General features: G+C 38.8%; 57 protein-coding genes (1 of these 57 only partly in view). 30 read left to right on the plus strand and 27 right to left on the minus strand.

The window, feature by feature from the left end; genetic code table 11:
- The 3 genes from DW738_RS02965 to DW738_RS02975 all read right to left on the minus strand — a co-directional run.
- Positions 1–571: the 5' portion of a hypothetical protein gene (locus DW738_RS02965; RefSeq protein WP_123160283.1), read on the minus strand. 89 nt of this gene lie to the left of the window's left edge; 571 of the gene's 660 nt are visible here — the first part of the coding sequence; it begins with the start codon at positions 569–571; its stop codon lies beyond the left edge, outside the window.
- Between the two features lie 139 nt (positions 572–710).
- Positions 711–2,537: a translation elongation factor 4 gene (gene lepA / locus DW738_RS02970; protein ID WP_123160284.1), complete on the minus strand. Its 1,827-nt coding sequence runs from the start codon at positions 2,535–2,537 to the stop codon at positions 711–713.
- 66 nt (positions 2,538–2,603) lie between these two features.
- Entirely contained in the window at positions 2,604–3,041 is a 438-nt protein-coding gene (locus DW738_RS02975; RefSeq protein WP_123160285.1) for a GNAT family N-acetyltransferase, read from the minus strand.
- A 198-nt stretch (positions 3,042–3,239) separates the two neighbouring features.
- Between DW738_RS02975 and DW738_RS02980 the strand changes: the two genes are divergently transcribed.
- The 3 genes from DW738_RS02980 to pepT are packed head-to-tail and all read left to right on the plus strand — an operon-like array spanning position 3,240 to position 6,042.
- Positions 3,240–3,992 (plus strand): XRE family transcriptional regulator, encoded by a 753-nt coding sequence (locus DW738_RS02980; protein WP_123160510.1) that lies wholly within the window; start codon positions 3,240–3,242, stop codon positions 3,990–3,992.
- Entirely contained in the window at positions 3,989–4,807 is an 819-nt protein-coding gene (locus DW738_RS02985) for a Cof-type HAD-IIB family hydrolase (protein ID WP_123160286.1), read from the plus strand. Before DW738_RS02980 ends, DW738_RS02985 begins: the two co-directional genes overlap by 4 nt.
- Positions 4,808–4,821: 14 nt before the next feature.
- Positions 4,822–6,042 (plus strand): peptidase T, encoded by a 1,221-nt coding sequence (gene pepT / locus DW738_RS02990; protein WP_123160287.1) that lies wholly within the window; start codon positions 4,822–4,824, stop codon positions 6,040–6,042.
- Positions 6,043–6,101: 59 nt separating this feature from the next.
- Here the strand turns inward: pepT and DW738_RS02995 are convergent, their stop codons facing one another.
- The 16 genes from DW738_RS02995 to DW738_RS03070 form a co-directional block, all read right to left on the minus strand.
- Positions 6,102–7,826: an ATP-grasp domain-containing protein gene (locus tag DW738_RS02995; RefSeq protein ID WP_243634243.1), complete on the minus strand. Its 1,725-nt coding sequence runs from the start codon at positions 7,824–7,826 to the stop codon at positions 6,102–6,104.
- Positions 7,823–8,920: a carbamoyl phosphate synthase small subunit gene (locus DW738_RS03000; RefSeq protein ID WP_123160289.1), complete on the minus strand. Its 1,098-nt coding sequence runs from the start codon at positions 8,918–8,920 to the stop codon at positions 7,823–7,825. The genes DW738_RS02995 and DW738_RS03000 overlap by 4 nt, the downstream gene beginning before the upstream one ends.
- A gap of 88 nt (positions 8,921–9,008) precedes the next feature.
- The gene (locus tag DW738_RS03005) at positions 9,009–9,926 is read right to left on the minus strand and encodes an aspartate carbamoyltransferase catalytic subunit (RefSeq protein WP_023023366.1); all 918 of its coding nucleotides are present in this window, start codon (positions 9,924–9,926) and stop codon (positions 9,009–9,011) included.
- 93 nt (positions 9,927–10,019) lie between these two features.
- Positions 10,020–10,541, minus strand: coding sequence for a bifunctional pyr operon transcriptional regulator/uracil phosphoribosyltransferase PyrR (gene pyrR, locus DW738_RS03010; RefSeq protein ID WP_006596278.1), 522 nt, complete (start codon positions 10,539–10,541; stop codon positions 10,020–10,022).
- A 239-nt stretch (positions 10,542–10,780) separates the two neighbouring features.
- Positions 10,781–11,422: a Pr6Pr family membrane protein gene (locus DW738_RS03015; RefSeq protein WP_023023368.1), complete on the minus strand. Its 642-nt coding sequence runs from the start codon at positions 11,420–11,422 to the stop codon at positions 10,781–10,783.
- A 43-nt stretch (positions 11,423–11,465) separates the two neighbouring features.
- Entirely contained in the window at positions 11,466–11,801 is a 336-nt protein-coding gene (locus DW738_RS03020) for a zinc ribbon domain-containing protein YjdM (RefSeq protein WP_009731127.1), read from the minus strand.
- Between the two features lie 128 nt (positions 11,802–11,929).
- Positions 11,930–12,682 (minus strand): HAD family hydrolase, encoded by a 753-nt coding sequence (locus tag DW738_RS03025; RefSeq protein WP_123160290.1) that lies wholly within the window; start codon positions 12,680–12,682, stop codon positions 11,930–11,932.
- Positions 12,657–13,061: a PaaI family thioesterase gene (locus DW738_RS03030; RefSeq protein WP_120701885.1), complete on the minus strand. Its 405-nt coding sequence runs from the start codon at positions 13,059–13,061 to the stop codon at positions 12,657–12,659. The genes DW738_RS03025 and DW738_RS03030 overlap by 26 nt, the downstream gene beginning before the upstream one ends.
- 105 nt (positions 13,062–13,166) lie before the next feature.
- Positions 13,167–13,634: an 8-oxo-dGTP diphosphatase gene (locus tag DW738_RS03035; RefSeq protein ID WP_207801996.1), complete on the minus strand. Its 468-nt coding sequence runs from the start codon at positions 13,632–13,634 to the stop codon at positions 13,167–13,169.
- A gap of 221 nt (positions 13,635–13,855) precedes the next feature.
- The gene (locus tag DW738_RS03040; protein ID WP_123160292.1) at positions 13,856–14,209 is read right to left on the minus strand and encodes a diacylglyceryl transferase; all 354 of its coding nucleotides are present in this window, start codon (positions 14,207–14,209) and stop codon (positions 13,856–13,858) included.
- 106 nt (positions 14,210–14,315) lie between these two features.
- The gene (locus DW738_RS03045) at positions 14,316–14,939 is read right to left on the minus strand and encodes an NAD(P)H-dependent oxidoreductase (protein WP_123160293.1); all 624 of its coding nucleotides are present in this window, start codon (positions 14,937–14,939) and stop codon (positions 14,316–14,318) included.
- Between the two features lie 51 nt (positions 14,940–14,990).
- On the minus strand, positions 14,991–16,841 hold the full coding sequence (locus DW738_RS03050; RefSeq protein ID WP_123160294.1) for a DNA/RNA helicase domain-containing protein: 1,851 nt from the start codon (positions 16,839–16,841) through the stop codon (positions 14,991–14,993).
- A 14-nt stretch (positions 16,842–16,855) separates the two neighbouring features.
- Positions 16,856–18,844 (minus strand): excinuclease ABC subunit UvrB, encoded by a 1,989-nt coding sequence (gene uvrB, locus DW738_RS03055; RefSeq protein WP_123160295.1) that lies wholly within the window; start codon positions 18,842–18,844, stop codon positions 16,856–16,858.
- Between the two features lie 298 nt (positions 18,845–19,142).
- Positions 19,143–19,832, minus strand: coding sequence for a hypothetical protein (locus DW738_RS03060; RefSeq protein WP_123160296.1), 690 nt, complete (start codon positions 19,830–19,832; stop codon positions 19,143–19,145).
- Positions 19,816–20,625 (minus strand): hypothetical protein, encoded by an 810-nt coding sequence (locus DW738_RS03065; RefSeq protein WP_123160297.1) that lies wholly within the window; start codon positions 20,623–20,625, stop codon positions 19,816–19,818. Before DW738_RS03065 ends, DW738_RS03060 begins: the two co-directional genes overlap by 17 nt.
- A gap of 1 nt (position 20,626) precedes the next feature.
- Entirely contained in the window at positions 20,627–21,337 is a 711-nt protein-coding gene (locus tag DW738_RS03070; protein WP_123160298.1) for an ATP-binding cassette domain-containing protein, read from the minus strand.
- A 158-nt stretch (positions 21,338–21,495) separates the two neighbouring features.
- Here DW738_RS03070 and DW738_RS03075 point away from each other — a divergent pair, with 158 nt between their 5' ends.
- Together DW738_RS03075 and DW738_RS03080 are read left to right on the plus strand one after the other, a co-directional pair.
- Positions 21,496–22,167 (plus strand): response regulator transcription factor, encoded by a 672-nt coding sequence (locus tag DW738_RS03075; protein ID WP_123160299.1) that lies wholly within the window; start codon positions 21,496–21,498, stop codon positions 22,165–22,167.
- Positions 22,152–23,225: a HAMP domain-containing sensor histidine kinase gene (locus DW738_RS03080; protein WP_123160300.1), complete on the plus strand. Its 1,074-nt coding sequence runs from the start codon at positions 22,152–22,154 to the stop codon at positions 23,223–23,225. The genes DW738_RS03075 and DW738_RS03080 overlap by 16 nt, the downstream gene beginning before the upstream one ends.
- Before the next feature lie 108 nt (positions 23,226–23,333).
- On the opposite strand, the gene DW738_RS03085 is transcribed toward DW738_RS03080, so the two are convergent.
- Positions 23,334–24,281: a type II CAAX endopeptidase family protein gene (locus tag DW738_RS03085; protein ID WP_207801997.1), complete on the minus strand. Its 948-nt coding sequence runs from the start codon at positions 24,279–24,281 to the stop codon at positions 23,334–23,336.
- Positions 24,282–24,542: 261 nt separating this feature from the next.
- On the opposite strand from DW738_RS03085, the gene DW738_RS03090 reads away from it, so the two are divergent.
- The 3 genes from DW738_RS03090 (at position 24,543) to DW738_RS03105 (ending at position 28,945) form a co-directional block, all read left to right on the plus strand.
- A complete protein-coding gene (locus DW738_RS03090) occupies positions 24,543–26,744 on the plus strand; it encodes an ABC transporter substrate-binding protein/permease (protein ID WP_123160302.1) in 2,202 nt (733 codons plus the stop codon).
- Positions 26,744–27,484 carry an amino acid ABC transporter ATP-binding protein gene (locus tag DW738_RS03095; protein WP_123160303.1) on the plus strand — a complete coding sequence of 247 codons (741 nt, stop codon included), beginning with the start codon at positions 26,744–26,746 and terminating at the stop codon, positions 27,482–27,484. The genes DW738_RS03090 and DW738_RS03095 overlap by 1 nt, the downstream gene beginning before the upstream one ends.
- A 306-nt stretch (positions 27,485–27,790) precedes the next feature.
- Positions 27,791–28,945 (plus strand): MFS transporter, encoded by a 1,155-nt coding sequence (locus tag DW738_RS03105; RefSeq protein WP_207801998.1) that lies wholly within the window; start codon positions 27,791–27,793, stop codon positions 28,943–28,945.
- A 243-nt stretch (positions 28,946–29,188) separates the two neighbouring features.
- Here DW738_RS03105 and DW738_RS03110 read toward each other — a convergent pair whose 3' ends face one another.
- Together DW738_RS03110 and DW738_RS03115 are read right to left on the minus strand one after the other, a co-directional pair.
- The gene (locus DW738_RS03110) at positions 29,189–30,925 is read right to left on the minus strand and encodes an ABC transporter ATP-binding protein (protein WP_123160305.1); all 1,737 of its coding nucleotides are present in this window, start codon (positions 30,923–30,925) and stop codon (positions 29,189–29,191) included.
- Positions 30,922–32,658 carry an ABC transporter ATP-binding protein gene (locus DW738_RS03115; RefSeq protein ID WP_123160306.1) on the minus strand — a complete coding sequence of 579 codons (1,737 nt, stop codon included), beginning with the start codon at positions 32,656–32,658 and terminating at the stop codon, positions 30,922–30,924. Before DW738_RS03115 ends, DW738_RS03110 begins: the two co-directional genes overlap by 4 nt.
- A gap of 391 nt (positions 32,659–33,049) precedes the next feature.
- Here DW738_RS03115 and DW738_RS03125 point away from each other — a divergent pair, with 391 nt between their 5' ends.
- The 3 genes from DW738_RS03125 to DW738_RS03135 are packed head-to-tail and all read left to right on the plus strand — an operon-like array spanning position 33,050 to position 35,180.
- Positions 33,050–33,364, plus strand: coding sequence for a YdcP family protein (locus tag DW738_RS03125; RefSeq protein WP_000420682.1), 315 nt, complete (start codon positions 33,050–33,052; stop codon positions 33,362–33,364).
- Positions 33,365–33,379: 15 nt separating this feature from the next.
- Positions 33,380–33,766, plus strand: coding sequence for a YdcP family protein (locus tag DW738_RS03130; protein WP_000985015.1), 387 nt, complete (start codon positions 33,380–33,382; stop codon positions 33,764–33,766).
- Between the two features lie 28 nt (positions 33,767–33,794).
- Positions 33,795–35,180 (plus strand): FtsK/SpoIIIE domain-containing protein, encoded by a 1,386-nt coding sequence (locus tag DW738_RS03135; protein ID WP_000813488.1) that lies wholly within the window; start codon positions 33,795–33,797, stop codon positions 35,178–35,180.
- A 260-nt stretch (positions 35,181–35,440) separates the two neighbouring features.
- Here the strand turns inward: DW738_RS03135 and DW738_RS03145 are convergent, their stop codons facing one another.
- Entirely contained in the window at positions 35,441–37,072 is a 1,632-nt protein-coding gene (locus DW738_RS03145; protein WP_123160307.1) for an ABC transporter ATP-binding protein, read from the minus strand.
- A 228-nt stretch (positions 37,073–37,300) separates the two neighbouring features.
- The gene (locus tag DW738_RS03155) at positions 37,301–37,603 is read right to left on the minus strand and encodes a helix-turn-helix transcriptional regulator (protein WP_107849280.1); all 303 of its coding nucleotides are present in this window, start codon (positions 37,601–37,603) and stop codon (positions 37,301–37,303) included.
- Between the two features lie 247 nt (positions 37,604–37,850).
- Here DW738_RS03155 and DW738_RS03160 point away from each other — a divergent pair, with 247 nt between their 5' ends.
- The 19 genes from DW738_RS03160 (at position 37,851) to DW738_RS03255 (ending at position 53,808) form a co-directional block, all read left to right on the plus strand.
- A complete protein-coding gene (locus DW738_RS03160; RefSeq protein WP_000204837.1) occupies positions 37,851–38,033 on the plus strand; it encodes a hypothetical protein in 183 nt (60 codons plus the stop codon).
- A gap of 226 nt (positions 38,034–38,259) precedes the next feature.
- Positions 38,260–39,252 carry a hypothetical protein gene (locus DW738_RS03165; protein WP_023919696.1) on the plus strand — a complete coding sequence of 331 codons (993 nt, stop codon included), beginning with the start codon at positions 38,260–38,262 and terminating at the stop codon, positions 39,250–39,252.
- Positions 39,249–39,452 carry a DUF3173 family protein gene (locus DW738_RS03170; protein ID WP_000998327.1) on the plus strand — a complete coding sequence of 68 codons (204 nt, stop codon included), beginning with the start codon at positions 39,249–39,251 and terminating at the stop codon, positions 39,450–39,452. Before DW738_RS03165 ends, DW738_RS03170 begins: the two co-directional genes overlap by 4 nt.
- Complete coding sequence (locus tag DW738_RS03175) at positions 39,439–40,578, plus strand: site-specific integrase (protein WP_123160309.1); 1,140 nt, start codon at positions 39,439–39,441, stop codon at positions 40,576–40,578. Before DW738_RS03170 ends, DW738_RS03175 begins: the two co-directional genes overlap by 14 nt.
- A 78-nt stretch (positions 40,579–40,656) precedes the next feature.
- Positions 40,657–40,776: a conjugal transfer protein gene (locus DW738_RS03180; RefSeq protein ID WP_080982676.1), complete on the plus strand. Its 120-nt coding sequence runs from the start codon at positions 40,657–40,659 to the stop codon at positions 40,774–40,776.
- Between the two features lie 22 nt (positions 40,777–40,798).
- Positions 40,799–42,004 carry a MobT family relaxase gene (mobT, locus tag DW738_RS03185; RefSeq protein ID WP_000398284.1) on the plus strand — a complete coding sequence of 402 codons (1,206 nt, stop codon included), beginning with the start codon at positions 40,799–40,801 and terminating at the stop codon, positions 42,002–42,004.
- Positions 42,005–42,046: 42 nt separating this feature from the next.
- The gene (locus DW738_RS03190) at positions 42,047–42,268 is read left to right on the plus strand and encodes a hypothetical protein (RefSeq protein WP_001009056.1); all 222 of its coding nucleotides are present in this window, start codon (positions 42,047–42,049) and stop codon (positions 42,266–42,268) included.
- 116 nt (positions 42,269–42,384) lie between these two features.
- The gene (locus DW738_RS03195) at positions 42,385–42,882 is read left to right on the plus strand and encodes an antirestriction protein ArdA (protein WP_000342539.1); all 498 of its coding nucleotides are present in this window, start codon (positions 42,385–42,387) and stop codon (positions 42,880–42,882) included.
- An 88-nt stretch (positions 42,883–42,970) separates the two neighbouring features.
- Positions 42,971–43,363: a conjugal transfer protein gene (locus DW738_RS03200; protein WP_000723888.1), complete on the plus strand. Its 393-nt coding sequence runs from the start codon at positions 42,971–42,973 to the stop codon at positions 43,361–43,363.
- Entirely contained in the window at positions 43,347–45,794 is a 2,448-nt protein-coding gene (locus DW738_RS03205; protein WP_000331160.1) for an ATP-binding protein, read from the plus strand. The genes DW738_RS03200 and DW738_RS03205 overlap by 17 nt, the downstream gene beginning before the upstream one ends.
- Positions 45,795–45,796: 2 nt before the next feature.
- On the plus strand, positions 45,797–47,974 hold the full coding sequence (locus DW738_RS03210) for a membrane protein (protein WP_000804748.1): 2,178 nt from the start codon (positions 45,797–45,799) through the stop codon (positions 47,972–47,974).
- Entirely contained in the window at positions 47,971–48,972 is a 1,002-nt protein-coding gene (locus tag DW738_RS03215) for a bifunctional lysozyme/C40 family peptidase (protein ID WP_000769868.1), read from the plus strand. The genes DW738_RS03210 and DW738_RS03215 overlap by 4 nt, the downstream gene beginning before the upstream one ends.
- Entirely contained in the window at positions 48,969–49,904 is a 936-nt protein-coding gene (locus tag DW738_RS03220; protein ID WP_001224320.1) for a conjugal transfer protein, read from the plus strand. Before DW738_RS03215 ends, DW738_RS03220 begins: the two co-directional genes overlap by 4 nt.
- A 244-nt stretch (positions 49,905–50,148) precedes the next feature.
- Positions 50,149–50,265: a tetracycline resistance determinant leader peptide gene (locus DW738_RS03225; RefSeq protein WP_001814923.1), complete on the plus strand. Its 117-nt coding sequence runs from the start codon at positions 50,149–50,151 to the stop codon at positions 50,263–50,265.
- A gap of 15 nt (positions 50,266–50,280) precedes the next feature.
- Positions 50,281–52,200, plus strand: coding sequence for a tetracycline resistance ribosomal protection protein Tet(M) (tet(M), locus tag DW738_RS03230; RefSeq protein ID WP_000691729.1), 1,920 nt, complete (start codon positions 50,281–50,283; stop codon positions 52,198–52,200).
- A 363-nt stretch (positions 52,201–52,563) separates the two neighbouring features.
- Positions 52,564–52,809, plus strand: coding sequence for a hypothetical protein (locus tag DW738_RS03240; RefSeq protein WP_001813542.1), 246 nt, complete (start codon positions 52,564–52,566; stop codon positions 52,807–52,809).
- Positions 52,806–53,141 (plus strand): hypothetical protein, encoded by a 336-nt coding sequence (locus tag DW738_RS03245; protein ID WP_000806926.1) that lies wholly within the window; start codon positions 52,806–52,808, stop codon positions 53,139–53,141. Before DW738_RS03240 ends, DW738_RS03245 begins: the two co-directional genes overlap by 4 nt.
- 12 nt (positions 53,142–53,153) lie before the next feature.
- Positions 53,154–53,522, plus strand: coding sequence for a hypothetical protein (locus DW738_RS03250; RefSeq protein WP_000567222.1), 369 nt, complete (start codon positions 53,154–53,156; stop codon positions 53,520–53,522).
- Entirely contained in the window at positions 53,509–53,808 is a 300-nt protein-coding gene (locus DW738_RS03255) for a DUF5960 family protein (protein ID WP_001072467.1), read from the plus strand. The genes DW738_RS03250 and DW738_RS03255 overlap by 14 nt, the downstream gene beginning before the upstream one ends.
- Positions 53,809–53,925: 117 nt before the next feature.
- Here the strand turns inward: DW738_RS03255 and msr(D) are convergent, their stop codons facing one another.
- The 3 genes from msr(D) to DW738_RS03270 form a co-directional block, all read right to left on the minus strand.
- Positions 53,926–55,389, minus strand: a complete 1,464-nt coding sequence (gene msr(D), locus DW738_RS03260) for an ABC-F type ribosomal protection protein Msr(D) (protein ID WP_000420313.1) — start codon at positions 55,387–55,389, stop codon at positions 53,926–53,928.
- Positions 55,390–55,508: 119 nt separating this feature from the next.
- Complete coding sequence (mef(A), locus tag DW738_RS03265) at positions 55,509–56,726, minus strand: macrolide efflux MFS transporter Mef(A) (RefSeq protein WP_000417519.1); 1,218 nt, start codon at positions 56,724–56,726, stop codon at positions 55,509–55,511.
- A gap of 385 nt (positions 56,727–57,111) precedes the next feature.
- The gene (locus DW738_RS03270) at positions 57,112–57,282 is read right to left on the minus strand and encodes a hypothetical protein (protein WP_000873143.1); all 171 of its coding nucleotides are present in this window, start codon (positions 57,280–57,282) and stop codon (positions 57,112–57,114) included.
- Between the last annotated feature and the right edge of the window lie 389 nt (positions 57,283–57,671).

The following is a 57,671-nucleotide window of genomic DNA, read 5'->3' on the forward strand; positions in this document are numbered from 1 at the left end:
ACATCAAGTATACCTTATCATCCTTTTGGAAGACCCAGGTAATGAGGTATTGTCCAGATTTAAGGATGATATTCAGCTGCAAGGCTTCATTCCCTGAGACAGTGGTTGTAGCTCCCCACATTTTCTCTACTTCTTTATTGTCTTTCCAATAGTAAGCAATACGGTTCGCAATCAACTCTGCGTTGAAGACTTCACCTTCACCGACATTTGCTTTTTCTTTGGTATACCCGTTCATGGTGACGATATTATAAGCACTTCCATCCGTAAATTGAATACTGTCTCCACCATCTATATCTGTAAATTTAATCCACTTACTTGGGATATCGATATAGCCATAATCAGCCGAACCAACCCGTTTGGTTTCGACAGTACTCTTGGTATCATCCGATGATTTTGACTCCACCTTGCTTGAGGTCTTTTTACTAGAGGATTTTTTGCTCTTTTTTACCACCTCAGTGGAACTAGATTCAGATGACAACGGTTTTCTAGACTCTTTTTTAGGAGTGCTACAAGCCACAAGAGCAAGAGCTGACAAGACCGAAACGGTCGCTAGTAGGAACTTATTTTTCATCTTTTCTCTCCTTTGTGATGGATTTTGATACCTCTAGTTTAACATGTTCTACTCAGATTTGAAAGCGCTATTTGTCTAGCCTGATAGAAAAACGCCCCTATCGGGACGTTCCATTTGTTCTATGATTCAAGAGAAAAGTTTATTCCTCATCCATTGATAAGACAGACAAGAAGGCTTCCTGAGGTACTTCTACCGAACCGATAGCTTTCATCCGTTTCTTACCAGCTTTTTGTTTTTCAAGAAGCTTGCGTTTCCGTGAGACGTCCCCACCATAACACTTGGCCAAGACGTTCTTACGAAGGGCCTTGATATCCGTACGGGCAACGATCTTATGACCGATAGCTGCTTGAATGGGCACTTCAAACTGTTGACGAGGGATAATCTTCTTGAGTTTCTCAACGATCAACTTACCACGTTCATAGGCAAAGTCCTTGTGAACGATAAAGCTGAGGGCATCGACAGTATCGCCATTGAGAAGGATATCCATTTTAACCAATTTAGAAGGACGGTATTCAGACAACTCATAGTCAAAGCTAGCATAACCACGAGTAGACGATTTCAATTTATCAAAGAAATCAAAGACAATTTCCGCTAGTGGGATTTGATAGATGACATTGACCCGATTTTCGTCGATGTAATCCATGGTCACAAAGTCCCCACGTTTGCGTTGGGCCAATTCCATGACCGCTCCAACAAACTCTTGCGGTACCATAATTTGTGCTTTCACATAAGGTTCTTCGATGGAAGCGATCTTGGTTGGATCTGGAAACTCAGATGGGTTAGACACGTCAATTACTTCTCCATCTGTCAAATTGACCTTGTAGATTACTGACGGTGCCGTCATGATCAAATCAATGTTGAATTCGCGCTCCAAGCGTTCTTGGATAACATCCATGTGAAGGAGTCCCAAGAAACCACAACGGAAACCAAAACCAAGTGCTTGAGAAGTCTCAGGCTCAAATTGAAGACTGGCATCATTGAGTTGCAACTTTTCCAGTGCTTCCCGAAGATCATTGTATTTGTTGGATTCAATAGGGTAAAGACCAGCAAAGACCATTGGGTTCATTTGCTTGTATCCATGAAGAGGCTCAGCTGCTGGATTAGTAGCCAAGGTCACAGTATCCCCGACACGAGTATCCGCAACCGTCTTAATAGAGGCTGCAATATAACCAACATCACCAGTCGCAAGGAAGTCACGACCAACTGCTTTAGGGGTAAAAATTCCAACCTCAGTCACATCAAAGGTCTTGCCATTACTCATCAACTGGATGGTATCGCCTGGCTTCACCATACCATTGACCACACGAACTTGGAGAATCACTCCCCGGTATGGGTCGTAAACCGAGTCAAAGATCAAGGCTTGCAATGGAGCAGCAACGTCCCCAGTAGGTGCTGGAACTTTCTCGACGATTTGTTCCAAAATCTCTTCGATCCCGATACCAGCCTTGGCAGAAGCTAGAACTGCCTCACTGGCATCCAAGCCGATCACATCTTCCACTTCTGTACGCACGCGCTCTGGATCTGCAGCTGGTAAGTCAATTTTGTTAATGACTGGCAGGATCTCCAAGTCATTGTCCAGCGCCAGATAAACATTGGCTAGGGTTTGCGCTTCAATCCCTTGAGCCGCATCAACTACTAAAATGGCACCCTCACAGGCTGCGAGCGAACGAGAAACCTCATAGGTAAAATCCACGTGTCCTGGTGTGTCAATCAAGTGGAAGATATATGTCTCCCCATCTTTAGCCGTATAGTTCAATTCGATGGCATTGAGCTTGATGGTAATCCCACGTTCCCGTTCTAGATCCATGCTATCTAGGAGCTGAGCTTGCATTTCCCGACTAGAAACGGTCTCGGTTTTCTCTAAGATTCGGTCCGCCAAGGTTGACTTCCCGTGGTCAATGTGGGCGATAATCGAGAAGTTCCGAATTTTCTCTTGTCGTTTCTTTAATTCTTCTAAATTTGGCATAATCATCTTCCTAGTAAAATTAATCGTACTCTTCATTATAACAAAAAAGATAGGCCTTTGCCTATCTTAATTCATTATTTTCAAAAATCGCTTCTGCGTTCTATTTCCCTCATAGCCTATTCGTTCGTAAAAAACATGGGCTTCTTTTCGATGAGAGGCAGAACTCAAACGAATAAAGGCATAGTTATGTTTTTGAGCAAGAGCTTCAATTCGCTCCATCAACTGCCGACCGATCCCACATCCTTGGGCAGAAGGGAAAACAGCAAGTCCTAAAACATTTAAACCAGGATCGCTATATATACTCTCATAGGCTTCAGCTTCGACATAACCAAGAATATTGCCTGTTTGGTCATCTTCGTATACAAAGCAAAAGTGACCCGAGTCTGGCTCATTAAATTTATCGATCTGAGCCGCTACTTTCTCAAGGGTCGAATCATACTCCAATGCTTGGTGGCACAAATCTCGAATTTGACCTGCATCTTTAACTTGAACGGTACGAATCATACTTCACCTCCATGAAGTCTTTTTTATTTATTCTATGCCTTATCCCTAAAAAAATCAAGCATTAAAAATATGTTAACAGATTATTGAATCATACTATTTAATTCGAATTGAAATAATTAATTAACAATAAAGGATTTCTATTTACTTTTTCGATTTAATTCGCTATAATGGATTGTAATGTAAAAGGAGGTGAAGCTCTTGGCAAGAGGACGTGGAAAAGCAAGCCCACAGGATAGAGAGGCTTTGCGTATTATTTCCGAAAAAATAAGAGAACTATTAAAGATTCAAAATAAGAAACAGGTCGATTTATCTCGTACAACCGGTATTCCAGCTAGTACTTTAACGGGCTATGTGAAAGGCACTTCTCTCCCAGTCAGTGAGAACTTAGAAAAGATCGCTAGCTTCTTTGAAATTCCCATCTCTGATCTTGACCCACGTTATGGTCAACCAGATACCTTGGAGGATTCTAAGATTGAATTTATCTATAAGCAACTAGATGAGGATTTTCAAGACTCTCTCTTAGAGGAAGCCAATCGCTTATTGGTTTTACAAGCGGAGCGCAAGCGTATTGAGAAGAAATATACACCCTATACAGTATTTGACAGTTATGCTGCGAGTCAAAGTGCTTCTAAGGGAGATTTAGTTTGGTTTGATCAAAAACTAGCCTATGATTTAGCACTTTGGATTCATACTGACTCGCTAGAGCCAAAATATCCAAAAGGATCTGTTGCCCTAATCAAGCAAACTTTCTACGATACTGCTGGTGCCATCTATGCCATTGAGTACGATGGGCAAACCTTGATCAAGCGTGTCTTCCGTGAAGCCCAAGGAATCCGTCTTGTTTCGTTAAATAAAAAGTATAGTGACAAGGTCATCCCCTTAGAAGAGGAACCAAGAGTAATTGGAAAAGTCATTGCTAGCTTTCTTCCTGCTAAGGAGGATGAGTTATGATTCGATTGATTGCTATCGATTTAGATGGAACTCTTTTATCACCAGATAAAACCATTAGCCCTGCTAATCGGCAGGCTCTTTTGAACGCTGAAGCTGCTGGCTTACACGTCGTCATTTGTACGGGACGCCCCCTATCTGGTGTCCGTCCAATCTTTGAAGAAATTGGTTTCAAAAGCAACCATTCCTATTCGGTGATTAATAACGGTTGTACCACTGTCAAATCTTCAGATTGGTCCGTCATTACCTATGATGCCTTATCTGAAGAAGATTTGGTTTATCTCGATCAATTGAATCAGGAAATTCATCCTCAATTAAGTTTATTCGATTTAAATCGCTATATCATTTTGAATCGGGATCCTTCAGAAATAGCCAAAATGGACGCTAGTATCGTTTCTGCTGTGCCTGTATCATTGGGATTGCGAGAAGTCCTTGAGGCACAACCAATTTTCCAAGGGATGTTTATTGATCAGAAAGAACAGATAGATGCCTTTCAAGAGACCTATGAAGAAGCATTGTCCCAGCGCTTCCATACCATTCGCTCTCAACCTATTCTCTTTGAAATTCTTCCCAAATGCGTAAACAAAGCGACTGGTATAAAAGCTCTTGCTGAACACCTCGGTATTCCTAGAGAACAGATCATGGCTATCGGCGATGAGAACAACGATATTGAGATGATTGAGTACGCAGGTCTTGGAGTAGCTATGGGCAATGCTCCAGATGCTATCAAAGCCTTGGCTGATGTCACAACAACTTCTAACGAAGAAGACGGTGTCGCTACTGCTATCAAGCGCTATGTTTTACAAACACAGAACTAGAAAAGGAAAAACAGATGAAATACCCAACATTACTAGAACGATTTTTAACCTATGTCAAAGTCAATACTCGCTCTGATGAGACTTCAACAACAACTCCTAGCACACCATCACAAGTAGAGTTTGCAAAGAATGTGTTACTTCCTGAAATGGAAAGAGTTGGACTGCAAAATGTTTATTATCTTCCAAACGGTTTTGCTATTGGAACTCTTCCAGCAAATGATCCAAGTCTCACACGAAAGATTGGCTTTATCTCACATATGGATACAGCTGATTTCAATGCGGAAAACATCAGTCCCCAAGTTATCGAAAACTATGATGGTGGCACTATTGCTCTTGGTGATTCTGGTTATTCACTAGATCCTGCTGACTTTGCTAACCTCAACAACTACAAGGGACAGACTTTGATCACTACAGACGGTAAGACCCTGCTTGGTGCTGATGACAAATCAGGGATCGCTGAAATCATGACAGCCATTGAATACTTGACTGCACATCCTGAAATCAAACATTGTGAAATTCGAGTTGGTTTTGGACCTGACGAAGAAATTGGGATTGGAGCGGACAAATTTGATGCAGAAGACTTTAATGTTGATTTCGCTTATACTGTAGACGGTGGGCCTCTTGGTGAATTGCAATACGAAACCTTCTCTGCTGCAGGCGCTGAAATCACCTTCAAAGGGCGTAATGTTCATCCAGGGACCGCTAAGAACCAAATGGTCAATGCACTTCAGTTAGCAATTGACTTCCACAATCAAATCCCTGAAGAAGACCGACCTGAAAAAACGGATGGCTACCAAGGTTTCTACCACTTGATGAATTTGGATGGAACTGTTGAGGAAGCTCATGCTAGCTACATCATTCGTGACTTCGAGACAGAGAATTTCGAAGCTCGTAAGGCAAAGATGGAAGAGATTGCAAACAAGATGAACCAAGAACTTGGTGCAGAAAGAGTCCTTTTGACTCTTAAAGACCAATATTACAACATGAAACAGGTTATCGAGAAAGATATGACACCTGTCAACTTGGCTAAAGAAGTTATGGAAGATCTGGGCATCACACCTATTATCGAACCAATCCGTGGTGGGACAGATGGCTCTAAGATTTCCTTCATGGGAATTCCAACACCAAACCTCTTCGCTGGTGGCGAAAATATGCATGGTCGCTTTGAATACGTCAGCCTTCAAACTATGGAGCGTGCAGTTGATACCATTATCGGTATTGTTAGCCATTCCTAATTCAGTATATTGGTTCAAAAAAAGCTTCGGTTACGGTAACCGAAGCTTTTTACATCCTTTTAATCCATGTATTCTACCCTAGCAAACTGTCCATCGATTTGACTCTGGTAACTTTCATAAACAGAAAGAGGAATTCGTAAGCAGGCATGAGCCACTTGGCCAACAAAAGGTAGATTACTAAGAAGGGCTACTTTTCTTCCAGCTTCCTTCTCTATTCTCAAACGTTCAATGATTTGTAGAATCCTTCTAGGTTCGTCTAGAGATCCTCGATCAACCAACAATGTCCAGTCACTCCAATCTGATGCCTCGTCGTCTCCAAAAATAGAACTAAAGAAGGTCACTCCTTCTCCAACTTGACCAAATCCAGCAGTTAAATCCAAAGGACGTAATTTTAAGTCATGACTTAGATGCTCCTTCTCCTCTCGTTCATATAGGTAACTATTATAGAGGAACTGGAGATAGAAAGGATCCATTCGACTCAGGTCACTTACTTCTTCCATTTCAAAGCCTCTATGAAAAGCCTCTAAGATTGATGAGAAACGATAGGGCATCCGTTTGGCAATCCGTTGGATCAATTCATCGTCGGAAACTTCTTTCAGAATATGCTTGGGCCAATGATCAGAACCGAAGTTTTCAACAGCTTGCTGATAGGCTTCTTCTAGACTAGTTCCAAAACCATAAAGAGCACCGATTGAATGAATTTGCGTATTGAGGACTCTTAAAACTTTCTCAATTGGAAAGACAGGGAGTTTAAAGAGAATACGATCTAGAGTGGGTTCAAATAGGGCTGTCAGACCCTTCATGGTAGGGTGAGGAAGATCTAACAGATGGTCGCCTAATTTTAAGCATAGAGCCTGATGGTAGATCGAATAACCCAAAGCCATTGACATGGTCGAGAAAGAATCGGATGCAAAAGGATTGACCTCAAGAATATAAAATTGGTAACTCTTTGGATCTAGCGCAAACTTGATAGAGGTCGCTCCAACCAATCTCAAATGGCGTACAATAGACAAAGCTGCCTCTCTCAATGCCTGGTGCTCTGTATCCGTCAAGGTCAAACTAGGGATGACTTGATAGGAATCACTGGAGTGGATCCCCACCGGGTCGACACTTTCAATGTTACCCGCAAGATAATAATTATCCTGGCGATCTCGGACTACTATGTATTCCAACTCCTTGAAGCCAACTGTCGAGAACTCCAACAAACACTGGCCTTGTGGCGATACTTCTAGCCCATTTTCGACAGCATCACATAGATCATCCAAGTTATTAGCGATCCGACGACCTTGCCCATGCTTGCTGGCAAGTGGCCAAACAACAATTGGAAATTGGATCTGTTCCGAAAACTCAATGGCCTCTCTGACTGTTGAAACCAAGGAAGAGGAAGGAACTTGATAACCCAGATCCTGTAAAAATGACTTTTGGTCTGCCTGATGATAAAAGGTTCGGTACTGCCTAAGCGAAGTTCCTAAAATACGAATTTTATGCTCTTTAAGAAATCCGATTTCCTCCAATCGGAATAAAAGTCCAAGGAGTTGCTTATCCGCAAAAGATAACAGTAGATTCTTTGTTTTCGACGCTAGAAGAGCATCTTTCAGACTGTCTAACTTTAAACGGATGACTCTAACAGCTTCCCCTGCTTCTTTGGTGATACCATTCTCGTCTCCACAATAGAGGATTTCAGTTTGGTAGCCATGTTCTTTTAATAAGGGACAAGAAGTGAGTGCTCCGAGCAAACTGACATCATTAAAAGATTCTGCACACAAAAGCGTTACTTGATTCATGACCATAGCTCCTCCCTTCTTTCGTCCGATTTACTTTCAATCAGATCCATAAATTCATCATAGAAATAGAGACTTTCCCTTGGTCCTGGACTGGACTCAATATGGTAGAGGACACCAATCAAGGGAAGGTAGCGATGACGAAAGGCCTCAATAGAGTGATCATGAAGCTCCTCATGCGTGATCAGAAAATCACGTGGAAGAGTATCACGTTCAATGTTGTACTGATGATTTTGGCTAGTGATTTCGACTTTCCCGGTAGCAACCTCTTTTACAGGAATGTTGAGTCCTCGATGAGGACTTTTTAGTTTGGTGAGGCTTCCTCCGTGGGCAAGGGCTAGTAATTCTGCCCCCAAGCCGATCCCCATGATCGGAATATGAGGATCAATTTTAGCAATCATCTGGCAAATACTATCAATATGATGAGGATTCCCTGGACCACTGGGTAGAATGATCGCATCTGGCTGGAGATCCTTCAATTCTTTTAATTTAACGGAATAGGGAACGACTGTTACATTACATCCTCTCGCAATTAATTGACGCAAAACGGAGTGGCGTAAGCCCAGGTCGATCAAGACAATACTCTTCCCAAATCCTGGTGCAGCATAAGGGGTTTTAGTCGATACTTGACGGACTTGGTCAAAAGGCAAGACGGTTGCCCGAAGTTGATCTAGGATATGCTCAATCGCATCCCCTTCATTAACCACTGTAGCCTTCATGCTTCCATGTTCTGTAACAATTTTAGCCAGCTTTCGAGTATCCACTCCTTGAATCCCTGGAATATTGTGTTTTTTCAGGTAAGCATCTAAGGAAAGCTGTTTGCGCCAATTACTTGGATGGCTTGCTAATTGGTGCACTACCACTGCTAGACAACCTGGAAAAATCGATTCATAATCATCTCGGTTAATCCCTGTTGTACCGATAACTGGAAATGTAAAGGCTAAAATTTGCCCCTTATAGGACTGGTCGGTGATCAACTCCTGATAACCCGTCATGGCAGAATTCAAGACCAATTCCCCACTAACATAGGTATCCGCTCCAAAACCAGTTCCTTCAAAAACCGTCCCATCTTCTAATACCAAGAGACGTTTTACCATAAATTCTCCTTACAAACTCCAAAAAGAAAAGTGAGAAAAGACCACCAGATTGTAGACCCTCTCACTTCTCCTTTCTTTTTTTACTCTATTATTTACGTCCAGCCAATACTGCTTCGATGATAGCCATGCGGACGAAGACACCGTTGGTCATTTGCTCCACAATACGTGATTTAGGAGCTTCTACCAAGTGGTCGGCAATCTCCACATCACGGTTTACTGGAGCTGGGTGCATCAAGATGGCTGTGTCTTTCATGCGATCATAGCGTTCTTGTGTCAAGCCATGCAAACGATGGTAGTTTTCTTTTGAGAAGAGTGATTCGTAATCATGTCGTTCATGTTGAACACGGAGGAACATCATCACATCAACTTCTTCAATGACTTCATCAATGGTCACAAAGGTACCATATTCTTCGAACTCTTCACTTCTCCATTCGTCTGGACCAGCAAAGTAAAGGGTTGCGCCCAAGCGTTTCAAGATTTGCATATTGGATTTTGCAACACGCGAGTGGTCTAAGTCCCCAGCAATACAAACCTTCAAGCCGTCAAAGTGACCAAATTCTTGGTAGATGGTCATCAAGTCTAGTAAACTTTGGCTTGGGTGTTGACCAGAACCATCGCCCCCGTTAACAATAGAGGCTGTGATGGTTGGGCTTTCAATCAATTCCTTGTAGTAGTCTACTTCTGGGTGACGGATGACGCAGATATCAACTCCTAGAGCTGACATGGTCAAAATTGTATCGTAGAGCGTTTCACCCTTGTTTACAGAGCTCGTTTTCACATCAAAGTCAAGGAGATCACAACCTAATTTCAACTCAGCCACTTCAAATGCTTTGTGCGTACGTGTTGACGACTCAAAGAAGAGGTTAGCCACGATATGTTGCTCGTCATAATGAGCTTTTGCTCCATTTTTAAACTCAATCCCACGCTTAATCAAGGCCATAACTTCTTCGTTTGATAAAGCTTCCATTGAGACAAGGTTTTTAAGTGCGATTTGATTTGTAGACATGTTGTAACTCCATTCCAAAGATATGCATATGTGAAAACGATACAGGAAGCTCCCTCAGTCGCTCCTGTATATAGCGACGATTTGAAAACTACCTTATTCACTCACCTCGATCAAGATACGATCTTGACCATCTAGCTCCGTCATTTCGACAATGATTTCCTCTGATCGACTTGTTGGAATGTTCTTTCCAACATAATCTGGTCGGATCGGCAATTCTCTATGACCACGATCCACTAGAACAGCCAGGCTGACACGCGATGGGCGTCCGCGACTGACAAGATTATCGATGGCTGCTCGAATAGTCCGACCTGTATAAAGGACATCATCAATCAGGATGACATCTTTGCCAGTAATATCTACTGGTAAAACGGTTGAATCTTCTGTTACTTTGATATCATCACGGAAAGGCTTGGTATCCAATTCACAGACTGGAACTTCTATTTGTTCTAGCTGTGCTAACCGTTCTTTGATGCGATTGGCAATGAATACGCCACGAGTTTTGATCCCTACCAAAACAATTTGGCTCAGATCCTTATTCCGTTCGATGATTTCATAGGTGATGCGAGTAATCGCCCGCTTCATCGTTAAATCATCAACGACTTCTTTGATCTTCATCTTTTCCTCCTAATTGATAGAAAAAAGCCTCCCTTTGCAAGGAGGCTTCAGAAAAATGCTAAGAGATAGTATCTAGAACGCATCCAGTCTACCCCTTATTTTGATCAGACTCCTTGCCTGCCTCACGGGACAGGATTAAAGGACTATTTAATTATCCATACTATATCACAGTTTATAGAGGGATGCAAGAAAAAACTTATTTTTTTCTAGTAATGTTCGGATTTATGGTCACAATCCTTCTATTCAATGATGGTCCGTTCCTTTTTACCAATTTTCTTCAAGGCAAACAAACCACAACCAGCGACTAAATAAGCGACAAAAATGATCGTCGCCATCTTAACGACATAGAGCCAGCCGAAACGATTGACATTGATAAAGAAATAAGGGAAAGGACTGTCTTTAGCCCCAGGTACTGGCCATTTAAGGACCAAACCGTTGAGAAGAGCAAAAAGCATATAAAGAACGGGAAGCACAGTCCAAGCCAACGGATCTAACTTCCGGTACTGTTTTGGTTTATCAATCACCAGAGTGTCAAAGAAGAACATCAAGGGAACAATGTAGTGACAGAGGAAGTTTTCCAAGCGGTAAAACTTCTCAGGTGTCGCGATGGGTGCTAGCATAAAGTGGTAGATGACACAGGTAATCATGATAGACATGGTGACCCCACCCTTCAAGCGAAGATAGCCCTGGGTTTGGGTCGAACGACCACGAAGCATGCGCCAAACCATGTCACCCATGAAGAACATGACCAACATGTTGGATAAAATAGTGTAATAGAGCATCATCCCAAAGCCACCATGCTTAGTGAGTTGCAGATAAACACCAATGACACTCAAGATAAACAATAGAAAACGATAGCTAAACAATAGTTTGAATTTCATAGTATTCTCCTGAAAGAAAAGGGCCAGGCCCTTCTTCTTATTTTTAGATCTTCTTCACAAATTCTGATTTGAGTTTCATTGCGCCAAAGCCATCAATCTTACAATCGATGTTGTGGTCGCCTTCAACGATACGGATATTTTTCACGCGCGTTCCTTGTTTCAAATCCTTAGGTGCACCTTTGACTTTCAAGTCTTTGATCAAGGTGACAGTATCGCCATCAGCCAATTTGTTTCCGTTGGCATCAATTGCTACGACACCTTCTTCTTCTACGACTTCAGCTGGGTTCCATTCATAAGCACACTCTGGGCAGACCAAGAGGGCCCCATCTTCATAGACATATTCAGAATTACATTTTGGACAATTTGGTAAGTTATTCATTTCAATCTCCTTAGCAAAATTAACTCCCATAGTATACCATGAAAGGGAAATTTTGACAAATCCTGCTCAACTGTAGCATTTTCAATAGAAAAGGAGGCAATTTGGCCTCCTAAAATCGATGATAAACTTTAATCTTCTTGTAACTCCTGAATCTCATGGATCACGCGCACGCCTGCTTGTCTCTTATCTCGTAGTTCTTCGTCAGAGTACGGGAAGGTATTGATCAGGATACTTTGCATGCCAATACTTTTCGCTACAGCGACATCTGTACTGAAGTCATTCCCTACAATGACTGTTTTATCAGGATTCAACTGGTGTTCTTTGATCACTTTCAGGAGGAATTCAGGCTGAGGTTTGCGAATCCCTGCATCTGACGACAGATAAATATCATGGAAAATTTCTCTCAAGCCAAGCAAATCAATCTCTGGATTGGTAAAATCAGCTTGTGCATTAGATAAGAGATAGATTCGACAACCTGCAGCTTTCATATCTTCTAAGACTTCTTTCGTGTGTGGGTAAAGCTCCAAGCGTTTGCGAGAGAGGACACGGAAGGTCCGTGCCATCAAGCGTCCCCACTCTTTGAGATGATGGACACTTGCTCCAGTTGGATGACTATCTAGATAGAGTTGAACAAAGATCACTGTCAAATCAACCTCCGGATAGGTCACTTGTTTTTCTTTAGCGATACTTTCCTCAGCTTGCTGCACCAACTCCTTATAGCGGAATTGCAGACTTTCCCCTGTATAATGAGCCCCATAAGATTGGTAGATTTGGGCCATGGTGTCCCATAAAGTTGGATTGCCCTCATCTGTTTCGATGTCGACCAAGGTCCCATAAAAATCGAAAATATAGTTTTTAAATGCGTACTTTTGCTGATTCATCTCTTTCTCCCGTTACAAACATGGTAAAGGTGGCCTTACAGACATTGGTTCCTTCCTGATTGGTAATATCGACATCCACAACTCGAGTCGTCCGTCCACTGTGGACACATTCCCCGTGGATGGTCAGGACATCACCTAGACGCCCAGCTTTCAAGTAATTGATGGAAGACTGCAAGGTCACACCATCCACTCCCTGTGAAATCACGACCAAACCACTGATCTGGTCACACAGGGTAAAGAGATAGCCGCCGTGTGCATTTCCATAATAATTTAGAGACGATTCGACCACCTTGGTTGTCACAACGACATGGCCATCTCTCATGGTTTCGATTTCGTAATTTTCAAATGCAGCAATGGCATCAAAGTGAAAATCCTTCATGTCAACTCCTCTTCCCTCTATATAAGGTATTCCTAAACCCTTCCATCATACTACTTTTTTCGACTTCTTACAAGAACAATAAAAGAGCTGGTGGAAGCCAACTCCTTAATAGCGAAATTTTTCCCAACCATCATCTGTCCGTTTGCGATAATAGTACTCGGATAAGTCGGGGTCTTCCATGACCTCCAGCAGAGGAAGCATGTCGTAGGATAATTCCAACTTTTCTAATTGGTCCTTAGGAACCCAAGAAACTTCTCCTTCTTCAGACGATCTTAGCTGACCTGTGAATTCCGTCGCTTTGTAGCAAAAGACAATATAGCGAGTTCCCTCATCTGGCTCCCAGTCTTTAACTGCGACGAGTTTGGGAGCTGCAATCGTAAGACCTGTCTCTTCGTAGATTTCGCGAATGACTGATTCTACAAGACTTTCTCCTTCTTCAATATGACCACCTGGGAAAGCATAGCCAGCCCAGTGAGTCTTTTCAGGTGAGCGGTATTGAAGGACTACTTTCCCATTTTCAAGATCCTCAACCATACAAAGATTGCACAGTATAGTAGGCGTTATACGTGACATAAATTTCCTTTCTAATATGTTGACAATTAATCAATATACACTTTTTTCTGTATTTCTTTCTTCATAACAAAGGGATTTACCAGCTCATGGTATTCATCGAAGGCATCTAAAAGGGAGCCTCTCTGAAAGACAATTGTTTTCTCTTTTATACAATATTCCAAATCAATCGTTACCGAACCATGACCATCACCTTGTAATTGAAAACGAAAATTGTACTTGTCTTAAATAATGATCAATAAAATATGAACACCCAATCGTATCCAATGATCAACGAGAGGCGCATCCGGATCACTTTTTTTGCTATCTAAGTAAAGGCTAAAAGATAACAAAAGCAAAGCAAGAGCAATAACTATTTTAAGCGATAGCATCATACCGCCAATAGCCAGAGTCGCTAGAAAGCCGAAAAATGGCAAAGGGCTAAATAAAAATGCCAAAAATCTGAAATAGAACATAAACAAAGAGAGAATCAATAGGCCGTAAACAATCAAATAAGTAAAAATAGAAACCCTTTGACCTTCTCTTTTCATTTTTGAAATTGAAGAAATGACATAGATTATATAGATAAATAGCAACATATTGGATCATCCCTATTTTTTATATTATATTATATTGATAGTTTAACTAAATCCTATTCAAAACACAACTAAAGACACTAACTTATAAGAACAAGTTGACTTTTCATCAGAGTTTCTTGGCTTCTGCTGCTACTTTTTGGAGATGCTGTTCACGGATGGTTGCTGTGTTCACATCCCGGCCGACTTCTCCCAAAATACAGACACGCTTGGTTTTAATCCCACAATGGTTCAGGACGGCATTTTTCAAGACAGAAATGCCGTAACTATCAGGAATGTTGAGAGGGCCTGAAAAAATCTTGTACCACCAAGTAGGGGCCATGGAAGTCGCATAAATACTGGCTGTTTTCCCTTTGAGCAACTTCTTAAATTGTTTGCCTCTGAGGTAATTCCAGATAAAGCTGCCCTGATCATTGGCCGAGTAGGCAATCCCCGGTGTAAAGACCCGATCAATCCAACCTTTCAGGAGACTGGGCATACTACTCCACCAGATGGGATAAACAAAGATCAGGTGATCCGCCCACTGGATCAATTCTTGGGAACGAAGGATAAAAGGATCTTCCTCCATTCGTTTTCGATAACCATAACGTAAAACAGGATCAAAATCTTCTTCATTGAGACTAATAGTATTAATCTCATGACGACTTGTGTCCAAATTGCTTACAATTGTTTGAAAAATCGCTTGGCAGTAACTTTCCTTATCAGGGTGCCCATGGATGACTAAAATTTTCATAAGTTCTCCTTAAATCATTAAGTATTTACTGTTTGCATCAAATTAAAAAAATCAATCAAATGGAAATATTTTTACTAAAAATTCTCTTAATTTGTCATCTTCGACGTAAACCATTTGACCGTACACAGCTCTCGTCAATAAGATATAATATGCATTTTTCACAAATTCATCAATTTGACCAACACCTTTTTTTGCAGCTTTATCAAAAGAATTATCTTTATCCACTTTTATACATTTTTCATTCTCATCTAAATAGATATCTTTGCCAATATAAATAGATGCAAAATCTATATCAAACCCATGAATATCATAAACATTTCCAACTTCTGTTGATTTATTCGCGTAATTTCTAAACTTATCTCCCTTCCTAGTCCATTTTAATGATTCTCCTTTGGAATAAATTTTTATGAATTCATACTCATTTGCTTTTTTTGCTGGTTTACAGTATCCAGCCAAACGAAGTGATTTCTTTTCATGAAACTTATATTGTTTATCTGATAAATATTCTGCCCATTCCTCTATATTTCTTGCGATTCTAAAATATCCTTTTCCTCCTAATCTTTCTTTATAATAATTGATGAATTCATCATCCAATACTTTAAATTCTATTCCTAATAATTCTTTAACAAAAGCAACAAATTCCTTTGCAAATTTTTCAGATTTACTGTTTAAAATTCTTAGTTGCGCTTCCAATGTATATTCAAATACATTATCTTTCTCATTAAATATTTCTTTAATATTAATACCATCAACTTTCCTTAAGCGTTGGGAGTCATCATAAGAAATTATTAGATGAGATTTAGTAAATCTCTTTTTAATAAAATGTAAAACTGAAGGGTATTTTAATGTCTTAATTTTTTCTTCATTAAATTCTTTTTCATTTCCATCAATGCCATTTAATTTTTTTAGAATATCTGTATCATTTTTTGCCCCTGTAGGATAAACTATTTTTTCAATTAATCTAGTTGTTCTCTGCGCTTCATCAATAATAATATAATCATACTCAATACTAGTTTCTGATAATTGATTAAAAGTAACAATGTCAATATCATTATCATCCGGTTTCAATCCGTAACTTGTTAAAATCTTTTTAAATCGTTTTCTATGTGTATTCTTTATAAAAACTGCAATTTTTAAATTTTTATTATTTAATTTTAAATTTGCTAAAAGGTGTAACAATAATACTGTTTTTCCAGTTCCAGCACCACCATGAACAAGGTGAATATTATTTTCATGATTATCATGATTTAATATATCAATTAAAATTTCATTCTGATTTTTTGTTAGCTCAAAGAATGGACTTTCTGCGAACAGACTTGAAGTAACCCTCTTTAAATTTGGCTTATTATCAATTAAATCATTATTCTGTAAAAATTTAAGAATATTATTGATTACATTTTTTTCAATTTCTTCTCTTAAAGATTGATATTTTCCTGATTCATTACCTTTATCTTTGTTTGCAAGTAATTTACTAACGTAACCATCATCTTTGTTCATGTTTACAAAATTTAAAAAATTAAATTCTTCAATAAAAGTTAAAATTAAAATTTTTTCAATATAGTTTAAGTTTTGAGATATATTTCTTCCATAAAAAGCTATATAGTTGCCACCTTTAAAAGATTTGAACTTTTTGTTTCTTGCGTCTTTTAACTTTTCTCGATGCTCTTCAATCCTCCTACTCACATTAATTGTTTGACCTATATAGTAATACCTTCTTCCATCACTTTGAATAGGGGATATATAAATATAAATCAAGGGGAAATCAGATAATGCTCTCAAATCTTCACTAGAAATCTCAGGAATTATTTTTTCATTTAGCTTTGCGTGAACATAATTAAATATGGGCTTCTTTTTTGGATATTGACCCCAGCATGGAAACTCATTATTATCTGTATTTGTCATTCGTTTTATCCTATCTAATCCAAGGCCTTGACTTCCAACATCATATCGCGGATTTGTGCTGCCAATTCGAAATCAAGCACTTCGACGGCTTCTTGCATTTGGCCTTGCAGTTTCTTAACCAGTTCTTTGCGCTCTTGGCGGTTGAGACTGGTAATGTCCACTTCCTTATCCTCTTCTTTGGCCACAGCCTTGGTAACAGAAATAAGATCACGGATTTCCTTCTTAATGGTTTGTGGCACAATGCAATGCTCTTCGTTATAGGCCATCTGAATCTGACGACGACGAGCCGTTTCATCAATGGCTTTTTGCATAGATTGGGTCATGGTGTCCGCATACATGATGACATGGCCTTCACTATTACGGGCAGCACGACCAATGGTCTGGATGAGGCCCCGTTCATTACGGAGGAAGCCTTCCTTATCCGCATCGAGAATGGCAACCAGACTGACTTCTGGCACGTCAATCCCTTCACGAAGGAGATTGATTCCGACCAAGACATCAAAAACACCCAGACGCAAATCACGGATAATCTCCGTCCGCTCCAATGTTTTAATGTCCGAGTGCATGTATTTGACCTTGACACCCATTTCCTTAAAGTAGTCGGTCAAGTCTTCTGCCATCTTTTTGGTCAAGGTCGTGACAAAGGTCCGCTCTCCACGTTCTACACGCGCATTGATCTCACCCAAGAGATCGTCCATTTGTCCCATAGTCGGACGCACTTCAACCTCGGGATCGAGTAGACCAGTCGGACGAATAATCTGCTCGATGATGGTATCGGTTTGTTCCATCTCATAGTCACCTGGTGTCGCAGACACATAAACGATCTGGTGGACATGGCTTTCAAACTCCTCACGACGAAGAGGCCGGTTGTCCAAGGCAGACGGCAAACGGAAGCCATAGTTGACCAACATCTCCTTACGCGAGCGATCTCCATTGTACATGCCCTTGATTTGGCCCATGGTCATGTGACTTTCGTCAATCATAATGAGAAAATCTTCTGGGAAGAAGTCAAGAAGGGTGTACGGTGGCTCTCCTTCACTCCGTCCGTCCATGTGACGAGAATAGTTCTCCACCCCGTTGGTGTAGCCCATCTCTCGCAACATTTCAATGTCATACTCAGTCCGTTGTTTCAATCGTTGGGCTTCCAAGAGCTTGCCTTCTTTTTCAAAGACCTTCAACTGCTCTTCTAGTTCCGCCTGAATCTTGGCTATGGCTACTTCCATATGGTCGTCATTGGTCACGAAGTGGGTAGCTGGGAAAATCGCCAAGTGGTCCACTTCACCCAGAACTTGACCGGTTAGAGCTTCAACTTCACGGATACGATCAATCTCATCCCCGAAAAACTCAACGCGAAAGGCATGCTCATCACGAGAAGCTGGGAAAATCTCGACCACATCCCCTCGGACACGGAATTTCCCCCGTTGGAAATCAATATCATTGCGTTCGAACTGAATGTCCACCAAGTCGTTCAGCAATTTATCACGAGAGATTTCCAGACCTGGACGCAGGCTCACTACGCTATCCGCGTATTCCTTAGGCGAACCCAAACCATAGATACAGGAAACAGACGCGACGACAATGACGTCATTACGTTCTAAAAGAGCGGAGGTTGCTGAGTGACGAAGCTTGTCAATCTCATCATTGACCGAGCTATCTTTTTCGATGTAGGTATCGCTCGATGGCACATAGGCTTCTGGCTGGTAGTAATCGTAGTAAGAGACGAAATACTCGACCGCATTTTCAGGGAAAAATTCCTTGAACTCCCCAAAGAGCTGACCCGCTAAGGTTTTATTGTGGGCGATGACCAGAGTCGGTTTATTGACCTGGGCAATGACCTGGCTCATGGTATAGGTCTTACCCGTACCAGTCGCCCCCATTAAGATTTGGGCCTTTTCTCCACCCTCGATATTATCCACCAACTGCTCGATGGCTTGCGGTTGATCCCCAGACGGTTGATATTTGGAGACCAGTTTAAATTTGTTGTCTGTAATTCGGTTAATCATCTCTTTGTCCTCACATATATAGACTTTATTTTACCATAAATCACCAGAATTCTCTGAGATGGGAAATGACAGAGAGATACAAGACGTAACAACATAATCCATTAATTCAGTACATGCTTAATTTAAAATATGATAAATTGGACATGTATTAGTATGAAAACTAAATAAGACTCTCGAAAATTCTTCGAAAGTCTTGTCTTTTATTATAAAACAATGCAATATGTAATAAACTGCATTATCAATGACTTACAAATGATTAAGGCTTACACATCAGTAACATTTTTTCGGTATCACTTTTCTACTTAACTTCTTGATTCCTTACCAAGAGGTAGAGAGTTACTCCAAGTGAACATACCAGTCCAATAACGTAAGTACAGAGTTGCAAATAGGAAGCTCTCCCTAATATTGTATCTGCAACAATATTATAAAATAGGTAACTGGTCAACGGTTCCACCACTCTTTCTATGAATGGTTGTACCAAAATAGGAAATAGCAGCAAGATAGCTAAACTCCCCATTGGACTTTTGAAAAAATAACTTAAAAAGTAAGAAATCAAAAAGTATTGGATGGAGCCAATCAAAAAGAAACAGAAAATTTCTAAACTGACACCATTTTCGCTCCTAAAAAAATGAAACCATATAAGCAGTACAATGTAATATAAGGTTGATTGTAGTAATACATCAAATAACTCTATGAACAGGATCCTAATTGAACTTAAGATCCTTTTTCCGCTTACCAAATAAACTAGTTTTGTTTCGTGTGATTGTAACTCAACAAATGCATTAACACATCCAATACCAACAGAAAGCATTGATGCAAAAACAAGAGCTTGCTTTAAAGATAATTCTACAATTGCACCATTAATTGCAACTGGTAACACACTCAATAGACACACAAAACCTATTAAAAGAGACTGTATGGCTATCTGGTACTTTACGGGTTTTAAACTATATTTTTTGACGATAAGACTTCTAAATAGACTTGCCATTCTTCCTCCCCATTCGAATCTTTTCTACAACAATTATTAATACCAAGAACAAGATCCCTTCAACCACTAAAAGAGTAAATCCATACAATTGACTCGTTTGAGTCCCTTCAATTCTGCCAAAAGCAAATGATTTTGCTCCAATCAAAGGCAATAGATTCTCTAATTTCGAGGAAATTCCTCTTAAAATACCTGACAAAGTGATGACTAATAATAAAACGATTGCAATTAATGAAGACATTGATTTTTTTGTTAGTCTTATTAAAAATATAGCTAATAAAGTGAGGACAATCGCAAATATCATAACTCTTATCGTGACATCTAAAAACATTGTAAATTCTAAATAGTTCTTTAAAGTTGAATCTAGAAAAATGAGTAAAAGAACAGCATTTACTATAGATAAGATTAAAGTAGAAAGTAACGATAGGACAATCGAACTAACAATAAAACCAGTAAGACCAACTTTCCAGTTAGGAATCAATAACTGAGTAAAATTATCATCACCAAATTGGTAATGGGTTGAATAGACAAGTGAAACTAAGATTGGTAAAAAAATAACACTTGCTTGGTACGGTGAGGATAAGAGGGCATCCCTGACTGTATAGACTGGATTCGACGATAACATAGACGGATCAAGGTTAACTGCTTGGCCATTTCCTTCTACTAAGGCATTTATCACCTGGATATTTTGAATTGTAAAAAATATGCTGACTCCCAAAATAAGAAAAAAAGTAAATTTAAAAGTAGGTAAACTACAATATTTATAGAGGTCACTAAAAAAGGAACGCTTCAACATATTATGCACCTTCTTTCCCTTCGAGCGCCTTAAAATATGCTTCCTCAAAAGATCCAAACTCTTTCAAAATGTCTTTTGTAGGAGCATCAATAACGATCTTCCCATTAGAAATCCCAACCAAATGATCTACAGTTAATTCTAACTCACTCATATAATGACTTGTCATTAATACAGTCTTACCTTCATTGACAAAAGATTGTAAAAAATTGCGTACCCAGCGTATACCCTCTGGATCTAGTCCATTGATTGGTTCATCTAAAATTAAGATGTCAGGATTTGCTAATAAGGCTGTTGCTAAACCAAGACGTTGCTTCATTCCTAATGAATAGTCTTTTACTTTTTTATTTTTAGCTTCACTTAACCCCACCAACTCTAAACATTCCTTGCACCTATTACTGTCAACGCCACAAGCCAAGCCAATCCACCGAAGATGCTGGAATCCTGTCCTTGTTGGGTAAGGTTGACAACTATCGAGAAATGATCCAACAATACAAAAAGGATTATCTCCCAATTGAGAGTATTTTTTGCCATCGATCAACGCCATTCCCATTTGACTATTTTCTAAACCAAGTAAAATTCTAATTAAAGTTGATTTTCCAGATCCATTTGGTCCAATCAATCCAGTAATCTCACCTTTCTTAGCTTTGAAAGACACGTTTTGAAGGACAATTTTATTATTATATTCCTTATGTAGCTTTTGAATTGTTATCATTCATTCTTTTTCCTTTCTGACTTCAAGTGAAATTCCACCTTCACTTGAAGCAAGTATAACAGGAGAAAATCAGGAAAATCTCAGAATAATAATTATTTTCATTTCTAACAAATTGCATTCCATATTTGCTATAATATGCTCATATAATTGGAGGAACTATGAAGTATAAAATTTTAGCCATTGACGATGATGAAAAAATCTTACGCTTAATAGAAAATACATTAAAAGTGAACAACTTTGATGTGGAAACTCGTAAGAATATAGAGGAGATTAATATCTGTGACTTTACTGGATTCGATCTAATTTTACTTGACGTCATGATGCCTATTTCTGGTTTAGAAATTTGTCGTTCCATTCGTTCACAAATTACTACTCCAATCCTATTTCTAACCGCTAAAGATTTTGAAGAAGATTTACTAAAAGGAATACAAGCCGGAGCCGATGATTACATCACAAAACCATTCAGCATTAAAGAATTGATTGCAAGAATTCAAATGCATCTTCGTAGAGAAGAAAGATCAAATCATGCCTCTAAAGAAGAGATAGATTCAAATATAACTTTTTATCGAGATAGTCAAGAAGTTTATTATCAGTCAAAGAGAATTTCATTAACTAAGCGAGAGTTTGATTTACTTTATCTTTTAGCAAAAAGTGAGAACCGAATATTTAGCATAGAAGAACTTTACAATTACCTCTATCCTGTAGACTCTGATGCACAACTACGATCCATTACTGAATACATCTATCAAATCAGACAAAAATTTAAGATTCATCAAATTGATCCTATTAAAACAGTATGGGGAGGAGGATACAAATGGCAAAAGAATTGACAATCAAGCAGCTCATTAAGCGTACCTACCTTACAATCATTTGGCAATTTCTTCTATGCATTATACTTTTTTACATAGTTCCAGCTCTTCTATCTTCTGTATCTGGAATTAATGAGAAAAATGCCAATCGCTTTGCTTTATTTTTTAGCGTCAGTTCTTGGATTTATCTTTGCATCATTTTAATTGTTATCATTGTAATCAATATTAGACAATTATTAACCAAGATTCAAAAAGAAATGAACATGGTTTATCATAGTGGTCTATATTTCACCAAAAATGAACATCACCATTTGCAGATTAAAGAATTTATTGAAACAAATGATCTGATCGAAAAAATGCAATCTGATATAAAAGATAGAATTCAAAATGAAAAAGATCAAAAAAAAGAACTCATGTTTCAAGTATCTACCGCCGCACATGATCTTCGTAGCCCTCTAACTGTCATCAGAGGAAATGCTGAATTCTTACAATCCACCGAGCAAACACCTCAAGCAATGGAATGTTTAAAAGATCTTGAGCAAGCAAGTATTCAATTAAACGATTATTTTAACCACTTCATCCAATACTCAAAAGCCTTTTACGACCATGATATTCAACTTAAAAATATATCAATTAAACAAGTAACTCATCAATTGAAGGAACATATCACTCCTTTACTCCCCAGAAATACACGTTTTGTTTTTTCAAATACAGTAACCCCATCAACACAAATTGCAATTCATTCCAATCTATTCTTCCGAGCAATTACAAATATTATTACTAATGCTGTACAACATCAAAAAGAAAATGATGCACAAATTCACCTAACAATTTCACAAGAAAATAGTCAATTAGTTCTAACTATATGGAATAACCAATCTAGTTTTTCAAAAAATATATTAGAACATGCTGGAAATCTTTTCTATAAAGATGACCAAGCAAGAACACCTTCTCAAGAAAGTCACTATGGACTTGGTTTATCTTTCGTGAAACGCGTCATGAAACTTCATAATGGAACGATGCATTTAGAAAATATTAATCATGGTGCACAAGTCCAGCTAATCATTCCCATTATATAGAACAAGCCGAACTCAGCAATATGTGTTCGGCTTTTCTTTATTTATAATTGATAAAAAACAGGCTCTTGAGCCTGTTTTCGTATTCATCATCATGTCCTATCAGCCATTTCACTTTTGTTCTTTAACAACTCTTTCATTTCTTTCCCCTAAGCGATAAACAATCACTAGGGATAAAAGAAGAACCAAAGTGGTGATGATCGATCCTTCCGCTCCAAATGCTCCTCCAGTCAGCCAGTCAGGCCCTGATCCCATGGTAAAGCTAAAGATTGAGGCGTCTGCTCCCGTCCCACTAACTTGAAAACCAAGGAGATTCCCTTGTACATAGTTCCAAGTCCCGTGTTGGGCGACCACTAGCCAGATACTATCTGTGTAGATAAGGAGCAGAGCAGCTAGCACCCCATCAAGGACAATATTCACTACGGATAAGAAGGTCACTCCTGAATTTCCCAGATGGAGAAAGCCAAAGAGGCTACTAGAAATCGCGATCGCTAAGGGAAGATTCGCTCTTGCTGCAATCCGAGTTAGGAGCCAACCCCGGGTCGCTACTTCTTCCGTTCCTCCTTGAAGGAGCCAAAATGGAAATAACCCTAGAATAAAGAGGATGGGTTCTAAACTTAATTCATTTAGCTCAAAAGACCCGATTCCACTTACTTGGTAGACAAGGGCAATCACCCCCATTTGAAGAAGGGAAAGCAAGATCCCCCAGCCAAGATATTTAAGCCAGTTCTTTTTTACAAAACCTAAAGTCGATAAGGGATTCTTCTCAATGAACTTCACCCAAAAAATAAAGAGTAACAGAATAAATACGAAACTGAAGAGCTGATAATAGAGGATATAATGGTAGAAGAACTCTTGAACACTTGCTCCTCCATTACCTGGTGAAAAGAGCTCTGTTAAAAACTCTATGACTAGAGAAAATGGTCCCACAAACTCACTCCCAATCCAAAGCCCACCTTCAACAAAGAGGAAGGTTAAAAAGACATAGAATAGTGTAGAAATGAGTACTGGCCATGAGGTGTTAGTTTTTATATCTTGAATAATCAATCCTTTCTTCATCAGTAACCTCCAATTATCTAATAGGTCCATTGTAACAAAGAAAATCTAGACCTGCAACATCCGTTCATGTCAGATAACCTAACATGAACTAGTGAAAATTTTTGTTTTTAAGGTTGATTTATGATATAATGATTCCTGTAAAAAATAAATGATGAAATTCATACTTGTTTTCAGTATGAATTCTTTATTTTTTAAACCCTCATAGGGTATTCCTTCCATTGCTCTTTATTAGACAATGGATTAGATATAAAGGAGAACGAAATGAAGAAAAAACTATTAGCATGTTTGCTTTTCTTATTTCCACTATTCGCCTTTGCAAGTCAAGCACAGGCTGAAACTGTTAAAGTCGTTTTTGATACGGCATATGCGCCCTTCGAATTCAAAGACTCAGACCAAGTATACAAAGGAATTGATGTTGAAATCTTGGATAAGGTCGCTGAAATCAACGGTTGGACCTTAGAAAAGTCTTTCCCTGGCTTTAAAGTAGCAATCAATATGGTCCAGTCTGGTCAAGCCGATGCCATTATGGCAGGGATGACCAAGACCAAAGAACGCGAACAAGTCTTTGCGATGTCTGATACCTACTATGATACAAAAGTCGTGATCGCAACTAAGAAAGCTAACAAGATCACTTCCTATGACCAGCTCAAAGGAAAAACGGTTGGAGTCAAAAACGGGACAGCCGCTCAACGCTTCCTTCAGAAGAACAAGGACAAGTACGGTTATCAGATAAAAACTTTTGATACAGGAGATCTCATGTACAACAGTTTATCTACAGGTGCTGTAGATGCTGTGATGGATGACCAACCCGTTATCAAATACGCGATTAAGCAAGGACAAGACCTTTCTATTAATATGGAAGGAGAAGCTGTCGGAAGCTTTGCCTTTGGGGTCAAGAAAGATGGTTCCCATGAAAATCTCATTAAGCAATTCAATACAGCTCTTGCTCAAATGAAGAAAGATGGTACGCTGGATCAGATTATTGAAAAATGGACTGGTAGCAGCCAATCATCCTCAGCAACCACCACCGCAAGTACTTCTGCTGTTCCAGAAACGACCACTGAAGCAGGACAAAAGGCAACTCCTAAGAAGAAAAACTACAAGATTTCTAGTGATTCCTCTTTTGCTCCCTTCGTCTTCCAAAATGATCAAAGTAAATACACTGGGATTGATATGGAATTGATTAAGGCCATCGCTAAAGATCAAGGCTTTACCCTAGAAATTAGTAACCCTGGTTTTGATGCTGCCGTTAGTGATGTTCAGAATGGTAATGCCGATGGAATGATTGCAGGGGTGACTGTTACAGATGCACGAAAGGCGACATTTGACTTCTCAGATCCATACTATACAACAAATTCGATTCTAGCTGTTCAAGAAAGTAGTACCATTTCTTCCTACGAAGACCTAAAAGGAAAAACAGTAGGTGTCAAAAATGGTACGGCTTCACAAACCTTCCTCGAAGAAAACAAGAGTAAGTATGGCTATAAGATCAAAACCTTCTCAGATGGTGCTTCTATGTACGACAGCTTGAACTCAGGTTCTGTAGCTGCCATCATGGATGACGAACCTGTGATCAAATACGCCATTAAACAAGGACGTAAATTCAAAACTCCTATCGAAGGAACTCCAAGTGGGCAAATTGCCTTTGCTGTTCAAAAAGATTCCAACCCTGAATTGATTGAAATGTTTAACAACGGCTTGGCTAACTTAAAAGAAAGTGGCCAGTACCAAAAAATATTGGATAAGTACCTTTCAAGTGATAGTGAAGAAACTACAGACTCTACTTCAGTAGATGAAACGACTATCTGGGGCTTGCTCCAAAACAACTACAAACAATTGTTAAGTGGACTTGGTGTCACTATTGCACTAGCACTTCTATCCTTCGCGATCGCGATGGTGATTGGGATTATCTTTGGAATGTTTAGTGTTAGTCCCTATAAATGGCTTCGTTGGACTGCTGAGATTTTCGTCGATGTCATCCGTGGTATCCCACTGATGATTCTTGCTGCCTTCATCTTCTGGGGAATTCCTAATTTAATCGAGTCCATGACGGGCCACCAATCCCCAATCAATGACTTCCTTGCAGGGACCATTGCTCTCTCACTCAATGCTGCTGCTTATATTGCCGAGATTGTTCGTGGTGGGATTCAAGCCGTACCAGCTGGACAGATGGAAGCTAGTCGAAGCCTCGGGATTTCTTATAGCAAGACCATGCGCAAGATTATCTTGCCTCAAGCAACTAAACTGATGCTTCCAAACTTCGTCAACCAATTTGTCATTGCACTGAAAGATACGACGATCGTGTCAGCTATCGGTTTGGTCGAGCTCTTCCAGACTGGTAAGATTATCATCGCTCGAAACTATCAAAGTTTCAAGATGTACGCTATCCTTGCAGTCTTCTACCTCGTTATCATTACCTTATTGACACGCTTTGCAAAACAATTAGAAAAGAGGGCTAACTAATGGCTAAATTAAAAATTGATGTCCATGACCTCCATAAATATTACGGTGAAAATGAGGTCCTAAAAGGCATCTCAACAAAATTCTACGAAGGAGATGTGGTTTGTATCATCGGACCATCTGGCTCTGGTAAATCAACCTTTCTACGCAGTCTCAATCTTCTTGAAGAAGTAACCAAGGGACAAATTACTGTGAATGGTTATGACCTCACTGATCCAAAAACAAACATTGATATCGTCCGTGAAAATGTCGGAATGGTCTTCCAGCACTTCAACCTCTTTCCCCATATGAGCGTTATCGAAAATATCATGTTTGCTCCCTTGGAGCACAAACGCATGAGTCGTGAAGAAGCTAGAGAACTAGCAATGGAACTCTTAGAAAAGGTTGGACTTGCGGACAAAGCCGATGTTTCCCCTGACAGCCTCTCCGGTGGACAGAAACAGCGGGTAGCCATTGCGCGTGGTTTGGCAATGAAGCCAGATGTCATGCTCTTTGACGAACCAACTTCTTCCCTTGACCCCGAGATGGTCGGAGATGTACTCAACGTTATGAAGGACTTGGCTAAACAAGGGATGACCATGATTATCGTCACCCACGAGATGGGGTTTGCTCGCCAAGTGGCCAATCGTGTCATCTTCACAGCTGATGGGGAATTCCTCGAAGACGGGAAACCAGACCAAATCTTCGATAATCCACAACACCCACGATTGAAAGAATTCTTGGATAAAGTGTTAAACGTTTAATAGAAATTGAGAGGCTAGGACTTTTGTCCTAGCCTCTCAATTTTCTTTGGATTGTCGAGCAAGACGCAGTGGTTGAGTGGGCTCTACTACGCTGATTTCATCAGCTTCTACAGCCCTACTCAACTGTGCGGAGGTGGGACAACGAAATCGAATTCTAACGAATTACCGATTTCTGTCCCACTCTCTTTTTCTTCTTTAAAATATAAAAAATATTAAGAAATTTCATTTAAATAACTTGCTAAATGAAGCAAAAAACTATACCATAGTAGAGTGTCTTTTGACCAAATATGTGACTGAAGGATGATTATGAAAAAATTATTAGAAAAGGTTAGTATCCTTTCTTTATCTCTTGTATTAACGACGTCTTTTTCGATTTCTAGTGCTCTTCCTTATATGTTCGAATACTATAAGGATCTCCCCAAAAGTCAAATCGAACTCTTGGTATCTCTTCCATCCGCAGGGATTATGGTCACCCTCTTCTTAAATACCATTATCGAACGCTACTTGGATGAGAGGAAGATGATTATTACAGGACTCTTCATACTCTCACTATTTGGTATGGTCCCTTTCTTTAACCAAGCCTATCCTGTTCTTTTCATTTCTCGTTTCATTTTTGGGATGGGGGTCGGTTTGATCAACGCTAAAGCCATTTCTATTATCAGCGAACGCTACCAGGGACGTGAACGGATCCAAACTCTCGGATTTCGTGGTTCTGCTGAAGTCGTAGGGACAGCCCTGGTCACTTTATTGGTCGGTTTCCTTCTCCAATTCGGCTGGACTTCTAGCTTTTTAGCCTACGGGGCTGGATTAATCGTTCTGTTTCTCTTCATGGCCTTTGTCCCTTACCACCAGCAAGAAGAAAGCCAGCATACACAAGCCAAACATAAAGAACCACTCCAAAAAGAAGAATGGAAATTAACCATTATCTTGGCTATTGTGGCTGCCGTGATTGTCTTATGTAATGTTGGAATAACTCTTCGTATCCCAAGCATTGTCGCTTACACTTTCAAGGATCAGCACAACTCAGCCAGCTTTATTCTAAGTGCTATGCAATTGATTGGAATTCTAGCTGGTCTCACCTTCTCTGGGCTCGTTCATTTGTTTAAGAGCAAATTGATTACTTATGCTGGGATTGCTTACGGATTCTCACTGATGGCTGTAGCCCTTTCTCCAAGCATTCCTCTCCTAGCTATTTCCGCCCTCTTCTCTGGCTATACATACAGCACTGCTCTCACCATGGTTTTCCAAATCTTGTCAGCCAAGATTCCTGCCAGACGATTAAACCAGGTGACCTCTGTAGCCGTCTTGGGCTGTAGCTTTGGAGCGGCTATTACACCTTTCGCCCTCAATACCATCGGTCTCATCTCCGACAGCAATGCTTTTATCTTTACTGTTTTAGGAATGGCCATGGCACTCCTCGCCTTCTCTCTTCTCTATCTTTTAAAAGATCATCATGAATAAACAAAAGAGGCTGGGACAAAAGTCCTAGCCTCTCAATTGTCTTTGGATTGTCGAGCAAGACGCAGTGGTTGACTGGGCTCTTTGTTCGCTTTTTAAGCTCCAAATATGACCTAATGAGGGAAACAAAGTTTCCTTTATCTGCAACCTTCAACAGTCTCCCAGACTGTTGAAGCTGTGCGGAGGTGGGACGACGAAATCGAATTCTAACGAATGACCGATTTCTGTCCCACTCTCTTTTCTGTCTTACTGATTCGAAAGTTGAGCAGTTTGCATCTGGTAATAGACACCTTTTAGCGCCATCAACTCCTTATGATTTCCATGTTCAACGATATTTCCAGCGACCATGACTAGGATGAGATCTGCATTTTCAATGGTAGACAGGCGATGGGCGATCACAAAGCTGGTCCGCCCTACCATTAACTTATTAAAGGCATCCTGAATGAGCAACTCTGTCCGCGTATCAATGGAAGACGTTGCCTCATCTAATATCAGAATCTTAGGCACCGCAAGAAAGACCCGAGCAATGGTTAGAAGTTGTCTTTGTCCTTGAGATAAGGAATCCCCTGCATCTGCTAGATAGGTATCATAGCCATCTGGAAGCTGTTGAATAAAGAAGTCAGCATTGGCAGCCTTAGCTGCTTGAATCACGTCTTCCCGACTAGCGTCTGGTCGACCAAATGCGATATTCTCATGAACCGTTCCCACTTTGAGCCAAGTCTCTTGTAGGACCATTCCAAACTGCTTGCGGTAACTTGCTAGGCTATAGGTATCCACGGTTTCTTGGTCTAAGAGCAAGCGACCCTGATCCACATCATAAAATCGCATGAGAAGATTAATCATGGTTGATTTCCCAGCACCTGTTGGCCCGACAATGGCTACCTTACTAGCCGGTGGGATGGAAATGGAGAGATCCTTTATGAGGGACTGATCAGGTCGATACCCAAAGCTGACATGATCAAATTGGACAGCTCCTTGGACAGCCTCTTCTTGCAAGTCTCTTTTTCCACTTTCTTTCACTTCCTCTTGGTCCAAGACACTATAGAGACGTTCCGCACAAGCTAGGGCACTTTGCAATTCAGCAAGGACAGAGGAGATGTCATTAAAGGGTTTGGTGTACTGATTGACATAGTTGAGGAAGGTCACCAACTGGCCAACAGTGAAGCCAGTACCCGATAGGATACGGAAGGCACCAAATCCCGTCACAAGGGCATAGATCAGGGCATTAACAAAGCGTGTCGCAGGATTAACGGTAGAGGAATAAAAAATCGCCTCTTGAGAATAACCAGCATAGTCGCCATTGATTTCAATAAACTTGTCTTTAAACTGGTTTTGGGCATTGAAGGCTTGAAGCAAGCTTTCTTGACTGAGAGATTCTTCAATCATCTGGGTCTGAGCACCACGCGCCTGGGTCTGCATCCGAAAGAGATGGTAGGACCGCTTGGCAATAAAACGAGCGATAAATAGAGATAAGGGGGTCAAAATCAAGACCATACCCATCATCATCAAATCCAATCGGGCCATACTAGCGATGGTCACTAGGATGGTTAAAAGACCAACAAAGAACTGATTAAAGACCATCAATAAACCATTATTGAATTGTTCAACATCAGTGGTCAAACGACTGAGCAAATCTCCAGTTCCTTGACGGTCCAGGTAAGATAGAGGAAGGACATGAACTTTCCGGATCACTTTCTCCCTCAAGGACTTACTATAGCGATAGATCAGCTGATTGTAAACCAAGGGATTCAACCATTGAATGAGACTTGCAAAGAGGATCACTAGACCCATTTGAAGGATAAGCGGCAACAAGAGATGACTAGCATCAGGGAGCACCACTATGTCCACTGCTCGACCAATCAGAATGGGGATATAGACGGTTAACAAGACTTGTAAAATGGTTCCTAGACTGGCCAAGATAAGCCAAATGGGCTGTCTGGCTATATCCGCAAGTAAGCGCCGTAAATAAGTTTTCTGTTTCATTCTGTCCCCTCCTCTCTCTTCTGTTGGGAGAAATGAATCTCTTGGTATAAAGGATTCGTTGACACCAGGTCTTCATGACTGCCTAAGCCGACCTGTTTACCTTTGTCTAAGACGAGAATTTGCTCAGCACTACGGAGACTATTGGTCCGCTGCGAGATGAGGATGAGACTTGTCTTCGACAACTCCTCTTTTAGAGCCTGTAAAAGTCGTGCTTCTGTCAAATAGTCCAAAGCTGAAGTGGAATCATCTAACACTAAAAATGGAGCTTGACGAAGGACAGCACGAGCAATGGTCAGACGTTGCCGTTGACCACCGGAAAAATTCCTTCCAAAAGCTTCTACGGGAGCCTCTAGTCCTCCTTCTTTCTCACGGACAAAATCAGCTGCTTGCGCAACTTCCAAGGCCCACCACAACTGCTCCTCACTTGGTTCTTTAGTTAATCCCAGTGTTAGGTTCGAACGAATGCTACCTTTAAAAAGCTCTGCATTTTGAGGAACCACTGCCACCCAGTCACGCCACTGACCAAGAGTCTTCGGGCTCTGTCCATCTTTAAAAATGGTTAGACTTCCTTGACTCAGGTCATAAAAATGTCCTAGCAATTGAACCAGGGTAGATTTCCCAAACCCTGTCCCTCCAATGATCCCCAAAGTTTGTCCCTTGTTTAATGATAAATGAATACCTTCTAAGGACGGTTTTGCCGCTAAAGGATAGGTAAAGATTAAATCTTGGATCTCGAGAGCCAGTTGAGGATTTGAAGCAGCTACCTCATCCAACTCTTGATCCAGATCTTCACTTTTCTCATCAAAGACTTGGACAATCCGCCCAGCAGCAATATAGCTTTGGTTGAGTGAGGTCACCAACATGGCTAACTTCAATAATTCTGTTAAGATTTGAAGCAAGTAATTGACCAAGGCGACCAACATTCCTTGGCTAAGCGTTCCCATTTGAATGGAGGCTTGTCCCTGCCAAAGAATACAAATCAAGGTTCCATTCACGACTAAGAAGGTTAGAGGACTAATCAAACTAGACCACTTGGATACTATTAATTGCCAGTTGGTATAGTCTTGGTTGACCTCATTAAACTCTGCTTCTTCATGAGCTGCCTGTCCAAAAGCGCGGATAACCCTCATCCCTTGTAACTGCTGACGCGTGATTGTAACCATTCGATCCGTTATCTTCCTGATGCGTCCATAAAGAGGATTAACCACACGCGACATAACGACAATGATCAGGGTCAATAGGGCAACCATTCCAATAAACCACAAGGTCAGTTGTGGACTAATGGTAAAAGCCATAAAAATAGAGCCAAAAACGACAATCGGCGCTCGGAGAAATAGACGTAAAAATAGATTAATCCCTGTTTGAATTTGATAGGTATCACTGGTTAGTCGCGTCACGAGGCTTGAGGTGGTTAAACGATCCCTCTGTTCCTTAGACAAGCTAAGAATTTTCTCATACAAATCATTGGTCAATTCCTTAGTATAGCCAACGGCTGCCTTCGATGAATAATATTGGGCTGTTATCGCTACAAGAACGCCAAAAGCAGCAAAAACAAATAAGAGACCAACCACCCCAAGCATTCCAGCTTGGTCTTGACGAGGAATCAGCTGATCGACAAGATGAGCAATTAAAAGTGGAACCAGTAATTCAAAGATTGCTTCCAACAACTTGAAAAACGGTCCCAGTATGGTTTCTTTTTTATAATTCCTGAAGTATTTCAATAAGTCTTTCATACTACTCGTTTGTCTTTCTATAGGATTAACTTATTTTACCATAATTTTTAAAGATAAAAATAGCATAAAAATCTAGTTATCCGCATAAAAACTGGACTTATCACACTTTATCAAGGTCAAAACCACTCAATTTACTACTAATTTACTACTTATGAATGAGCTTTGATACGACGATTTATCCTTGAAAAGTGAAGATATAAAGATACTTCCAATAAAATTTGAATATTTAATAGGTAGACACTTCAAAAAATGAGGTGTCTATTTTTTTACCCGATTTTGAAAGGAAGTGAACTTATGAAAACAAAAAATCAAGAATCAAAAGGTCGTTCCCCACTCTTTAAGACCATCAAACATTCATTCAGCCAATAAAAAAGAAAGGATAGGTAAAAATATGGAACTTAAATTTGTGATTCCCAACATGGAAAAAACATTCGGCAATTTAGAATTTGCTGGCGAGGATAAAGTCGTTCAGCGAAGAATCAACGGACGGCTAACTGTCTTATCAAGAAGCTATAATCTCTATTCTGATGTTCAAAGAGCAGATGATATTGTGGTGGTGCTTCCTGCTGAAGCTGGCGAAAAACATTTCGGCTTTGAGGAACGTGTGAAGTTAGTCAATCCACGTATTACCGCAGAGGGCTACAAAATCGGCACTCGTGGTTTTACAAATTACCTTTTACATGCTGACGACATGATAAAAGAATAAAGAAAGAGAGGAAAAATGATGAGATTAGCAAATGGCATTGTATTAGATAAAGACACGACTTTTGGAGAATTGAAATTCTCTGCTCTACGTCGTGAAGTGAGAATCCAAAATGAAGACGGGTCGGTTTCAGATGAAATCAAGGAACGTACCTATGACTTAAAATCCAAAGGACAAGGACGCATGATTCAAGTAAGTATTCCTGCCAGCGTGCCTTTGAAAGAGTTTGATTATAACGCACGGGTGGAACTTATCAATCCCATTGCGGACACCGTTGCTACTGCCACCTATCAAGGAGCAGATGTTGACTGGTATATCAAGGCAGACGATATTGTGCTGACAAAGGATTCTAGTTCATTCAAAGCTCAACCACAAGCAAAGAAAGAACCGACACAAGACAAATAGTCGCTAGGTAGAAAGGAGACTTTTTCGCATGAAACAGCGTGGTAAAAGGATTCGCCCATCTGGTAAAGATTTAGTCTTTCATTTTACGATAGCGTCACTCCTGCCTGTTTTCCTGCTGGTTGTCGGACTGTTTCATGTGAAGACAATCCAGCAGATCAACTGGCAGGATTTTAACCTATCACAAGCAGATAAGATTGACATTCCCTATTTAATTATCAGTTTCAGTGTCGCAATTCTTATCTGCTTGCTGGTAGCGTTTGTATTCAAACGGGTTCGCTATGATACGGTTAAACAACTTTACCACCGTCAAAAACTGGCAAAGATGATACTTGAAAACAAGTGGTATGAATCTGAACAGGTCAAAACAGAGGGTTTCTTTAAAGATAGTGCTGGTCGTACAAAGGAAAAGATAACCTACTTCCCTAAAATGTATTATCGACTTAAAAATGGCTTGATACAGATACGGGTGGAAATCACGCTGGGAAAATATCAAGACCAACTCTTACACTTGGAAAAGAAATTAGAGAGTGGCTTGTACTGTGAGCTGACGGATAAAGAGTTAAAGGATTCCTATGTGGAATATACTTTGCTCTATGACACCATAGCCAGTCGTATTTCTATTGATGAAGTAGAAGCTAAAGATGGTAAACTTCGCTTAATGAAAAACGTATGGTGGGAATATGATAAGCTCCCTCATATGTTGATTGCTGGTGGTACAGGTGGCGGTAAAACTTACTTTATACTGACACTGATTGAAGCCTTGCTTCATACAGATTCAAAACTGTATATTCTTGACCCGAAAAATGCTGACCTTGCGGACTTAGGTTCTGTGATGGCAAATGTCTACTATAGAAAAGAAGACTTGCTTTCTTGCATTGAAACATTCTATGAAGAAATGATGAAACGTAGTGAGGAAATGAAGCAGATGAAGAACTATAAGACTGGCAAAAATTATGCTTACTTAGGTCTCCCGGCACACTTCTTAATCTTTGATGAATACGTCGCTTTCATGGAAATGCTGGGAACAAAAGAAAACACCGCAGTTATGAATAAGCTGAAACAGATTGTCATGTTAGGTCGTCAAGCTGGCTTCTTTCTAATACTGGCTTGTCAACGTCCAGACGCAAAATATTTAGGCGACGGAATCCGTGATCAGTTTAATTTCAGAGTGGCTTTAGGTCGTATGTCTGAAATGGGCTATGGCATGATGTTTGGCAGTGACGTACAAAAGGATTTCTTCTTAAAGCGAATCAAAGGTCGTGGCTATGTTGATGTAGGAACAAGTGTCATATCAGAGTTTTATACTCCCCTTGTACCAAAAGGATATGATTTCTTGGAGGAAATTAAAAAGTTATCCAACAGCAGACAGTCCACGCAGGCGACGTGCGAAGCGGAAGTCGCAGGTGTGGACTGATCTTGCTGGCTGGTGTGGCAATAGCCACGCCAGCACTTAACCCCCCGTTTCTAATTCCGAGAATACATTTGAAATAAAAAAGAATGCTGATAAATCAACATTCTTTTTATGTTCTCTTTGATAAACATTATAAAATTTGTCTGTTTAGCTACCAAAAAGCTACCAATAGATTTGTAATTTTTAATATAATAATTTCAACTATTCGAGAATTATCTGAAAAATAATCGATACTACTTATCATATCTAACATACGTAAATCATTATGATTTGGTACAATGATTGATAGATTTATGATTTGCCTCCTTAAGCTTATCTAAATCAATGATTGTATCTACAATTGCTAAATTACTTGGTCGATGTGTAATCATAATTGTCATTTTGTTTTTCAAAACAGTAAGAAGTTCTTTTAGTATGAGTCCCTCTGTTACTTCGTCTAAAGCGGATGTTGCCTCATCCAATATAATTATATTTGCTTCTGAGAAAAATATTCTTGCAAAAGCAATTCTTTGCTTCTCTCCGCCTGAAACAGTCGTATTACTTATGGTTGTATCCAAGCCTTCTGGAAGTTTTTCAAAGAATTCCGATAATTGACACCGCCTCAATGCCTCTATGATACGCTCATCATCAATCTGTTTATCAAAAATAATATTTTCTCTCAACGTTCCTGAGAAAATTGGACTTTCTTGTGAAAGATAAAAAACTTGTTCATAAAAATCATTTAAATTTATTTCTGAAAAATCTCTTTCATCTATATAAATTTTTCCTTCAGATTGCTTTAGCAATCCTAAAAAAGTCTTAATCAAAGTTGATTTTCCAGAGCCACTTTTACCAACAAGTCCATAAATATTACGGTCTTTGAAAGAATAATTAAGCCCTGATAAGATATCTTTATTGTCAATATGAACACTGACACCTGAAAAATCAACCCGTGAAACTCTTTTGACACTTACTCCCGAATTTAGATGCCTATCGTCATCCATTTCAAAAAATTCTTTTAGTCGATTGAACGAAATAATATCTAAGTTATATTGAACAAAAATAACATTAAAGATAGCTATTGGATTATAAATACGGTCAATATAAATAAGAAGAGCTACCAAACTACCAATACTAACCGTAATATATCCTGAAAAGAATAGTCCGACTGTTACAATCTTAATAATAGCCACTAAGAGAGCAAACACTCCAAAGAACATTTCATGGATCATGGTCATATGTGTTAAACCTGAGACGGTTTCATTAGACATGGCTTCATAGTTGGCTATTTCCCGCTTATAAAGTTTATTTATTCTAAAGGTAACCATTTCAGTTATCCCACGAATTAACGTATGATTCATTTTCTCTTCTGAAACTAATGATGTCTCCTTCAAAGATTGTAAAACTTTCAACAAGTACTTTGTCAGTATAAAGACCACAATATATCCAATGGTAATTGGTATAAGCAATTTAATATCAATTAAAGCAATAAAAAATAGGTTGAATAGTGTCTCTGGCAATAATTCTCTGATAAGTCTAGTATAAAAATTTAAATAAACATTTCTTCCTGCTGAGGAGCCAGCTTCTACTTTTTGAAGTAGTTTTCCTGAATTAAGTTGAGTATAATTGATATAAGAAATTCTACTAATTTTTTCAAGAGCTTGTTTTTTCAGGAAGAAATAAATACCATGATATAACTTTGTTCTTGGATTTTGGTCTATATAAGAAAGAATAGGAACAAGAACAATCGTTATACCATACATCAAAAGAATCAATGGATTGAATTTTGAATTATAAGAATCTAATAATTCTTGAAAGTAAAAAGTATTGATAGATTTAAGTAAAGCAATAATTATCCCTAAAATAGCATAAAACAATAAGTTTATCTTAAATCTTTGCCATATTTTATTTTTCATACAATTCCCTCTAATATTTTCTATTCACACAACCTAAAAAACTCGTCTCGATATTTTGATGAGTTTTTAAATTTTCCACTTAAATAATATGTTGTGGTTGAAGAATTACCAACTTTTATTCCTAGTGCTCTCATACAAGAATGTTCCCCTTCCACCTTAACAATGACATCATCTGACGACAAAATACTAACAAGAATGTCACATATATCTTTTCGATACCGTCAATAATTATTTAGCCTTATTTATTAAGAAGTTCTGTAAAAGACTAATAATTTGGTTTTTATCTGCTTCTGTCAATTCATACTCTCTCAATAAACTAACAATTTCTTCTAGTCCGTCATCACGTCCTTTTAAAATCTCAAAAGACGTACCAAAGATTTCAGCTAATTTTTCTACTGTTTCATCTTTCGGATTTCTCCCTCCATTTTCCCACCTAGCGTATTGGGCTTGAGCTACACCTAACTTTTCAGCAACTTCTAATTGAGTAAGTCCTGCATCTAGTCGGGCTTTTTTTATATTGTCTTTTAACATTTTAAAATTCCTTTCGTTTTTCTATTGACTTATAACCAAAATGGTTGTATTATACTTGTATAACCAAATTGGTTATATAAAAACAAAGCATACAAAATAGGTAATACTAGTTAGCTTATGAATATGCAAAAACACCCCAGAAAGCTCTGCAAAGCGTTCTGAGGCTTTCGTTTAAAATCAATACAATTATACCAAAATGGTAATAAAAAGTCCATAAAAAGCGAGATATGGCTAGATTGAGGATATTATGACATCAACACAATTGGCATTTCAAAACAACAAAATTAACAATACTCATTCTTTTTATTCGCCTAGTTTAGAAGAATATATTCAAGTAAATGATGATGTATTTAACGATATTCGAGACGAAGAAATTGAACTTCGAGCACTTGAACTGCTCTCGAGTTTTCTAGACAAGTATTTTGGGTAGTTTAAAAACTAATAAATTAGAGATTGGGAGACAAGTGCAAGGGCGCGGGCCGAAGGCAGAGCGCCCGAAGCTCGAAGTTCTCCCAATCTCTAACATAAAAGCTGGCGTTTCTAACAGCCAGCAATCAGATACACTTAAGGCAACGCCCTAAGTAACGAGTCATCAGCAAAAATCAATAGTAGCAACGAATTACGCAGATTTTAAGTATAGAGAGGAGGCGTTACAGTTGAAAAATACCATTCAATCTCTACGAGAATATCAAAGTCAAGTAGATTTATCAAAACTAGAAAAATCTATTTATATCAGCATTGACAGATTAACAGTAATCTTTGATAGCGAGAACCAATCACTTAGACGAATATTTCGTGAATTACGAAAATCACTCGATAATATAATTCAAGAATTTAGTATTCAAGAAAATCTAAGAGAAGACTATTTTACTCTTTATAAAACGATAGACGAAGATAGTATAAATCTAATTTTCTTTCAACTATCGGATTATGGTGGTTATCAAGTCATACGCCTAGACTTCAATCCTAACTCACTAAAAGAATTTGAGGGGTTACAAGTGTGGAGGCAGATTATGAATTACGCTCGATTAAATCGATTAGAAATTAGACTGTCACGATTAGATCTTGCTTTTGATATCTTTAATAGGCCAGAAATAGTTTTTTTACAACATATCAAAGGAGGGGTTAGTCATAAAATATTCTACGGTAGAGGGGGCAATATAGAAAGTAAATACTGGGGTGCAAGTGGTAGCAACGTTCAAGTACGTTTGTACGATAAGAATATAGAGGTACTAAGTCACAAAAGAGCTGATAAATTAGATATAGAAAACAAACCCTTTTGGTGGCGGTTAGAGTTCCAACTACGAACAAAGGCTATAAACGAGGAAACCATTTCAGAAATTTCTAAACGATTGGAGAATTTTAGCTTTTTTAGTCTTTCAAGTGTTCCAGACGATAGCAAAGCATTTGCTTATATCTTTCTCCATGAACCTGCACTCTTACCCGAATTATTCCCCTATCTGAAACCTAACACTATTAGAGTTAAAAAGACTAGGCTTAGAAAACATTTAAAAGCATTTGATAGTAGTTCATTTTCTTTAGAGCTACAAGATGCACTTAAAGAACAAACCCCACGATTAAATAATGAACTCAAACAATTAATAGGAGAATTCCTAGAACTTACTAGTAAAGGAGAAATTGATTTATGAACGATAAATTAACTATGACAGTACAAGAAATTATGGACTTAGGTTTTTCAAAATGGACTGCTTATAATATTTTACGGCAAGCAAAACATATTATGGTCGAGCGTGGTTTCGATTTCTATAACAATAAAGGACTTGGAACTGTTCCAGTATCAGTTGTAGCAGAGATACTTGGATTGGAGGAACTACATGTCAAAAACTAGATATACCGGTGTTACGAAAGATGATAAGACTGGCAAATATACTTATTATTTTAAAGCTGGAGTTGACCTAGCTACTGGTAAACCTTATCAAGAACGTAGACGTGGTTTTCAAAGCGCAAAAGAAGCCTTTGAAGCACGTACAAGAGCCTTGAATAAGATACAACAAAAAGGAGGAATTAAGCATACTCAATGGACTTTTAAGCAGTTTATGGAAGAAGTTTTTATGCCAAATTATTACGCTACAACAAGTCCGGATCTCGAACACAGACGTCAAGTTATATTCGATGAATTTATTCAATACTTTGGTAAGAAAAAACCTAGAGAAATTACTACTTATGATGTGATTAATTATAGAAACGGTTTATTAGAGAGATATTCAAATTCATATGCAAGAAACAAGATGACTTTGCTTAATCAAGTTTTGAAAACTGCAAAAAAATATGGGTTGATTTTTCATGAAATTCCCACAAGTAATATTAGTCCAATTCCAATCATAAAAAAACATATAGATTTTTGGACAAAAGACGAGTTCCAAAAAGTAATACAATCACTTGATAAAAAGAGTTATTTTGAGCACTTTGTTTATACGCTTTTTTGGCTTTATTATTTTACAGGAATGCGTGTAAATGAGGCGACTGCTCTTTATTGGGAAGATGTAGATTTTGAAAAGAAAACTCTAGCAATCAATCACAACTTACAGTATATAAACCGTGAAAATTGGGTTCGGCGTAACAAACTAAAAACTGAAAGTTCCAGACGAACCATTGGCCTTGATGATAATACTCTAAACGTACTTAAAGAATGGAAAGAACGACAAGCAAAAGTTGACAAGATACCATTCATTCTATCACTTGATGGAAATCCATATCGTAAACGTAGTATTAGAGACCAGATTCTAAAATATTCTAAACGAGCAGGAGTTAAATACATTCAACCAAAAGGTTTAAGACACTCCCATGCGTCATTACTTATTAATGAATATAATGTAAATGCTCTATATATTCAAAGACGATTAGGTCATTCTGATGTCAAAACTACACTTAGCATTTATAGTCATTTATACCCAAACGCTGATTCCGAATTAACAGATAAACTCAATCTCATATCAAGTGATTTTATCGACTAAATCTCTTTGGCTACCAAATTAGCTACCAAAAAAAGAAAATACGCCTCAAAAGCCTCATTTTAAAGGGCTTTTTTTCATATTTTCCCACTATATCTAACAGGGGGGTACAAATCGACAGGAAACAGTCAAAAAAACATTAGAAAATCCTTTGGTTACAAGGGATTTACAAAATTTCAGCGTATGTCAAATGGGCTTTAAAAGTTGACATACGCCTTTTTGATTGGAGGGATTTTTACTGAATGAACAAACTTGGTTACAGCATTTAAAAGAAAAACGCTTGGCTTATGGACTATCTCAAAACCGTTTAGCTGTTGCGACTGGTATTACAAGGCAGTATCTAAGCGATATTGAAACAGGAAAAGTCAAGCCATCAGAGGATTTACAGCAATCCCTTTGGGAAGCTCTGGAACGCTTCAATCCCGACGCTCCCCTTGAAATGCTGTTTGATTATGTAAGAATTCGCTTTCCGACAACAGACGTACAGCAGGTGGTCGAAAACATCTTACAACTGAAACTGTCCTATTTTCTTCATGAGGACTATGGTTTCTATTCTTATTCAGAGCATTATGCTTTAGGCGACATATTCGTCCTTTGCTCCCATGAACTGGACAAAGGAGTTCTGGTGGAATTGAAAGGTCGTGGGTGCAGACAATTTGAAAGCTATCTTCTGGCACAACAAAGAAGCTGGTATGAGTTCTTTATGGACGTTTTGGTGGCTGGCGGTGTGATGAAACGCCTTGACCTTGCCATTAACGATAAGACAGGGATTTTAAATATCCCTGTACTCACTGAAAAGTGCCAACAGGAAGAATGTATCTCCGTCTTCCGCAGTTTTAAAAGCTATCGCAGTGGCGAACTGGTACGCAAAGAGGAAAAGGAATGTATGGGAAACACCCTCTATATCGGTTCATTACAAAGTGAAGTTTATTTCTGTATCTATGAAAAGGACTACGAGCAGTACAAGAAAAATGATATTCCCATTGAAGACGCAGAAGTAAAAAACCGTTTTGAGATTCGATTGAAAAATGAGCGTGCCTATTATGCAGTCCGTGATTTACTCGTCTATGACAATCCAGAGCATACCGCCTTTAAAATTATCAATCGGTATATCCGTTTTGTAGATAAAGACGATTCCAAACCTCGTTCTGATTGGAAACTGAATGAAGAATGGGCTTGGTTTATTGGGAACAATCGTGAACGATTAAAACTAACCACAAAACCAGAGCCTTACTCCTTCCAAAGGACGCTGAACTGGCTATCTCATCAAGTTGCCCCGACCTTAAAGGTTGCGATTAAACTTGATGAAATCAACCAGACGCAGGTTGTAAAAGACATTCTCGACCATGCGAAACTGACAGACCGACACAAGCAGATTTTGAAGCAACAGTCAGTAAAAGAACAGGACGTGATAACAACAAAAAAATAACTCAAATACAAATTCATTGAATATAGAGAGGAGAACATTTTTATGAATTTTGGACAAAACCTTTATAACTGGTTTCTATCAAACGCTCAATCACTGGTGCTTTTAGCAATCGTTGTGATTGGCTTGTATCTTGGCTTCAAGCGTGAGTTTAGCAAACTGATTGGCTTTTTAATTATTGCGATTATTGCGGTTGGCTTAGTCTTCAACGCTGCTGGAGTAAAAGACATTTTACTAGAGCTATTCAATCGCATTATTGGTGCTTAAATAAAACCGTTCTTTTGTGGAATATAAGTGGTTTTCTTATGTTCCGCAAAGGAATGGTACACCAAACGAAGTGCGGTAGGGATTTTTGAATCTCTACAAAGAAAGGACGTGAATATATGGACGATATGCAAGTCTATATTGCGAATTTAGGCAAATACAATGAGGGCGAATTGGTCGGTGCGTGGTTTACCTTTCCCATTGACTTTGAGGAAGTCAAAGAGAAAATCGGCTTGAATGATGAATATGAGGAATACGCCATTCATGACTACGAGTTACCCTTTACGGTTGACGAATACACTTCCATTGGCGAACTCAATCGACTATGGGAAATGGTATCGGAATTACCCGAAGAATTACAATCGGAGCTATCTGCTCTGCTCACTCATTTTTCAAGCATTGAAGAACTAAGCGAACATCAAGAGGATATTATCATTCATTCCGATTGTGATGATATGTATGACGTGGCACGCTACTACATTGAAGAAACGGGTGCTTTAGGCGAAGTACCAGCTAGTCTTCAAAACTATATTGATTATCAAGCCTATGGTCGGGATTTAGACCTTTCAGGAACGTTTATCTCAACCAATCATGGGATTTTTGAAATCGTCTATTAAATCTGTCGGTACATTACTACTGGCAGATTTTCTATTTTACGGGGTGGCTCAATCAGCTACCCCTATTTTTTATGAAAGGATTGATTACATGAAGAAAATACGAAGCTATACCAGTATCTGGTCTGTGGAAAAGGTACTGTATTCTATCAATGATTTTAGACTTCCGTTTCCCATAACCTTTACGCAAATGACATGGTTTGTCGTGTCACTCTTTGCAGTGATGATACTTGGCAACTTGCCCCCTCTTTCCATGATAGAGGGAGCATTTCTCAAATACTTTGGGATTCCTGTGGCTTTCACATGGTTTATGTCTACAAAAACTTTTGATGGTAAAAAGCCTTATGGATTTTTGAAGTCTGTCATTGCTTATGCACTGCGACCAAAGCTGACCTATGCAGGAAAAAAAGTAACGCTTGGCAGAAACCAGCCACAAGAAGCCATTACAGCAGTTAGGAGTGAATTTTATGGCATATCCAATTAAATACATTGAAAACAATCTCGTCTGGAATAAAGACGGGGAATGTTATGCTTACTATGAGCTTGTTCCTTACAATTACTCATTTCTAAGTCCAGAACAGAAAATACAAGTGCATGATTCTTTCAGACAGCTTATCGCACAAAATCGTGATGGCAAAATTCATGCTTTACAAATCAGTACAGAATCCAGCATACGTTCTGCACAAGAGCGTTCCAAAAATGAAGTCACTGGCAAGCTCAAAGCGGTTGCCTATGACAAAATCGACCAACAGACAGACGCTTTAATATCCATGATTGGCGAAAATCAAGTGAACTACCGTTTCTTTATCGGCTTTAAGTTGCTTCTCAACGATCAGGAGTTTTCTATGAAAAGTCTTACCGTTGAAGCAAAAAATGCTTTGTCTGATTTTGTCTATGATGTGAACCATAAGCTGATGGGCGATTTTGTTAGTATGAGTAATGATGAAATCCTGCGTTTTCAGAAGATGGAAAAGCTCTTAGAAAATAAAATCTCTCGTCGTTTCAAAATCCGCAGGTTAGATAAGGACGACTTCGGCTATCTGATTGAACACCTTTACGGACAGACAGGCACTGCCTATGAAGAGTATGAGTACCATCTATCAAAGAAAAAGCTGGATAATGAAACGCTGATTAAATACTATGACTTGATTAAGCCTACTCGCTGTTTGGTGGAAGAAAAACAGCGATATTTGAAAATCCAGCAGGAAGATGAAACCGTCTATGTAGCTTACTTTACCATTAACAGCATTGTCGGAGAACTGGACTTCCCGTCCTCTGAAATCTTCTACTACCAGCAACAGCAATTTACATTCCCGATTGATACGTCAATGAATGTGGAAATTGTAGCGAATCGTAAAGCCCTATCTACTGTCCGCAATAAAAAGAAAGAACTGAAAGACTTGGATAACCACGCTTGGCAAAGTGATAATGAAACCAGCTCCAATGTGGCGGAAGCTCTGGAAAGTGTGAATGAGCTGGAAACCAATTTAGACCAAAGCAAGGAATCTATGTACAAGCTGTCTTATGTGGTAAGGGTATCAGCAAATGATCTTGACGAACTCAAACGTCGTTGTAATGAAGTGAAAGATTTTTATGACGATTTAAGCGTAAAACTGGTACGACCATTTGGGGATATGCTCGGCTTACATGAAGAATTTTTACCTGCCAGCAAGCGTTATATGAATGATTATATTCAATACGTGACCTCTGATTTCCTCGCTGGTTTAGGTTTTGGTGCTACTCAAATGCTGGGGGAAAATGAGGGGATTTATGTTGGCTACAGCTTAGATACTGGACGCAATGTCTATCTGAAACCTGCTCTTGCCAGTCAAGGGGTTAAGGGTTCAGTAACCAATGCGTTAGCGTCGGCTTTTGTTGGTTCGCTGGGTGGTGGTAAATCCTTTGCGAATAACCTTATCGTCTATTATGCGGTGCTTTATGGGGCACAAGCAGTGATTGTAGACCCAAAAGCAGAACGTGGCAGATGGAAAGAAACCTTGCCAGAGATTTCCCATGAAATCAATATCGTCACTCTGACTTCTGATGAGAAAAACAAAGGCTTACTTGACCCTTATGTGATTATGAAAAATCCCAAAGATTCTGAATCACTGGCTATTGATATTCTGACATTCCTTACGGGGATTTCCTCTCGTGATGGGGAACGCTTCCCAATCCTTAGAAAAGCCATTCGTGCAGTAACCAATAGTGAAGTACGAGGGTTGATGAAAGTGATTGAGGAATTACGGGTTGAGAATACGCCACTAAGTACCAGTATAGCCGACCATATCGAAAGTTTTACAGACTATGACTTTGCACATTTATTATTCAGTAATGGTTATGTGGAGCAGTCTATCAGCTTAGAAAAACAACTGAACATTATACAGGTTGCGGACTTGGTACTTCCCGACAAGGAAACTTCCTTTGAGGAATATACCACTATGGAGCTTTTATCCGTTGCTATGCTGATTGTCATTAGTACCTTTGCTTTAGACTTTATCCATACAGACCGAAGCATTTTCAAGATTGTAGATTTAGACGAAGCATGGAGCTTTTTACAGGTAGCACAAGGAAAAACACTATCTATGAAGCTGGTTCGGGCTGGTCGTGCTATGAACGCTGGGGTATATTTCGTGACCCAAAATACAGACGACCTCTTAGATGAAAAACTGAAAAATAACCTCGGCTTAAAATTTGCATTTCGTTCCACTGACCTTAACGAGATTAAAAAGACCTTAGCCTTTTTTGGTGTAGACCCAGAGGACGAAAACAATCAGAAGCGATTGCGTGATTTGGAAAACGGGCAATGCCTTATCAGTGATTTATATGGTCGTGTCGGTGTGATACAGTTCCACCCTGTATTTGAAGAACTGCTCCATGCCTTTGATACCAGACCACCTGTGCGAAAAGAGGTGTAAATGTGAAACCATCAATAGTAAACAGAATAAAATCAAACTGGACGCTGAAACGTCTAGGTAAAGTGGCAATGACAGTGGCTTTCACACTTGTGATTGCCATTTTTCTTTTAGCCATGCTGGGAACGGTGGTTCAAGCTGCGGGCTTGGTAGATGATACGGTCAATGTGGCAAATGAATACAGCCGATACCCACTTGAAAACTATCAACTGGATTTTTATGTGGATAATAGCTGGGGCTGGCTTCCGTGGAACTGGTCGGACGGGATTGGAAAACAGGTCATGTATGGACTATATGCCATTACCAATTTTATTTGGACAATCAGTTTGTATGTTTCCAATGCGACAGGTTACTTAGTACAGGAAGCCTATTCCTTAGACTTCATTTCCGCTACAGCAGATTCCATTGGTAAGAATATGCAGACCTTAGCTGGTGTGAGTGCAAACGGATTTTCAACAGAGGGTTTCTATGTTGGATTCCTCTTACTCTTGATTTTGGTTCTTGGGGTTTATGTTGCCTATACGGGACTGATAAAGAGAGAAACCACAAAGGCAATTCATGCCATTATGAATTTTGTGCTGGTGTTTATCCTATCGGCTTCCTTTATTGCCTACGCTCCCGACTACATTAAAAAAATCAATGACTTTTCATCAGACATCAGTAATGCCAGTTTATCACTTGGCACGAAGATTGTCATGCCCCATTCCGATAGTCAAGGCAAGGACAGCGTGGACTTAATCAGAGATAGCCTGTTTTCCATACAGGTTCAGCAACCGTGGCTACTGCTTCAATACAACAGTTCAGACATTGAAAGTATCGGTATTGACCGTGTGGAAAGCCTGCTCTCCACCAGCCCAGATTCCAACAATGGCGAAGACAGAGAAAAAATTGTTGCGGAAGAAATTGAAGACAGAAGCAATACCAATCTAACCATTACAAAGACCATTAACCGTTTAGGTACAGTCTTCTTCCTATTTGTCTTCAATATTGGGATTTCCATATTTGTATTCCTATTAACAGGAATCATGATTTTCTCGCAGGTACTTTTTATCATCTATGCTATGTTTCTGCCTGTGAGCTTTATTTTAAGCATGATTCCATCATTTGATGGTATGTCAAAACGAGCCATAACAAAGCTCTTTAATACCATTTTGACACGAGCTGGAATCACATTGATTATTACGACAGCATTTAGTATTTCAACCATGCTCTATACCTTATCGGCTGGTTATCCGTTCTTTTTGATTGCTTTTCTACAGATTGTGACCTTTGCAGGAATCTACTTCAAGCTGGGCGATTTAATGAGTATGTTTTCTCTACAGAGTAACGATTCTCAAAGTGTGGGAAGTCGTGTGATGAGAAAACCTCGTATGCTTATGCACGCTCACATGCACCGTCTACAGCGGAAACTTGGACGTTCCATGACTACTCTAGGGGCTGGGTCTGCCATTGTTACAGGTAAAAAAGGACAGTCGGGTTCGGGGAGTTCTGCAAGGACACAAGCAGATCACTCCCGACCAGACGGAAAGGAAAAATCAACACTTGGAAAACGTATCGGTCAAACCATCGGTACAGTAGCTGATACCAAAGACAGAATGGTAGACACTGCTAGTGGTTTGAAAGAACAGGTTAAAGATTTGCCGACCAATGCAAGATATGCAGTATATCAAGGAAAATCCAAAGTAAAAGAGAATGTCCGTGATTTAACCAGTAGTATTTCTCAAACCAAAGCGGACAGAGCCAGTGGACGCAAGGAACAGCAGGAACAAAGGCGAAAAACCATTGCGAAGCGTCGCTCTGAAATGGAACAGGTCAAACAGAAAAAACAGCCTGCTTCTTCTGTTCATGAAAGACCGACTACAAGACAAGAACAATATCATGATGAACAGACCTCAAAACAGTCTAATATTCAGACTTCATATAAGGAATCTCAACAAGCCAAACAAGAGCGTCCAGCAGTTAAGTCCGATTTTTCAAGTCCAAAAGTGGAACGCCAAGGCAATACCGTTCAAGAAAAAACCGTTCAAAAGCCAGCAACTTCAACCACTACAGCAGATAGAACTTCACAACGTCCAATCACAAAAGAACGTCCGTCTACTGTTCAAAGAGTACCACTACAAAATACAAGAAGTAGACCACCAATCAAAACCGCCACCATTAAGAAAGTCGGTAAGAAACCATGAAGTTGAAAACTTTAGTGATTGGTGGTTCTGGATTATTCTTGATGGTCTTCTCACTGCTTCTGTTTGTTGCCATTTTATTTTCAGATGAACAGGACAGCGGAATTTCCAATATTCATTATGGAGGTGTGAATGTTTCCGCAGAAGTGCTGGCTCATAAGCCTATGGTAGAAAAATATGCCAAAGAATATGGCGTTGAAGAATATGTCAACATACTTCTTGCGATTATACAGGTGGAATCGGGCGGTACTGCGGAAGATGTTATGCAGTCCTCGGAATCCCTCGGTCTTCCACCTAATTCATTGAGTACAGAAGAATCCATTAAGCAAGGTGTGAAGTATTTCAGTGAATTATTAGCCAGTAGCGAAAGGCTCAGTGTAGATTTAGAATCGGTTATCCAGTCCTACAATTATGGTGGTGGTTTCTTAGGGTATGTGGCTAATCGTGGAAATAAATATACCTTTGAACTGGCTCAAAGTTTCTCAAAAGAGTATTCAGGTGGCGAAAAAGTGTCTTACCCCAATCCCATAGCCATACCTATCAATGGGGGCTGGCGATACAACTATGGCAATATGTTTTATGTGCAACTGGTAACGCAGTATCTTGTCACAACAGAGTTTGATGATGATACGGTACAAGCCATCATGGACGAAGCACTGAAATATGAGGGCTGGCGATACGTTTACGGTGGAGCTTCCCCGACTACTTCTTTTGATTGTAGCGGACTGACACAATGGACGTATGGAAAAGCTGGAATTAACTTACCACGAACCGCACAACAGCAATATGATGTGACCCAGCATATCCCACTATCGGAAGCACAAGCTGGCGATTTGGTTTTCTTTCATTCTACCTATAACGCTGGCTCTTATATTACTCATGTTGGGATATACCTTGGCAATAACCGTATGTTTCATGCAGGCGACCCAATCGGTTATGCCGACTTAACAAGCCCCTACTGGCAACAGCATTTAGTGGGAGCAGGACGAATCAAACAATGAGAAAGGAAGATTTAATGATGAAATTTAGAAAAAATCAGAATAAAGAAAAACAGATACCAAAGGAAAAGAAACCTCGTGTCTACTATAAGGTCAATCCTCATAAAAAGGTTGTGATTGCCTTGTGGGTACTTTTAGGGCTTAGTTTCAGCTTTGCGATATTCAAGCACTTTACAGCTATAGATACTCATACTATTCACGAAACAACTATCATAGAAAAGGAATACGTTGATACTCATCATGTAGAAAATTTTGTAGAGAACTTTGCGAAAGTCTACTATTCATGGGAGCAATCCGATAAGTCCATTGATAATCGAATGGAAAGTCTAAAAGGCTATCTGACAGATGAACTTCAAGCTCTCAATGTTGATACAGTACGCAAAGATATTCCTGTATCGTCTTCTGTAAGAGGATTTCAGATATGGACGGTAGAGCCAACTGGCGACAATGAGTTTAATGTAACCTACAGTGTAGACCAGCTCATTACAGAGGGAGAAAATACAAAGACCGTCCACTCTGCTTATATAGTGAGTGTCTATGTAGATGGTTCTGGAAATATGGTACTGGTTAAGAATCCGACCATTACCAACATACCTAAGAAATCAAGTTATAAACCAAAAGCCATTGAAAGTGAGGGGACGGTTGATTCCATTACAACCAATGAAATCAATGAGTTTTTAACGACGTTCTTCAAGCTCTATCCTACAGCGACAGCCAGTGAACTTTCCTACTATGTGAATGACGGGATATTAAAACCAATCGGAAAAGAGTACATCTTTCAAGAACTGGTAAATCCTATTCACAATCGTAAGGATAATCAAGTCACGGTATCGCTGACAGTGGAGTATATCGACCAGCAGACCAAAGCAACGCAGGTATCTCAATTTGATTTGGTACTTGAAAAGAACGGGAGTAATTGGAAGATTATAGAATAACAAATATTGGTACATTATTACAGCTATTTTGTAATCACGTACTCTCTTTGATAAAAAATTGGAGATTCCTTTACAAATATGCTCTTACGTGCTATTATTTAAGTATCTATTTAAAAGGAGTTAATAAATATGCGGCAAGGTATTCTTAAATAAACTGTCAATTTGATAGTGGGAACAAATAATTGGATGTCCTTTTTTAGGAGGGCTTAGTTTTTTGTACCCAGTTTAAGAATACCTTTATCATGTGATTCTAAAGTATCCGGAGAATATCTGTATGCTTTGTATGCCTATGGTTATGCATAAAAATCCCAGTGATAAGAGTATTTATCACTGGGATTTTTATGCCCTTTTGGGCTTTTGAATGGAGGAAAATCACATGAAAATTATTAATATTGGAGTTTTAGCTCATGTTGATGCGGGAAAAACTACCTTAACAGAAAGCTTATTATATAACAGTGGAGCGATTACAGAATTAGGAAGCGTGGACAAAGGTACAACGAGGACGGATAATACGCTTTTAGAACGTCAGAGAGGAATTACAATTCAGACAGGAATAACCTCTTTTCAGTGGGAAAATACGAAGGTGAACATCATAGACACGCCAGGACATATGGATTTCTTAGCAGAAGTATATCGTTCATTATCAGTTTTAGATGGGGCAATTCTACTGATTTCTGCAAAAGATGGCGTACAAGCACAAACTCGTATATTATTTCATGCACTTAGGAAAATGGGGATTCCCACAATCTTTTTTATCAATAAGATTGACCAAAATGGAATTGATTTATCAACGGTTTATCAGGATATTAAAGAGAAACTTTCTGCCGAAATTGTAATCAAACAGAAGGTAGAACTGTATCCTAATATGTGTGTGACGAACTTTACCGAATCTGAACAATGGGATACGGTAATAGAGGGAAACGATGACCTTTTAGAGAAATATATGTCCGGTAAATCATTAGAAGCATTGGAACTCGAACAAGAGGAAAGCATAAGATTTCATAATTGTTCCCTGTTCCCTGTTTATCACGGAAGTGCAAAAAACAATATAGGGATTGATAACCTTATAGAAGTGATTACGAATAAATTTTATTCATCAACACATCGAGGTCAGTCTGAACTTTGCGGAAAAGTTTTCAAAATTGAGTATTCGGAAAAAAGACAGCGTCTTGCATATATACGTCTTTATAGTGGCGTACTGCATTTGCGAGATTCGGTTAGAATATCGGAAAAGGAAAAAATAAAAATTACAGAAATGTATACTTCAATAAATGGTGAATTATGTAAAATCGATAAGGCTTATTCCGGGGAAATTGTTATTTTGCAGAATGAGTTTTTGAAGTTAAATAGTGTTCTTGGAGATACAAAGCTATTGCCACAGAGAGAGAGAATTGAAAATCCCCTCCCTCTGCTGCAAACGACTGTTGAACCGAGCAAACCTCAACAAAGGGAAATGTTACTTGATGCACTTTTAGAAATCTCCGACAGTGACCCGCTTCTGCGATATTATGTGGATTCTGCGACACATGAAATCATACTTTCTTTCTTAGGGAAAGTACAAATGGAAGTGACTTGTGCTCTGCTGCAAGAAAAGTATCATGTGGAGATAGAAATAAAAGAGCCTACAGTCATTTATATGGAAAGACCGTTAAAAAAAGCAGAGTATACCATTCACATCGAAGTTCCACCGAATCCTTTCTGGGCTTCCATTGGTTTATCTGTATCACCGCTTCCGTTGGGAAGTGGAATGCAGTATGAGAGCTCGGTTTCTCTTGGATACTTAAATCAATCATTTCAAAATGCAGTTATGGAAGGGATACGCTATGGCTGTGAACAAGGATTGTATGGTTGGAATGTGACGGACTGTAAAATCTGTTTTAAGTATGGCTTATACTATAGCCCTGTTAGTACCCCAGCAGATTTTCGGATGCTTGCTCCTATTGTATTGGAACAAGTCTTAAAAAAAGCTGGAACAGAATTGTTAGAGCCATATCTTAGTTTTAAAATTTATGCGCCACAGGAATATCTTTCACGAGCATACACCGATGCTCCTAAATATTGTGCGAACATCGTAGACACTCAATTGAAAAATAATGAGGTCATTCTTAGTGGAGAAATCCCTGCTCGGTGTATTCAAGAATATCGTAGTGATTTAACTTTCTTTACAAATGGACGTAGTGTTTGTTTAACAGAGTTAAAAGGGTACCATGTTACTACCGGTGAACCTGTTTGCCAGCCCCGTCGTCCAAATAGTCGGATAGATAAAGTACGATATATGTTCAATAAAATAACTTAGTGTATTTTATGTTGTTATATAAATATGGTTTCTTGTTAAATAAGATGAAATATTTTTTAATAAAGATTTGAATTAAAGTGTAAAGGAGGAGATAGTTATTATAAACTACAAGTGGATATTGTGTGCTGAGAGCTTTCTTCTATACTAATAGACGAAAGGGTGTGAAAATGATTTTTAAATGATACTGTGGAACGGAACAGTAGCCCTAGTATTGACTACTGTCGTTTCTATTCATATTGGCTATTCTAGGACTGAGATGAAAAAATCTATAAATGCTCAGAATAAAATTGAACCCGCAAATCTCCCCAAAACAATGGTGAGTCATGTACTTGTATTATTCCGAAAAAATACACCTCTGGTGCAGTGAGACAAATTGGTGTATCTTATAGTGGCTTCGTAGATGAAAGCTATACTCTACTATCACTCTTTGATGATGTAGAACAAATTGAAAAAGATAATAGACTTCAGACAGCTATTGATGTTGTCAGAGAACAGTTTGGTTTTTTAGCCATACAAAAAGGAACCGTCCTAACTGAAGGTTCCAGAAATATTGAACGCAGTAAACTTATCGGTGGTCATTCCGCGGGTGGATTGGAGGGATTAAAATGAAACAAGAAAAAAATACAGTACAATTTTCAGAAATCCGTAGCAAAGGATGTAATGATATTGAAATGCTTGAAAGATTTTTACATGGAATCGTTGAAACAGCAACTTCAAAACTTCGTCAGAGAAAACTCAAAACAACTGAAATATCGATACGACTAGTACATGCTAAATCTGAAAACCGATTACCATTGGAATTTACATTTAGCATTAAGCCAACAAGCTCATCTGTGATAATCTATACTGAGGTAATCAATCGCTTTAAAGAATGTTACACAGGTGGGGGAATTCAAGGTTTTACGATTCAATTTGATAAAAATACCCTTGCCTCTGCATAGAAAGGATTTGATATGATTGACCGTTCATATTTACCATTTCAATCAGCAAGAGAGTACCAGGATACAAAGATGCAAAAATGGATGGGCTTTTTCCTATCTGAACATGCATCAGCACTCTCTGATGATACAAACAAAGTAACGTACATGTCTGACTTATCACTAGAGAAGAAATTATTACTCCTCAGTCAAGTATACGCCGGGCAGCTACGCACACGCATTCAAGTGATTGAAAAAAACAAGCGTGTTTCCTACACTGGAACAATACCAAGTCTGACCAAAGATTTCATTTTGATAAAAACTACAACAGGTCACATCAATTTGAAATTAAAAGACATTATTAGTATTGAACTTGTCGAGGAGGTGCTCTATGAATCAGCTTGAGTTTCAGCGTAATCACCTACAAATGGACTATTATAGCGAGAGCTACCAAGATTTTGAACGTGACTTCTACCGCTACTCTAACATGAATATTCCATTGACCTTCCTAACTGATGATATCCTAAAAACAATGGCGACTTCACGTAAGAATTACTTTGTCCTCAATAAGGAAAAGTCCAGAGATAACCGCGATCACTTCTTCATATTTGAAGTAAGTACCGTAGATGAGAATCCGCTAATCTATCATTATACATATAAGAAAACTACAATATATTTAGCAGAAAAATAGGAGCAGTTCAATTGACTGTTCCTATTTTTAATATTCATAAAATCTAAAGTCTTTATACTCTTTAACAATGGAGTCGCCAACCAGAACAGACTATACTGACCAGCGACTACCTTAAATTTAATGTTTCAGATTTATTTTCTTATCTCTAATTTCATAAACTACATCTGCTACATTTTCGAGTAATCGTTTATCGTGGGTGATAAACACGATAGTTCCGGTGTACTCCTTCATTAGTATTTCCAAAGCCTCTAAACTTGGTATGTCAAGGAAGTTACTGGGTTCATCCATTATTAGGATGTTATATCTACCCATGAGCATTTTAGCAAGCAACAATTTTATAATTTCTCCACCGCTTAAAACAGATAAACTTTTTCCAATATCGTTCTGTTTGAACCCCATAGATGCTAGCACTGAACGAATTTCTGATATATTGTAGTCACAATCCTTCTGCATAAACTCCATAACATTCTGATTACTGTTGTACTTGTAACCATTCTGTGCAAAGTAACCTATTTTTGCCTTAGGCGAAATAGAAATTCCTTCTTCATGGTTTAAGATCATTTGGATTAAAGTTGTTTTTCCGATTCCATTACCACCAGTTAACGCCACTTTTGCTCCTAACGGAATTTGAAAAGATGCATTTTCAAACAGAGCCTTATCCCCAAATACTTTATTAATTTCTGCACCGACTATAGGGTATGGATTATGGAGCTCCAATGCTTTACTTTGCCTGAAACGAATTCTGCGAATGCCTTCCGGAGCTTCTACTTTTCCTAAGGCCGCAATCCTGTGCTCTAGGGTTTTAGCAGCATTATACATCTTTTTTTCCTTACTTCCTATTGATTTTTGATGAGCTAAACGCCCTCCGTCTTCAGTACTTTTTTTCTTTGAAGAACCTTTTGCCTTCTGTTCTATTTTACGAGCCTGTTTTCGCTTTTCCTCCGCAGCCCTTTCCAATCGGGCACGTTCCGCAATAAATTGTTCGTATTCTGCAGCTTGGCTCTTACGTTCTTCCTCTTTCTGACGAAGATAATCAGAATAGTTTCCCCAATACTCAGTGATTTTGCCATCTTTCAGTTCCCATATTTTATCTACTATTTCATCAAGAAAATAGCGGTCATGGCTAATAACTAACAGTGCACCTGTAAAATATTTTAGCTGTCCTATTAGAAAATCAATTCCTTCACGGTCTAAATGGCTCGTAGGTTCATCCGCTAAAATACCATGAACCTGTGCCGATAAGGCCTGTGCTATTTTAAGCCTTGTTTCTTCACCACCGCTCATAGTCTGTATATTTAATTGCTCAACACCTAGCTTGCCTACAAGTGCAAAATCTTTTTCCTCCTGCAGAGTTACTTCGTCCAACTGGGGAATATAGGCAAGTTCACCCAGACGATTCATTTTACATCCTGGGGGAGTTAATTCTCCTAAAAGTACCCTGAGTAAAGTGCTTTTTCCAGCACCATTTGCTCCTACTAAACCAATACGGTCATAATCATATACTTCTAATTCATTTATATCTAAAACATCGCGTCCTTTGAATTCCACACGAATGTCTTTTGCTTTTAATATTAATTCCATAACATTTCCTCCTGTCTATAATCGCATGCTTTCATTTGCTTGTATGCAGGGAAAACCCTGCGATTTTAGCAGGAAGAGTTACATGAAAATAAGATACATAAATATTCCTCCAATATTGTTTATTTTAAATCTAATTTTCTAACCTCAGTTATCATTTGGCAAACTATAGCAATGCCAATAATTAAAATACCTGATAGTAAAAACCAATGATTTACACCGATTTTATCAGCAAAGAATCCAGAAAGAATTAACCCAATTGGCATAGCAAGTGACATGATACTTCCGATCAAAGAAAATACACGTCCTAAATATTCAGGCTTAATTTTCTCCTGAAAAAGAGCTGTTTGCACACCGCTATAAAATGGCACCGAAAGCCCCATTATTGCACAGCAAACTACGAATATTACAAATCCATTTGGAGGAAGTATTCCCGAAACGGCTAAACTGGTCCCCATTATAAAAAATGAACTTGTTATTAGTAATACATGCTTTTCGAAGCCCCCTAATCTTCCTAATAATAAGCCTCCTGCTAGCATCCCAAATGCAAAGGAAATTTCCGTAATAGAAATATGCACAGGCGTTCCATTAAAGTGTTCCATGCTTATTAAAGGAAATAGTGCATTGATTGGCATATAAACAAAAGTATATAGTGTTCCTAAGAGTAATAAGGCAAACAATCCTTTGTTTTGTCTCAGAACCACAACTCCTTCTTTCATCTCCCTTATGAAATTTGGTTCTAAACTTTGCACTTGATTACCCAGCTTAGGTATACGTACAATTGCTACCGTAATAGATGCAATCACAGCACCCAATACGTCGATGGCAATAATAGCATTTAAATCCCAAACGGAGTATAAGAGTGCTGCAACTGCCGGACTAACAATATAGCTTATAGACTGCAAAGACTGACTATAGCCTGCGCATTTCGTTAGCTGTTCTTCTGGTACTAAAAGTGGTGTAACCGCATTGAGTGCTGGGGTATGAAAAGCTGTTCCAATGCTACGGATAAACAATACTATCATAATCATCCAGACAGGTAGCTCCATACAGAATGCAACAATAGCAAGCACTGCACCAGCTGCTGCGATAATTAAATCGGCACCAATCATTATCTTCTTCCTATCATGACGATCCACTAGCACACCAATGGCAGGTCCCAAAATCGCATAGGGTAAAAAACCTACTAATGAAGCCATAGACAAGACCATCGCAGATCCTGTTTTTTCTGTAAGGTAAAAAATAATCGCCATTTGCAGGATGGCACTAGTGATTAATGATACTGCTTGCCCTGCCCATATTGCATAAAATTTTCGTTTCCAATTGTTGTATTTTTCCATTTATATTATCTCCTGCATATTATTTTGCTTGAATTTCTATTTTGAATAGCATTCTAGGCAATAAAAAATGCAGGCCAAACCCCACAATGTGGCTTTTGGTCTGCATACATACAATTTGGAAACATTCATATTAAAGACATAGTTAAATAAAGGTATAGTTAAATAACCAATATCCTCACCGTAACTAATGAATGCTCAATATCGTATAAATAAGCACAACAAAAAAGCCTATCATCGGGTATAGATTCTGCTTTTTTTATTGCCAGCTTATCTTAAACGCATTGAGGCTGTCATAGTTTCGGTTCCTCCTACATCTTTGTTTATATCAATTTATAGTATAACACAACAAGATGATATGTTCAATATAAAAGTTATGGAATGAGACTCATACTTCCAATTCGATGCCAGATTTAAAGGATATGACGAAGTTTTCTTCATAGACTGTAACGCTCTGGATTATCTTCCTTAGTAGCAAGCGATTAGCTTTCACAAAATCTTCTGTTTGTAGTTTTAAAAATTCATCAGGATTTTCTAACTCAACCTCAAAATATTTCATTTTACATTCCCTCATTTCATTTATTGATAAATTGAGTTTGCAAAAAAGAGTGGACAATTTTTGTCTACTCTTAACCTTTAAAATAGTTTTTTTTAATCGATTTGAAGTTGCCTAAATTATTACTTATTCGGTAAAATGAAGTATTGCTTTCAACAGATTTCCTTCAACTACACTTCACTTGATTCAAACAAGGTGGGTACATTTCTATTCCCACAAACTCCTTGTCAATGGAAACAAACACGTACCCACAGGGTAAATGGAAATAGAAACTGATAATTTCTAGCTATCACTTCTACTCATTCCAAAAATTTTCTCACTCTGATACTTACCCACCATAAAGCAAAAAGCCTTGCAATCAAGGCTTTCATTATCCCTTTCGTTCAAAGGTT

The organism is Streptococcus sp. AM28-20 (assembly GCF_003603595.1).
GTDB classification, from domain to species: Bacteria; Bacillota; Bacilli; order Lactobacillales; family Streptococcaceae; genus Streptococcus; species Streptococcus ilei.

Excerpts from the sequence above, each read along its gene's own strand:
- pyrR (WP_006596278.1), bottom strand. The coding sequence starts at position 10,541 with ATGAAGATCAAAGAAGTCGTTGATGATTTAACGATGAAGCGGGCGATT.
- DW738_RS03160 (WP_000204837.1), top strand. The coding sequence starts at position 37,851 with ATGACATCAACACAATTGGCATTTCAAAACAACAAAATTAACAATACT.
- DW738_RS03270 (WP_000873143.1), bottom strand. The coding sequence starts at position 57,282 with ATGAAATATTTTGAGGTTGAGTTAGAAAATCCTGATGAATTTTTAAAA.
- DW738_RS03220 (WP_001224320.1), top strand. The coding sequence starts at position 48,969 with ATGAGAAAGGAAGATTTAATGATGAAATTTAGAAAAAATCAGAATAAA.
- DW738_RS02985 (WP_123160286.1), top strand. The coding sequence starts at position 3,989 with ATGATTCGATTGATTGCTATCGATTTAGATGGAACTCTTTTATCACCA.
- DW738_RS03025 (WP_123160290.1), bottom strand. The coding sequence starts at position 12,682 with ATGAATCAGCAAAAGTACGCATTTAAAAACTATATTTTCGATTTTTAT.
- DW738_RS03050 (WP_123160294.1), bottom strand. The coding sequence starts at position 16,841 with ATGACAAATACAGATAATAATGAGTTTCCATGCTGGGGTCAATATCCA.
- DW738_RS03170 (WP_000998327.1), top strand. The coding sequence starts at position 39,249 with ATGAACGATAAATTAACTATGACAGTACAAGAAATTATGGACTTAGGT.
- DW738_RS03065 (WP_123160297.1), bottom strand. The coding sequence starts at position 20,625 with ATGTTGAAGCGTTCCTTTTTTAGTGACCTCTATAAATATTGTAGTTTA.
- DW738_RS02975 (WP_123160285.1), bottom strand. The coding sequence starts at position 3,041 with ATGATTCGTACCGTTCAAGTTAAAGATGCAGGTCAAATTCGAGATTTG.
- DW738_RS03175 (WP_123160309.1), top strand. The coding sequence starts at position 39,439 with ATGTCAAAAACTAGATATACCGGTGTTACGAAAGATGATAAGACTGGC.
- DW738_RS03045 (WP_123160293.1), bottom strand. The coding sequence starts at position 14,939 with ATGAAAATTTTAGTCATCCATGGGCACCCTGATAAGGAAAGTTACTGC.
- DW738_RS03080 (WP_123160300.1), top strand. The coding sequence starts at position 22,152 with ATGGCAAAAGAATTGACAATCAAGCAGCTCATTAAGCGTACCTACCTT.
- DW738_RS03130 (WP_000985015.1), top strand. The coding sequence starts at position 33,380 with ATGATGAGATTAGCAAATGGCATTGTATTAGATAAAGACACGACTTTT.
- DW738_RS03205 (WP_000331160.1), top strand. The coding sequence starts at position 43,347 with ATGGCATATCCAATTAAATACATTGAAAACAATCTCGTCTGGAATAAA.
- DW738_RS03110 (WP_123160305.1), bottom strand. The coding sequence starts at position 30,925 with ATGAAACAGAAAACTTATTTACGGCGCTTACTTGCGGATATAGCCAGA.
- DW738_RS03245 (WP_000806926.1), top strand. The coding sequence starts at position 52,806 with ATGAAACAAGAAAAAAATACAGTACAATTTTCAGAAATCCGTAGCAAA.
- DW738_RS03015 (WP_023023368.1), bottom strand. The coding sequence starts at position 11,422 with ATGAAATTCAAACTATTGTTTAGCTATCGTTTTCTATTGTTTATCTTG.
- uvrB (WP_123160295.1), bottom strand. The coding sequence starts at position 18,844 with ATGATTAACCGAATTACAGACAACAAATTTAAACTGGTCTCCAAATAT.
- DW738_RS03250 (WP_000567222.1), top strand. The coding sequence starts at position 53,154 with ATGATTGACCGTTCATATTTACCATTTCAATCAGCAAGAGAGTACCAG.
- DW738_RS03075 (WP_123160299.1), top strand. The coding sequence starts at position 21,496 with ATGAAGTATAAAATTTTAGCCATTGACGATGATGAAAAAATCTTACGC.
- DW738_RS03095 (WP_123160303.1), top strand. The coding sequence starts at position 26,744 with ATGGCTAAATTAAAAATTGATGTCCATGACCTCCATAAATATTACGGT.
- DW738_RS03195 (WP_000342539.1), top strand. The coding sequence starts at position 42,385 with ATGGACGATATGCAAGTCTATATTGCGAATTTAGGCAAATACAATGAG.
- DW738_RS03115 (WP_123160306.1), bottom strand. The coding sequence starts at position 32,658 with ATGAAAGACTTATTGAAATACTTCAGGAATTATAAAAAAGAAACCATA.
- DW738_RS03215 (WP_000769868.1), top strand. The coding sequence starts at position 47,971 with ATGAAGTTGAAAACTTTAGTGATTGGTGGTTCTGGATTATTCTTGATG.
- DW738_RS03145 (WP_123160307.1), bottom strand. The coding sequence starts at position 37,072 with ATGAAAAATAAAATATGGCAAAGATTTAAGATAAACTTATTGTTTTAT.
- DW738_RS03030 (WP_120701885.1), bottom strand. The coding sequence starts at position 13,061 with ATGAAGGATTTTCACTTTGATGCCATTGCTGCATTTGAAAATTACGAA.
- DW738_RS03125 (WP_000420682.1), top strand. The coding sequence starts at position 33,050 with ATGGAACTTAAATTTGTGATTCCCAACATGGAAAAAACATTCGGCAAT.
- DW738_RS03090 (WP_123160302.1), top strand. The coding sequence starts at position 24,543 with ATGAAGAAAAAACTATTAGCATGTTTGCTTTTCTTATTTCCACTATTC.
- DW738_RS03105 (WP_207801998.1), top strand. The coding sequence starts at position 27,791 with ATGAAAAAATTATTAGAAAAGGTTAGTATCCTTTCTTTATCTCTTGTA.
- DW738_RS03005 (WP_023023366.1), bottom strand. The coding sequence starts at position 9,926 with ATGTCTACAAATCAAATCGCACTTAAAAACCTTGTCTCAATGGAAGCT.
- DW738_RS03155 (WP_107849280.1), bottom strand. The coding sequence starts at position 37,603 with ATGTTAAAAGACAATATAAAAAAAGCCCGACTAGATGCAGGACTTACT.
- DW738_RS03060 (WP_123160296.1), bottom strand. The coding sequence starts at position 19,832 with ATGGCAAGTCTATTTAGAAGTCTTATCGTCAAAAAATATAGTTTAAAA.
- DW738_RS03020 (WP_009731127.1), bottom strand. The coding sequence starts at position 11,801 with ATGAATAACTTACCAAATTGTCCAAAATGTAATTCTGAATATGTCTAT.
- DW738_RS03000 (WP_123160289.1), bottom strand. The coding sequence starts at position 8,920 with ATGGTAAAACGTCTCTTGGTATTAGAAGATGGGACGGTTTTTGAAGGA.
- DW738_RS03200 (WP_000723888.1), top strand. The coding sequence starts at position 42,971 with ATGAAGAAAATACGAAGCTATACCAGTATCTGGTCTGTGGAAAAGGTA.
- DW738_RS03085 (WP_207801997.1), bottom strand. The coding sequence starts at position 24,281 with ATGAAGAAAGGATTGATTATTCAAGATATAAAAACTAACACCTCATGG.
- DW738_RS03040 (WP_123160292.1), bottom strand. The coding sequence starts at position 14,209 with ATGTTGCTATTTATCTATATAATCTATGTCATTTCTTCAATTTCAAAA.
- DW738_RS03255 (WP_001072467.1), top strand. The coding sequence starts at position 53,509 with ATGAATCAGCTTGAGTTTCAGCGTAATCACCTACAAATGGACTATTAT.
- DW738_RS03135 (WP_000813488.1), top strand. The coding sequence starts at position 33,795 with ATGAAACAGCGTGGTAAAAGGATTCGCCCATCTGGTAAAGATTTAGTC.
- DW738_RS02995 (WP_243634243.1), bottom strand. The coding sequence starts at position 7,826 with ATGAATCAAGTAACGCTTTTGTGTGCAGAATCTTTTAATGATGTCAGT.
- DW738_RS03035 (WP_207801996.1), bottom strand. The coding sequence starts at position 13,634 with ATGTCACGTATAACGCCTACTATACTGTGCAATCTTTGTATGGTTGAG.
- pepT (WP_123160287.1), top strand. The coding sequence starts at position 4,822 with ATGAAATACCCAACATTACTAGAACGATTTTTAACCTATGTCAAAGTC.
- DW738_RS03190 (WP_001009056.1), top strand. The coding sequence starts at position 42,047 with ATGAATTTTGGACAAAACCTTTATAACTGGTTTCTATCAAACGCTCAA.
- lepA (WP_123160284.1), bottom strand. The coding sequence starts at position 2,537 with ATGCCAAATTTAGAAGAATTAAAGAAACGACAAGAGAAAATTCGGAAC.
- DW738_RS03070 (WP_123160298.1), bottom strand. The coding sequence starts at position 21,337 with ATGATAACAATTCAAAAGCTACATAAGGAATATAATAATAAAATTGTC.